Annotated in this window: 55 protein-coding genes, 2 tRNA genes and 1 pseudogene (2 of these 58 cut by a window edge); 17 read left to right on the top strand and 41 right to left on the bottom strand. The window is 70.1% G+C overall.

The features are described from left to right. The 3 genes in view from ABD808_RS11380 to ABD808_RS11370 are tightly spaced (at most 56 nt apart) and all read right to left on the bottom strand, a layout consistent with a single transcriptional unit that may run on beyond the window. Positions 1 to 399, bottom strand: the 5' portion of a protein-coding gene (locus tag ABD808_RS11380; RefSeq protein WP_344894144.1) for an Rv1733c family protein. It extends 216 nt beyond the left edge of the window; 399 of the gene's 615 nt are visible here — the first part of the coding sequence; its start codon is at positions 397 to 399; its stop codon lies off the left edge, out of view. Between the two features lie 56 nt (positions 400 to 455). Continuing rightward, positions 456 to 2,045, bottom strand: a complete 1,590-nt coding sequence (locus ABD808_RS11375; RefSeq protein ID WP_344894141.1) for an MFS transporter — start codon at positions 2,043 to 2,045, stop codon at positions 456 to 458. Next, positions 2,042 to 2,728: an LppX_LprAFG lipoprotein gene (locus ABD808_RS11370; RefSeq protein ID WP_344894138.1), complete on the bottom strand. Its 687-nt coding sequence runs from the start codon at positions 2,726 to 2,728 to the stop codon at positions 2,042 to 2,044. Before ABD808_RS11370 ends, ABD808_RS11375 begins: the two co-directional genes overlap by 4 nt. A gap of 161 nt (positions 2,729 to 2,889) precedes the next feature. Here ABD808_RS11370 and ABD808_RS11365 point away from each other — a divergent pair. Next, a tRNA-Ile gene (locus ABD808_RS11365) sits at positions 2,890 to 2,966 on the top strand. 392 nt (positions 2,967 to 3,358) lie between these two features. Here the strand turns inward: ABD808_RS11365 and ABD808_RS11360 are convergent. After that, positions 3,359 to 4,132: an enoyl-CoA hydratase-related protein gene (locus ABD808_RS11360; RefSeq protein ID WP_344894134.1), complete on the bottom strand. Its 774-nt coding sequence runs from the start codon at positions 4,130 to 4,132 to the stop codon at positions 3,359 to 3,361. A gap of 68 nt (positions 4,133 to 4,200) precedes the next feature. On the opposite strand from ABD808_RS11360, the gene ABD808_RS11355 reads away from it, so the two are divergent. Together ABD808_RS11355 and ABD808_RS11350 are read left to right on the top strand one after the other, a co-directional pair. Next, positions 4,201 to 4,587, top strand: coding sequence for a DUF7715 family protein (locus tag ABD808_RS11355; RefSeq protein ID WP_344894132.1), 387 nt, complete (start codon positions 4,201 to 4,203; stop codon positions 4,585 to 4,587). A gap of 8 nt (positions 4,588 to 4,595) precedes the next feature. Then, complete coding sequence (locus ABD808_RS11350; protein ID WP_344894129.1) at positions 4,596 to 4,892, top strand: MTH1187 family thiamine-binding protein; 297 nt, start codon at positions 4,596 to 4,598, stop codon at positions 4,890 to 4,892. On the opposite strand, the gene ABD808_RS11345 is transcribed toward ABD808_RS11350, so the two are convergent. The 5 genes from ABD808_RS11345 to ABD808_RS11325 all read right to left on the bottom strand — a co-directional run bounded on the left by ABD808_RS11345 (position 4,879) and on the right by ABD808_RS11325 (position 9,689). Beyond that, the gene (locus ABD808_RS11345) at positions 4,879 to 5,322 is read right to left on the bottom strand and encodes a MarR family winged helix-turn-helix transcriptional regulator (RefSeq protein ID WP_344894126.1); all 444 of its coding nucleotides are present in this window, start codon (positions 5,320 to 5,322) and stop codon (positions 4,879 to 4,881) included. The two genes, ABD808_RS11350 and ABD808_RS11345, sit on opposite strands and share 14 nt — an antisense overlap. Next, positions 5,319 to 6,719: an MFS transporter gene (locus ABD808_RS11340; protein WP_425548911.1), complete on the bottom strand. Its 1,401-nt coding sequence runs from the start codon at positions 6,717 to 6,719 to the stop codon at positions 5,319 to 5,321. The genes ABD808_RS11345 and ABD808_RS11340 overlap by 4 nt, the downstream gene beginning before the upstream one ends. A 113-nt stretch (positions 6,720 to 6,832) precedes the next feature. Then, on the bottom strand, positions 6,833 to 7,630 hold the full coding sequence (locus ABD808_RS11335) for an ABC transporter ATP-binding protein (RefSeq protein ID WP_344894121.1): 798 nt from the start codon (positions 7,628 to 7,630) through the stop codon (positions 6,833 to 6,835). Beyond that, a complete protein-coding gene (locus tag ABD808_RS11330; protein WP_344894118.1) occupies positions 7,630 to 8,661 on the bottom strand; it encodes a FecCD family ABC transporter permease in 1,032 nt (343 codons plus the stop codon). Before ABD808_RS11330 ends, ABD808_RS11335 begins: the two co-directional genes overlap by 1 nt. After that, a complete protein-coding gene (locus ABD808_RS11325; RefSeq protein WP_344894115.1) occupies positions 8,658 to 9,689 on the bottom strand; it encodes a FecCD family ABC transporter permease in 1,032 nt (343 codons plus the stop codon). The genes ABD808_RS11330 and ABD808_RS11325 overlap by 4 nt, the downstream gene beginning before the upstream one ends. Positions 9,690 to 9,795: 106 nt before the next feature. Here ABD808_RS11325 and ABD808_RS11320 point away from each other — a divergent pair, with 106 nt between their 5' ends. Next, a complete protein-coding gene (locus ABD808_RS11320; RefSeq protein ID WP_344894112.1) occupies positions 9,796 to 10,833 on the top strand; it encodes an ABC transporter substrate-binding protein in 1,038 nt (345 codons plus the stop codon). An 11-nt stretch (positions 10,834 to 10,844) separates the two neighbouring features. Beyond that, positions 10,845 to 11,687: a siderophore-interacting protein gene (locus ABD808_RS11315; RefSeq protein WP_344894109.1), complete on the top strand. Its 843-nt coding sequence runs from the start codon at positions 10,845 to 10,847 to the stop codon at positions 11,685 to 11,687. A 245-nt stretch (positions 11,688 to 11,932) separates the two neighbouring features. Here ABD808_RS11315 and mnhG read toward each other — a convergent pair whose 3' ends face one another. The 6 genes from mnhG to ABD808_RS11285 are packed head-to-tail and all read right to left on the bottom strand — an operon-like array spanning position 11,933 to position 17,774. Then, the gene (gene mnhG / locus ABD808_RS11310; RefSeq protein ID WP_344894106.1) at positions 11,933 to 12,262 is read right to left on the bottom strand and encodes a monovalent cation/H(+) antiporter subunit G; all 330 of its coding nucleotides are present in this window, start codon (positions 12,260 to 12,262) and stop codon (positions 11,933 to 11,935) included. Next, complete coding sequence (locus ABD808_RS11305) at positions 12,259 to 12,525, bottom strand: MrpF/PhaF family protein (RefSeq protein ID WP_344894103.1); 267 nt, start codon at positions 12,523 to 12,525, stop codon at positions 12,259 to 12,261. The genes mnhG and ABD808_RS11305 overlap by 4 nt, the downstream gene beginning before the upstream one ends. Next, positions 12,522 to 13,049 (bottom strand): Na+/H+ antiporter subunit E, encoded by a 528-nt coding sequence (locus ABD808_RS11300; RefSeq protein ID WP_344894100.1) that lies wholly within the window; start codon positions 13,047 to 13,049, stop codon positions 12,522 to 12,524. The genes ABD808_RS11305 and ABD808_RS11300 overlap by 4 nt, the downstream gene beginning before the upstream one ends. Then, the gene (locus tag ABD808_RS11295; RefSeq protein WP_344894097.1) at positions 13,046 to 14,578 is read right to left on the bottom strand and encodes a Na+/H+ antiporter subunit D; all 1,533 of its coding nucleotides are present in this window, start codon (positions 14,576 to 14,578) and stop codon (positions 13,046 to 13,048) included. Before ABD808_RS11295 ends, ABD808_RS11300 begins: the two co-directional genes overlap by 4 nt. Then, positions 14,575 to 14,964 (bottom strand): Na(+)/H(+) antiporter subunit C, encoded by a 390-nt coding sequence (locus tag ABD808_RS11290; RefSeq protein ID WP_344894094.1) that lies wholly within the window; start codon positions 14,962 to 14,964, stop codon positions 14,575 to 14,577. Before ABD808_RS11290 ends, ABD808_RS11295 begins: the two co-directional genes overlap by 4 nt. Then, complete coding sequence (locus ABD808_RS11285) at positions 14,961 to 17,774, bottom strand: Na+/H+ antiporter subunit A (protein ID WP_344894091.1); 2,814 nt, start codon at positions 17,772 to 17,774, stop codon at positions 14,961 to 14,963. Before ABD808_RS11285 ends, ABD808_RS11290 begins: the two co-directional genes overlap by 4 nt. Before the next feature lie 497 nt (positions 17,775 to 18,271). Between ABD808_RS11285 and ABD808_RS11280 the strand changes: the two genes are divergently transcribed. After that, on the top strand, positions 18,272 to 18,673 hold the full coding sequence (locus ABD808_RS11280) for a peptidase inhibitor family I36 protein (RefSeq protein WP_344894088.1): 402 nt from the start codon (positions 18,272 to 18,274) through the stop codon (positions 18,671 to 18,673). Between the two features lie 38 nt (positions 18,674 to 18,711). Here ABD808_RS11280 and ABD808_RS11275 read toward each other — a convergent pair whose 3' ends face one another. The 3 genes from ABD808_RS11275 to sigK form a co-directional block, all read right to left on the bottom strand. After that, positions 18,712 to 19,575 (bottom strand): AfsR/SARP family transcriptional regulator, encoded by an 864-nt coding sequence (locus ABD808_RS11275; protein WP_344894085.1) that lies wholly within the window; start codon positions 19,573 to 19,575, stop codon positions 18,712 to 18,714. Between the two features lie 248 nt (positions 19,576 to 19,823). After that, positions 19,824 to 20,534, bottom strand: a complete 711-nt coding sequence (locus ABD808_RS11270; protein ID WP_344894082.1) for an anti-sigma factor — start codon at positions 20,532 to 20,534, stop codon at positions 19,824 to 19,826. Next, positions 20,531 to 21,112 carry an ECF RNA polymerase sigma factor SigK gene (gene sigK / locus ABD808_RS11265; RefSeq protein WP_344894079.1) on the bottom strand — a complete coding sequence of 194 codons (582 nt, stop codon included), beginning with the start codon at positions 21,110 to 21,112 and terminating at the stop codon, positions 20,531 to 20,533. The genes ABD808_RS11270 and sigK overlap by 4 nt, the downstream gene beginning before the upstream one ends. Before the next feature lie 99 nt (positions 21,113 to 21,211). Between sigK and ABD808_RS11260 the strand changes: the two genes are divergently transcribed. Both ABD808_RS11260 and ABD808_RS11255 read left to right on the top strand, forming a co-directional pair. Beyond that, positions 21,212 to 22,933: a molybdopterin-dependent oxidoreductase gene (locus ABD808_RS11260; RefSeq protein WP_344894076.1), complete on the top strand. Its 1,722-nt coding sequence runs from the start codon at positions 21,212 to 21,214 to the stop codon at positions 22,931 to 22,933. 47 nt (positions 22,934 to 22,980) lie between these two features. Further along, positions 22,981 to 23,613, top strand: coding sequence for a fasciclin domain-containing protein (locus ABD808_RS11255; protein WP_344894073.1), 633 nt, complete (start codon positions 22,981 to 22,983; stop codon positions 23,611 to 23,613). A 91-nt stretch (positions 23,614 to 23,704) separates the two neighbouring features. Here the strand turns inward: ABD808_RS11255 and ABD808_RS11250 are convergent, their stop codons facing one another. The 3 genes from ABD808_RS11250 to ABD808_RS11240 all read right to left on the bottom strand — a co-directional run bounded on the left by ABD808_RS11250 (position 23,705) and on the right by ABD808_RS11240 (position 26,525). Next, the gene (locus ABD808_RS11250) at positions 23,705 to 25,423 is read right to left on the bottom strand and encodes a WD40 repeat domain-containing serine/threonine protein kinase (protein ID WP_344895374.1); all 1,719 of its coding nucleotides are present in this window, start codon (positions 25,421 to 25,423) and stop codon (positions 23,705 to 23,707) included. Positions 25,424 to 25,536: 113 nt separating this feature from the next. Continuing rightward, a complete protein-coding gene (locus ABD808_RS11245; RefSeq protein WP_344894070.1) occupies positions 25,537 to 25,719 on the bottom strand; it encodes a DUF397 domain-containing protein in 183 nt (60 codons plus the stop codon). Beyond that, positions 25,710 to 26,525 (bottom strand): helix-turn-helix domain-containing protein, encoded by an 816-nt coding sequence (locus ABD808_RS11240; RefSeq protein WP_344894067.1) that lies wholly within the window; start codon positions 26,523 to 26,525, stop codon positions 25,710 to 25,712. The genes ABD808_RS11245 and ABD808_RS11240 overlap by 10 nt, the downstream gene beginning before the upstream one ends. Positions 26,526 to 26,680: 155 nt before the next feature. Here ABD808_RS11240 and ABD808_RS11235 point away from each other — a divergent pair, with 155 nt between their 5' ends. The 5 genes and pseudogenes from ABD808_RS11235 to ABD808_RS11215 all read left to right on the top strand — a co-directional run bounded on the left by ABD808_RS11235 (position 26,681) and on the right by ABD808_RS11215 (position 29,274). Further along, the gene (locus ABD808_RS11235; protein ID WP_344894064.1) at positions 26,681 to 27,076 is read left to right on the top strand and encodes an ATP-binding protein; all 396 of its coding nucleotides are present in this window, start codon (positions 26,681 to 26,683) and stop codon (positions 27,074 to 27,076) included. Then, positions 27,058 to 27,432, top strand: coding sequence for a hypothetical protein (locus ABD808_RS11230; RefSeq protein WP_344894061.1), 375 nt, complete (start codon positions 27,058 to 27,060; stop codon positions 27,430 to 27,432). Before ABD808_RS11235 ends, ABD808_RS11230 begins: the two co-directional genes overlap by 19 nt. Then, entirely contained in the window at positions 27,429 to 28,172 is a 744-nt protein-coding gene (locus ABD808_RS11225; protein WP_344894058.1) for a dihydrofolate reductase, read from the top strand. Before ABD808_RS11230 ends, ABD808_RS11225 begins: the two co-directional genes overlap by 4 nt. A gap of 94 nt (positions 28,173 to 28,266) precedes the next feature. After that, a pseudogene (locus ABD808_RS11220) lies at positions 28,267 to 28,719 on the top strand (dihydroneopterin aldolase); the annotation flags it as partial. A gap of 195 nt (positions 28,720 to 28,914) precedes the next feature. Beyond that, positions 28,915 to 29,274: a hypothetical protein gene (locus ABD808_RS11215; protein ID WP_344894055.1), complete on the top strand. Its 360-nt coding sequence runs from the start codon at positions 28,915 to 28,917 to the stop codon at positions 29,272 to 29,274. A gap of 352 nt (positions 29,275 to 29,626) precedes the next feature. On the opposite strand, the gene ABD808_RS11210 is transcribed toward ABD808_RS11215, so the two are convergent. Then, positions 29,627 to 29,699 (bottom strand) — tRNA-Asn (locus ABD808_RS11210). Between the two features lie 155 nt (positions 29,700 to 29,854). Here ABD808_RS11210 and ABD808_RS11205 point away from each other — a divergent pair. Continuing rightward, complete coding sequence (locus ABD808_RS11205; protein ID WP_344894053.1) at positions 29,855 to 30,121, top strand: YtxH domain-containing protein; 267 nt, start codon at positions 29,855 to 29,857, stop codon at positions 30,119 to 30,121. Here ABD808_RS11205 and ABD808_RS11200 read toward each other — a convergent pair. From ABD808_RS11200 to ABD808_RS11155, 10 genes are all read right to left on the bottom strand, one after another. Next, the gene (locus ABD808_RS11200) at positions 30,118 to 30,594 is read right to left on the bottom strand and encodes a hypothetical protein (RefSeq protein WP_344894050.1); all 477 of its coding nucleotides are present in this window, start codon (positions 30,592 to 30,594) and stop codon (positions 30,118 to 30,120) included. The genes ABD808_RS11205 and ABD808_RS11200 overlap by 4 nt on opposite strands. 17 nt (positions 30,595 to 30,611) lie before the next feature. Continuing rightward, positions 30,612 to 31,931, bottom strand: a complete 1,320-nt coding sequence (locus ABD808_RS11195; RefSeq protein WP_344894048.1) for an amylo-alpha-1,6-glucosidase — start codon at positions 31,929 to 31,931, stop codon at positions 30,612 to 30,614. Between the two features lie 138 nt (positions 31,932 to 32,069). Next, positions 32,070 to 32,876 (bottom strand): HAD family hydrolase, encoded by an 807-nt coding sequence (locus ABD808_RS11190; protein WP_344894045.1) that lies wholly within the window; start codon positions 32,874 to 32,876, stop codon positions 32,070 to 32,072. Then, the gene (locus ABD808_RS11185; RefSeq protein ID WP_344894042.1) at positions 32,873 to 33,985 is read right to left on the bottom strand and encodes a cysteine protease StiP family protein; all 1,113 of its coding nucleotides are present in this window, start codon (positions 33,983 to 33,985) and stop codon (positions 32,873 to 32,875) included. The genes ABD808_RS11190 and ABD808_RS11185 overlap by 4 nt, the downstream gene beginning before the upstream one ends. Then, positions 33,982 to 35,343 carry a phosphoribosyltransferase family protein gene (locus ABD808_RS11180; protein ID WP_344894039.1) on the bottom strand — a complete coding sequence of 454 codons (1,362 nt, stop codon included), beginning with the start codon at positions 35,341 to 35,343 and terminating at the stop codon, positions 33,982 to 33,984. Before ABD808_RS11180 ends, ABD808_RS11185 begins: the two co-directional genes overlap by 4 nt. Continuing rightward, positions 35,340 to 36,521, bottom strand: a complete 1,182-nt coding sequence (locus ABD808_RS11175) for an HpcH/HpaI aldolase/citrate lyase family protein (protein WP_344894036.1) — start codon at positions 36,519 to 36,521, stop codon at positions 35,340 to 35,342. Before ABD808_RS11175 ends, ABD808_RS11180 begins: the two co-directional genes overlap by 4 nt. A gap of 21 nt (positions 36,522 to 36,542) precedes the next feature. Further along, entirely contained in the window at positions 36,543 to 37,121 is a 579-nt protein-coding gene (locus ABD808_RS11170; protein WP_344894033.1) for a TerD family protein, read from the bottom strand. A gap of 103 nt (positions 37,122 to 37,224) precedes the next feature. Then, on the bottom strand, positions 37,225 to 38,370 hold the full coding sequence (locus ABD808_RS11165) for a DUF475 domain-containing protein (RefSeq protein WP_344894030.1): 1,146 nt from the start codon (positions 38,368 to 38,370) through the stop codon (positions 37,225 to 37,227). 68 nt (positions 38,371 to 38,438) lie between these two features. Then, positions 38,439 to 39,017 (bottom strand): TerD family protein, encoded by a 579-nt coding sequence (locus ABD808_RS11160; protein WP_344894027.1) that lies wholly within the window; start codon positions 39,015 to 39,017, stop codon positions 38,439 to 38,441. 46 nt (positions 39,018 to 39,063) lie between these two features. Next, positions 39,064 to 39,639: a TerD family protein gene (locus ABD808_RS11155; RefSeq protein WP_344894024.1), complete on the bottom strand. Its 576-nt coding sequence runs from the start codon at positions 39,637 to 39,639 to the stop codon at positions 39,064 to 39,066. Between the two features lie 214 nt (positions 39,640 to 39,853). On the opposite strand from ABD808_RS11155, the gene ABD808_RS11150 reads away from it, so the two are divergent. Further along, positions 39,854 to 41,101 (top strand): molecular chaperone DnaJ, encoded by a 1,248-nt coding sequence (locus ABD808_RS11150; RefSeq protein WP_344894021.1) that lies wholly within the window; start codon positions 39,854 to 39,856, stop codon positions 41,099 to 41,101. A 16-nt stretch (positions 41,102 to 41,117) separates the two neighbouring features. Here ABD808_RS11150 and ABD808_RS11145 read toward each other — a convergent pair whose 3' ends face one another. From ABD808_RS11145 to dnaG, 3 genes are all read right to left on the bottom strand, one after another. Next, the gene (locus ABD808_RS11145) at positions 41,118 to 41,594 is read right to left on the bottom strand and encodes a YbjQ family protein (protein WP_344894018.1); all 477 of its coding nucleotides are present in this window, start codon (positions 41,592 to 41,594) and stop codon (positions 41,118 to 41,120) included. A gap of 174 nt (positions 41,595 to 41,768) precedes the next feature. After that, positions 41,769 to 42,914: an RNA polymerase sigma factor RpoD gene (gene rpoD / locus ABD808_RS11140; RefSeq protein WP_425548920.1), complete on the bottom strand. Its 1,146-nt coding sequence runs from the start codon at positions 42,912 to 42,914 to the stop codon at positions 41,769 to 41,771. A gap of 71 nt (positions 42,915 to 42,985) precedes the next feature. Next, on the bottom strand, positions 42,986 to 44,953 hold the full coding sequence (dnaG, locus tag ABD808_RS11135) for a DNA primase (RefSeq protein WP_344894012.1): 1,968 nt from the start codon (positions 44,951 to 44,953) through the stop codon (positions 42,986 to 42,988). A 328-nt stretch (positions 44,954 to 45,281) separates the two neighbouring features. Here dnaG and ABD808_RS11130 point away from each other — a divergent pair, with 328 nt between their 5' ends. Beyond that, complete coding sequence (locus ABD808_RS11130; protein WP_344894009.1) at positions 45,282 to 46,700, top strand: ABC transporter ATP-binding protein; 1,419 nt, start codon at positions 45,282 to 45,284, stop codon at positions 46,698 to 46,700. A gap of 12 nt (positions 46,701 to 46,712) precedes the next feature. Here ABD808_RS11130 and ABD808_RS11125 read toward each other — a convergent pair whose 3' ends face one another. Further along, positions 46,713 to 47,090 (bottom strand): MerR family transcriptional regulator, encoded by a 378-nt coding sequence (locus ABD808_RS11125; RefSeq protein WP_344894006.1) that lies wholly within the window; start codon positions 47,088 to 47,090, stop codon positions 46,713 to 46,715. Positions 47,091 to 47,224: 134 nt separating this feature from the next. On the opposite strand from ABD808_RS11125, the gene ABD808_RS11120 reads away from it, so the two are divergent. Continuing rightward, complete coding sequence (locus ABD808_RS11120; protein ID WP_344894003.1) at positions 47,225 to 48,094, top strand: LLM class F420-dependent oxidoreductase; 870 nt, start codon at positions 47,225 to 47,227, stop codon at positions 48,092 to 48,094. A 10-nt stretch (positions 48,095 to 48,104) separates the two neighbouring features. On the opposite strand, the gene ABD808_RS11115 is transcribed toward ABD808_RS11120, so the two are convergent. The 5 genes from ABD808_RS11115 to ppdK all read right to left on the bottom strand — a co-directional run. Continuing rightward, complete coding sequence (locus ABD808_RS11115) at positions 48,105 to 48,572, bottom strand: GtrA family protein (protein ID WP_344895370.1); 468 nt, start codon at positions 48,570 to 48,572, stop codon at positions 48,105 to 48,107. Positions 48,573 to 48,694: 122 nt separating this feature from the next. Next, positions 48,695 to 49,921: an NAD(P)/FAD-dependent oxidoreductase gene (locus ABD808_RS11110; RefSeq protein ID WP_344894000.1), complete on the bottom strand. Its 1,227-nt coding sequence runs from the start codon at positions 49,919 to 49,921 to the stop codon at positions 48,695 to 48,697. A 278-nt stretch (positions 49,922 to 50,199) separates the two neighbouring features. Then, on the bottom strand, positions 50,200 to 51,483 hold the full coding sequence (locus tag ABD808_RS11105) for a deoxyguanosinetriphosphate triphosphohydrolase (protein WP_344893997.1): 1,284 nt from the start codon (positions 51,481 to 51,483) through the stop codon (positions 50,200 to 50,202). 30 nt (positions 51,484 to 51,513) lie between these two features. After that, positions 51,514 to 52,203, bottom strand: a complete 690-nt coding sequence (locus tag ABD808_RS11100; protein ID WP_344893995.1) for a YdcF family protein — start codon at positions 52,201 to 52,203, stop codon at positions 51,514 to 51,516. A gap of 895 nt (positions 52,204 to 53,098) precedes the next feature. After that, positions 53,099 to 54,996: the 3' portion of a pyruvate, phosphate dikinase gene (gene ppdK, locus ABD808_RS11095; protein ID WP_344893992.1), read on the bottom strand. The gene runs 769 nt beyond the window's last position; only the last 1,898 of its 2,667 coding nucleotides appear in the window; the start codon falls outside the window, past its right edge — the gene reads right to left on this strand; the stop codon is at positions 53,099 to 53,101.

Here is a 54,996-nt window from a genome sequence, read left to right as displayed (position 1 = left end):
GACCCAGATGGTCCGGTGGGCGCCGACCTTGGCGTTCCTCCAGCTCGGGAGCGTACCGGCGCGTCGCTTGCCGTCCGGCGCCGCCCAGGACGCCTGGACGGTCTCATGGACGTAGCGGTCACCGGCCGAGCCGATGCCGCCCGTCGAGGTGACGGTCGCGACGACCTGGCGGCGGTCGGCCCGTTCGGCGTGCTCGGCGCGCGCGCCCGCGTCGAAGGACCAGGCCGCGGTCACCGCCGCCAGCGGCGGAGCCGTGCCGAGCAGCAGGACCAGGAGGCACAGGCCGATCGCCCGCTGCACCCGGTCGACCCGGCGGCGCAGCTCGCTGCGCTCCAGCCCGAACCGCCTGCGCAGCCTGGTGAGCGGCGTGCCCGTACGGCCGTCGCCGGACCTGCGCATCTGCGTCACCTCCCCGGGGAGTGCCCTCCCGGCAAGAGGCCCTCGGCCTTCATTCGTCAGCCATCTTTTCCCAGGATATTCCCGAGCCCCTTGATCGGCACGTGGTCCGTGGCCGAATCCTTTCCCGAATCCGGTCCGGTATGCGGGATTGATGTCCGAATCCGGCCAAGGTTCCGATTCCTGCTGCCCACACCCAGCGCGAGCAGGGCCCCGAGGACGCACAGCCCGGCGGTGATCCAGAAGATCTCCTGGTACTCGGTGCGCAGCGCGTCCAGGACGGCCGCGTCGTACACCTTCATCTGCCGGTCGAACTCGTCGTCCGACATCAGGAACGGCAGCGGCGGCTTCAGATCCGCCGTCAGCGCGTGGAAACGGTAGAACCCCCACGCCGACAGCGCGGAGATGCCCAGCAGCATCCCCATCATGCGCGCCACCACCACCGACGCCGACGCGACACCGTGCCGGGCCGCCGGGACGAACCCCAGCACCGCTGACGACACCGGCGCGATCACCAGCCCGAGCCCGAGCCCCGTGACGACGAGATCGACGTCCATCCTCGGCAGCGGCCCGTACGAGGCGCCCGCAAGGTCGGCGGGCCACGACGCGATCAGCAGATAGCCCACGGCGGCGAGCGCCATGCCCGCGACCATCGGCCACCGCGCCCCCACCCGCCTCGCGACCATCCCCCCGACGATCGCCGCGACCGGCAGCGCCACCAGGAACCGGGTCAGCACCAGGGCCCCGTCCGTGGCGTCCTTGTGCAGGACGGTCTGCGCGACCAGGACGACGTCCACCAACGTCACCATCAGCGCCGCACCCGACAACAGGCTCACGCCCAACGTCGCGAGCAACGCCCCGCGCCGCACCCCCGACAGATCAAGGAGCCGCGTCCGCGCCCTGTCCTCCCACACCACGAACAGCACCAGGACGACAGCCCCAGCGCCCAGGAGCGGAACACCCCACGGCGGAAGCGCCGACTCCTCCGACTCCGGATTGTGGACACCCACGACCAGCAACCCCAGCCCCACCGCCAGCAACAGGCCGCCCACCACGTCCACCCCGGGTCGCGGCCCCTCCCGGCGTCCACCCGGAACCGCGACCTGGACGGCGACCATCGCCGCCACCACCAACGGCACGTTCAACCAGAAGATCGTCCGCCAGTCCGCCACCGCCGCGACACCCGCCCCGTACAGCGGGCCGAGCACGCTCCCCAACTCCTGCGCCGCCCCCACCGCGCCGAGCACAACCGGACGCTGCCGCTCCTCCCACAGATCACCGGCCAACGCCATCGTCACCGGCAACAACGCCCCGCCCGCCACGCCCTGCACGACCCGACCCGCCGTCAACATCGGAACGCCATCGGCCAGCGCCGTCACCACCGACCCCACCGCGAAGAACACCAGGCACGCCTGAAGCACCGGCCGCCGCCCGAACCGATCCGACAACTGCCCGAGCAACGGCATCGCCGCCACATACCCCAGCAGAAACCCCGTCAGGACGGGCGTCACCCGCTCCAACCGGTTGATCGGAATGTCGAGATCCTTCACCACCGGCACCAGAATCGTGGTGACGACATAGGCGTCCAACGCCGCCAACAGGACCACCGCGCCACCGGCCCCGATCGCGACCCGGCGACGCTCCCTCACTTCGGCGCGCTGACCGTGTACGAGGCGTCGAACTCGGTGAACGAGATCACCACCGAGCCCTTCTCCTTCGGGAACCGCCCCACCAGCTTCACCAGCCGGTGATCACTCCGGTTCACCCACACCTGACCCTCCAGGTCGGTGTCGACCCCCGGAATCAACGCCGCCGCCTGCTCCTTCGGCAACGTCGCCGCCACCCGATCCGTCTCCTTGCCGCCCACCTTCTCGACCGCCTCCGCCCGAGGCGCCGTCGCCGACGACAACAACTTCACGATCCCGCGCTCCGGATCCAACACCGCCGACGGGTCGTACATCGTCGCCGCCAACACCTTCGGCACCTTCCGCCACCCGCCCGTCCCCGCGTCCAGATAGATGCTCTGCCCCAGCGCCACGACCTTCATCTCGACGCTCTGACCCCGCTGCTCCACCGTCAACGTCCCCGTGGCGTCCCCGTTGCGCAGCAACTTCAGATCGCCGCCCTTCACCACAACCGGCGTCTTCCCCTCCGACTCCATGGTGAACGCGACACTCCGCACGCCCCCCATCGCCTGCGCCGCCTCCCGCAACACCCGCGCGGCGTCGAAATCCGGCTTCTTCCCCGACTCCCCCGACCCGCCCCCATCACAGGCCCCGGCGAACAACAACCCCGGCAGCAACAGAACAAGAACGAGAATTCGACTGGACATACGCCGGACCCTAGCGACGGCGACCCGTAACCGTCACTCGGTACGAGGTATGACATCACCGCTCCTCAAGGAGGACATCCCCTCCACACAGTGGCCCCCCAGAACGACCCGCCGCTAAGATGACACTCGGCCAAACCCCCACCGTCACCGGGGGACGCCCCGGGGCGGTAGCTCAGCCGGTCAGAGCAGGAGACTCATAATCTCTGGGTCGCGGGTTCGAGTCCCGCCCGCCCTACCAGAGTGGGCGAGCCATGTCCGCGGAAAGCGCGGACCGGGCTCCGTCCGCAACGCCTTTCTGGGGGACGACCCCCAGACCCCCGATGTGGGGGGCTCCGCCCCCCACGCCCCCCCTGTGGTCACGGCCTCTGGTACTTACCTGGCCGCTCAACACTCTGTTCGTGCTTGCTCGTCGGCCTGGGGGCCGACCTCGAACTTTGGGAGGCGCCGCTCTTCGCGCAACACACTCGCGCTGGGAGTCGGGCGGCGACCTTGATGTGTGCCTCCACGCCCCGCGCTCCTGGAGCCAGGGGTCGCTACGGCATGGGGTGTGCTGGCTTGGCGGTGGGGGCGGGCTGACGGCCGACCTTGATGCGCCCCGAAGTTGGGGGGGCAGCGGTCTGGTGGGTGGGGTTAGGCGGGCCAGGTTGGGGGGCGCTTTTCCAGGAAGGCGGTCATGCCCTCTTGGGCTTCTGGGGTTTGGCTGGACGCGGCCATTACCTCGATGGCGTAGGTGTAGGCGTCTTGTTCTGGGCGGTCCAGTTGGGCGTACATGGCTTGTTTGCCCAGGGCCTTGCTTCGGGGGCTGCCCTGGGTGGCTCGTTGGAGGAGGTCGTGGGTTGTCTTGTCCAGGTCTTCTTCGGGGACCGCGTAGTTGATCAGGCCCCAGGTGGCGGCTGTTGGTGCGTCGATGATCTCGCCTGTTAGGGCCATCTCGGCTGACCGTTTGCGGCCTATGTTGTGGGAGATCGCTACCAGGGGGGTGTGGCAAAACCAGCCGCTCTTGCCGCCTGGGGCGGCGAAGCCTGCGGATTCGGCGGCTACTGCCAGGTCGCAGCTGGCTACCAGTTGGCAGCCCGCTGCTGTTGCCAGGGCGTGGACACGGGCGACTACCACTTGTGGGACGGACTGGATTGTGCGCATCAGGTCCGTGCATGTCTGGAGTAGGTCGCGGACGTCGTTGAGTGAGGCGCCTGCCATGTCGGCGAAATCGTGGCCCGCTGAGAAGACCGGGCCGTTCGCGGCGAGGATGATGCCTCGGGCGTCGGTGGCTCCTACCTCGTGGAACGTGTTCGTGAGGGTGATCAGGAACTCGCGGGACAGGGCGTTGCGGCGGCGGGGGCGGTTCATCGTGATCGTGGTGAACGGGCCGTCGCGCCGGATCAGGACGTCGTCGTCTTCGCTCATGCTCCCGACGTTACGTCAGACCCTCGTCGTACGGTGGTCGGGTCACCGGACGCCGAGGGGGTCTCGCCTTGAAGCTGCTCACCGCGACCAACTCCACCCAGGGATTCCGCGACAACGACTTCGACTGGTGCGTCGAAGGTGAACTGGTCCATATCGGGATGGTCTGCGCTCTTGATCGGGATGATCCCGATGGGGGGTGTGGGTGTGGACGATCATTTGCCGGGCTGAACTCGCATCGGGCCACTACGACGGCGATGGTTCGGGAGATACCCGGGTTCGGCGAGGACGATTATGTGCTCGCCATCAGGTCGAGTCTCGAACAGCAGGGGTGTGATCCCTCGTTCGCCGAGCATGAGGCGGCGCTGCTGCGGTGCCTGGTGCGCGACTGGCCGGTGGGGGTGATCGTCGAGCGGCGGCTGGATGAGATCGTGGTCAGGCACGTCCTTCAACGGTAGGGGGTTCCATGCTGGTCGCGTTCTCGGTGACTCCGCTCGGGGTGGGTGAGGATGTCGGGGAACTCGTCGCGGAGGCCGTGCGGGTCGTGCGGGAGAGCGGGCTTCCCAACCGGACCGACGCCATGTTCACCACCGTCGAGGGCGAGTGGGACGAGGTGATGGCCGTGGTCAAGGCCGCCACCGACGTGGTTTCCGCGCGGGCGCCCCGGGTGAGTCTCGTGGTCAAGGCCGATCTGCGGCCCGGGGTGACCGGGGCCCTCGACGGCAAGGTCGAGTCCGTGGAGCGGTACCTCAGTCCTCCGTGACGAGGCGGGCGGCGACCCGGTCCAGGACGGCCAGTTCCTCCGCCGGGAGGTCCAGCACGGACGGCGGCGGGTTGTCGAGGATGCGTTCGGCCTCCACCGCCGCGGCGCGGCCCGCCTCGGTCACCGTCACGATCTTGGAGCGGCGGTCGGTCGGATTCGGGGAGCGCTCCACCAGGCCGCGGCCGACCAGGTCGTCCACCATGAGGGTCGTGTAGGGGCGGTCGGTGAGCAGGACGTCGGCCAGGTCGCGCAGCGTCATCGGCTCGGCCGCGGCGGCGATGCGGCGCAGCGCCTTGGTGCGGGTGAAGCTCATGCCGAGGGCCTCGGTGACCTCGCGGCGCCGGTCGACGCGCTCGTGCAGCAGGACGCGCAGGTTGTGCCAGGCCCGTGCCGCCATCTCGGACCGGTTGTCCGTGGCGAGGTCGGTCATGGGGCGGTCGCTCCCGTCACGTGGCGTTCCTCGACGTCCAGCAGGCCGGACGTCCGCGCGGCGCTGCGGGCGGCCCGGCGGCCGGTGGTGACCGTGCCGAGCACGAGAACGGCGGCCGCGCATCCGGCCAGCACCCAGTATGCCGGGCCGGCGGCCGACTCGAAGGCGGACGCGGCGAACGAGCCGGGCATCCCGGCGGCGAGCACGGCGCCGATGACGGCCACGCCCAGCGCCTGGCCGACCTGGCGGCTGGTCGACGCCACGGCGGCGGCCACACCTGCCTGGGCCCTCGGCATTCCGGAGACGGCGGTGTTGGTGATCGGCGAGTTCACGGTGCCGAAACCGATGCCGAACAGGACGTACGCGGCGAACAGGGTGACGTTGTGCGTCTCACCGTCGAACGCGGCGAACAGCAGGACGCTCGCGAGCATCGCCGTCCCCGCGATCTGGAGGGGCAGACGGGGGCCGCGTTTGCCGACGATGCGTCCCGACAGGGGTGCGGTCACGGCGGTCATGGCGGCCATCGGCAGGAGGTAGAGGCCCGCTTGCAAGGCGGACAGTCCTCGGACGTTCTGTAGGTAGAGCGTGTTGAGGAACATGAAGCCGCCGAGGGCCGCGAAGCTGCTGACGGCGGTGACGGTCGCGCCGGAGAACGGGACGCTGCGGAAGAACCGCAGGTCGATGAGGGGTTCGGGGGCGCGGACCGCGTGGACGACGAAGCCGAGGAGCGACCCGACGGCGATGAGCGCGGCGCCGGAGACGGCGGGGTCGGTCAGGCCGCGGCCGGGGACCTCGATGATCGCGTAGGTCAGCGTGGCGAGGAAGGCGATCAGCAGGGCCTGGCCGAGCGGATCGGGGCGGCGCGGGCGCGGCGCCCTGGATTCGGGGACGAACAGCGCGGTCAGGGTGAGCGCGGCCAGTCCGATCGGGACGTTCAGCCAGAAGATCGCGCGCCAGCCGACGGATTCGACGAGGAGCCCGCCGACGAGCGGGCCCATGGCCATGCTGATCCCGACGACGCCGCCCCACACGCCGATGGCGCGGGCGCGCTCACGCGGCTCGGTGAAGACGTTCGTGATGATCGACATCGCGACGGGGTTGAGCATCGACCCGCCGACGGCCTGCACGACGCGGGCGGCGACCAGCAGGTTCAGGGAGGGCGCGAGGCTGCACAGCACGGATCCGGTGACGAACAGGACGAGCCCGGTCTGGAACACGCGGCGGCGTCCGATCCGGTCGGCGGTCGAGCCGGACAGGATCAGCAGCGAGGCCAGGGTGATCAGGTAGGCGTCGATCGTCCACTGGAGCCCGGACAGCGAGCTGTGGAAATCGTGCTGAAGCGTGGGGAGTGCGACGTTCAGGATCGTGTTGTCGAGGCTCACGATGAGCAGGCTCATACAGCAGATCGCGAGGACCGCGATCCTGCGTCGGGGGCTGAGTTCGGGCATCCACACCGTCCAATCGTTGTAGCCCTACAACCGTTGGAAGGCTACAACCATTCCCGGGATGCTCAGGGCGCTGTGACGGCCCTGGTCCGGGCCGCCGGGACGACCAGCGGCGTCCCGGTCTCCGGGCAGTCGATCACCTGGCACGGCAGGCCGAACACGTCCTCGACCAGCTCGGACGTCACGATCTCGCACGGGTCGCCCGCCGCGACGATCCGGCCGTCCCGCATGGCGATCAGGTGGGTGGCGTAGCGGGCGGCGTGGTTGAGGTCGTGCAGGACGGCGACGACCGTGCGGCCCTCCTCGTGCAGCCGCGCGCACAGGTCGAGCACCTCGATCTGGTGCGCGATGTCGAGGAACGTCGTCGGTTCGTCCAGCAGGAGGAGGGGGGTCTCCTGGGCCAGGGCCATCGCGATCCAGACGCGCTGGCGCTGGCCGCCGGACAGTTCATCGACGGCGCGGGCGGCGAGGTCCTGGACGCCGGTCGCGGCCATCGACTCGTCGACGACCCGTTCGTCGTCCCGCGACCACTGGCGCAGCAGGCCCTGGTGCGGGTACCGGCCGCGTGCCACCAGGTCGGCGACGGTGATGCCCTCGGGCGCGATCGACGACTGCGGCAGCAGGCCGAGTGTGCGGGCCAGCTTCTTGGCGGGCCATTCCGCGATGGGACGGCCGTCCAGCACGACGGACCCGGCGGACGGCTTCAGGAGCCGGGCGAGGGCGCGCAGCAGCGTCGACTTCCCGCAGGCGTTCGGGCCCACGATCACCGTGAACCCCTTGTCGGGGATCGTCACGTCGAGATCGGCGGCGATGGTGCGCCGGTCGTAGCCGAGGGTGAGCCCGGTGCCGGTGAGTCGAGTCATCAGATCCGTCCCGTCTTGCGTTCGGTCACGAGAAGCCAGACCAGGTAGCCGCCGCCGAGGAGCCCCGTCACGACGCCGACCGGAAGTTGGTGCCCGGGAAAGGCGTGCTGCCCGGCCCAGTCGGCGGCCACGAGCAGGGCCGCGCCCATGCACATCGCAGGCAGCAGGTTGGGGCCGGGCGTACGGGTCAGGCGCCGGGCGAGCTGCGGCGCGGTCAGCGCGACGAACGCGACCGGTCCGGCCGCCGCGGCGGCGAGCGAGGTGAGCAGCACCGCCGCCGCCAGCATGAGCAGCCGCACCCGTTCGATGGGGACGCCGAGAGCGTGCGCGGCGTCGTCGCCCATCTCCAGCATCCGCAGCGCGCGCCCGCAGCCGACGAGGACCAGCGGGCCAAGGACGGCGAGCGCGCCGAGCACGGGCGCGGCGTCGGCCCAGTCGCGGCCGTTCAGGCTGCCGGTCAGCCACAGCACGGCGCGGGCCGCCTCGATGATCTGCGCCTGCGTGAGCAGGTAGCCGTTCACGCCGGTGAGGATCGCGGCGACGCCGATGCCGACGAGGATGAGCCGCTGCCCGTGGGCGCCGTGCCGTCCGGCGACCGCGTACACGACCAGCCCGGTCGCGAGGCCGCCGCCCGCCGCACCGGCCGCGACGGCGGCGCCGCCCGCGCCGGTCAGCACGATCACGGCGAGGACGCCGGTGGCGGCGCCCTGGGTGAAGCCGAGGACGTCGGGGCTGCCGAGCGGGTTCCGGACGAGCGACTGGAAGATCGCTCCCGCCAGCCCGAGCGCGGCACCGACCGCCAGCCCCGCCGCGACGCGCGGCAGCCGGATCTGGTTCACGATGATGGAGTCGGCGGGCGTGCCGTGCCCGAACAGGGTCCGGACGACGTCGGCGGGGCTCATCGGGAAGTCTCCGCTGCCGATGAGGAGCACGCCCAGACAGAGCGCCACCGCCAGGCACACGGCCGCGACGACGAGAGCTCGCAGGTGGAACCGGAACGACAGGCCGCCCGGCGTCCGGATGACGGTCATGACGTCACCGCCCTGCTGCGGGGACGGCGCACGAAGTACAGGAACACCGGACCGCCCGCCACGACCATCACGATCCCCACCTGGAGTTCGGACGGGCGGACGACGACACGTCCGAGAACGTCCGCCGCCAGCATCAGCGCCGGGGCGAGGACCGCGCAGTACGGCAGCAGCCAGCGCAGGTCGGGCCCGGTCAGCGCGCGGACGAGATGCGGCACCATCAGCCCGACGAAGATGATCGGCCCGCACGCCGCCGTCGCCGAGCCGCACAGCAGCGTCACCGCGACGACCGCGACGGCGCGGGCCCGCCGGGGGTCGGCGCCGAGCGAGCGGGCGGTGTCCTCCCCCATGGCCATCGCGTTCAGCGGACGCGCCAGCAGCAGCGCCGCCACCAACCCGGCGATGACGAACGGGGCGACGCGCACGACCGTGTAGTTCTGCGCGGCGGCGAGCGAGCCGACCGTCCAGAAGCGCATGCGGTCGAGGGACGCGGTGTCCAGGAGCTGCACGGCGCTGACGTACGAGAACAACGCCGCGTTCAGCGCGGCCCCGGCCAGCGCGAGGCGTGCGGGAGTCGCGGTACGGCCACCGCCGACCGCGTAGAGCAGCACCGCGACCGCTCCGGCCCCGGCGAACGCGAACCACACGAACCCGGTGAACGAGGTGACGCCGAGGAACGAGATGGCCGACACGACGGCCGCGGCGGCGCCCGCGTTGATGCCGAGCAGCCCCGGGTCGGCGAGGGGGTTGCGGGTCAGCGCCTGCATGACGGCGCCCGCGAGGCCGAGGGCCGTGCCCGCGAGCAGGCCGAGAAGGGTGCGCGGGAGCCGCATCTCGTGGACGACCGTGTACGCGGGCGCGCCGGTGTGGAACAGCCCGTCCCACGCCTGCCCGAGCGAGAGCGGTTTCGCGCCGACGGCGAGGCTGAGCGCGACGGTGGTGAGCAGCAACAGCAGCGCGCCGACGAGCCCGGCCGCCCGGCGCGCGCCCGGTGACCGTTCGACGGCCCGCGGGGTTTCGGTCAGCAACACTCGGCAGGGCTCCGGGGGTCTCCGTGATCGTACGTGAGTTAGGTTAGCCTAAGCTTCGTTTATCCGAAATAAGGCCCCCGTCGTTGATTCTTGGAGAGCGTCCGAAATGTCGAAGAGCGTCGCCCGTCCCCCGTCCCCGCGTGGCCTCACCCGGCGTGGCCTGCTGAGCGCGGGCGGCGCCCTCGCCGTCGGCGCGTTCATCAGCGCGTGCGGCGGCGACGGCGGCGGTACGGCGTCCTCGGGCGGTGGCGCCTGGACGTTCACCGACGACCGCGGCAAGAAGGTCGACCTCAAGGCGCGCCCCCGGCGGGTCGTCGGCTACGTCGCCGCGGCGGCGGCCCTTTACGACTTCGGCGTCGACGACCAGCTCGTCGGCGTGTACGGGCCGACGAAGTTGACGGACGGCAAGCCGGACCCGCAGGCCGGGAGCCTTCCCGTCGACCGACTGGAGATCATCGGCAACGCCTACGGCGAGTTCAACATCGAGAAGTACGCGGCGCTCCGTCCCGAACTGCTCGTCGACAACATGTTCATTCCGAACGAGTTGTTCTACGTCCCGGCGGAAAGCAAGGACAAGATCTACGCGCTGGCGCCGAGCGTCGCGATCTCCGCCGGTGCCGTCCCGTTGCCGAAGCCCATCGAGCGGACGGCCGCGCTCGCCGCCGCGCTCGGCGCCGATCTGAACGCCCCGAAGGTCGCCGCCGCGAAGGCCCGGTTCGACAAGGCGGCGGAGGCGGTGCGCGCGGCGGCCAAGGCGAACGCCGGGTTGAAGGTGCTGGCCGCGTCAGCGAGCCCCGACCTGTTCTACGCCTCCAGCCCGAACAAGAACACCGACCTCATCTACCTCAAGGAACTGGGCGTCGAGCTGATCACCCCGGAGAAGCCGAGCAAGGACGGCTACTTCGAGGAGCTGAGCTGGGAGAACGCCGGGAAGTACAAGGCCGACGTCATCATGCTCGACGCCCGCACCCAGGCGCTGCGACCGAAGGACCTCGGCTCCAAGCCGTCCTGGAAGGAACTGCCCGCGGTGCGCGCGGGCCAGGTGATCCCGTGGCAGCCCGAGCCCCGCTTCTCCTACGACGGGTGCGCGCCGATCCTCGAAGCACTCGCCGCGTCCGTCACATCCGCCAAGAAGACCGGCTGAGAGGTCGCGCGATGCCCCCCACTCCAGCTCACCCCTACGCCTTCTTCGACCTGTATGTCCTGCGTTCGGAACGGCTCGGCCCGTCCATGGTCCGCGTCACCTTCGGCGGGACGTGCCTCGACGGCGACGCCGGTTTCGTCACCGCCGGACGCGACCAGCGCATCAAGCTGTTCTTCCCGCACGCGCACCAGGACGCGCCCGTGATGCCGGAGAACAGCGACGGCGACTCGTGGTTCGCCGACTGGCGGGCCCTGGACCCGGCCGAACGCGGCATCATGCGGTCCTACACCGTCCGCGAACAGCGTCCCGGCGAACTCGACGTCGACTTCGCGCTGCACCCGGGCAGCGGCTCGGGACCGGCCGCCCGCTGGGCGGAGACCGCCCGTCCCGGCGACCGCGTCGCCGCCCTCGGCCCGACCGGCCCCGACAACGGCGGCTACGACTTCCGTCCGCCGCCCGGCGTCCCGGTGCTGATCGCCGGTGACCTGACCGCGCTGCCCGCCATCGCCGGGAACCTCGCCTGGCTGCCCGCCGGGACCCCCGCGCACGTCTGGATCGACGTCCCGCACAAGGACGACCGCCAGGACCTGCCGACCGCCGCCGACGCGGAGATCACCTGGGTCTCCCCCGGCGGCCTTCCGGACGCCGTCCGCGCCGCGACGGTCCCCGCCCACGCCTACGCCTGGCTCGCGGGCGAGTCCGCCGTCGTCAAGGCCCTGCGCAGGCACCTGGTGAACGAGCGCGGCCTGGACCGCCGCGCCGTCACGTTCACCGGCTACTGGCGCCGGGGCGCGACCGAGGAGGACCTGCTCGCCGAGGTCGTCGCCGGAGGCAGCCCCGCCACCGAGGAGTGATGCCCTCCCTCCCCGTGACATCGGCCTTGGCGATCACATGACAGGAGGGCGTGCTGCCCGCGCGCAAGCATCCCGTCCCACCGGAGGGAAGCAGGCCCACCGGCCGGCTCGCGACCATCACGCCGTACCGGAACCAGGTGAAGACGGAGATGGCGCGGCGAATGGAAGCTCTGGAGCATGCGAGAGGGCGTCCCACGGGATCTCGTCGCCCGCTGGCTGCCGTAAGACGACGGCTTGGCGAGTCGTCAGGGTTCGGGGTCGGATTCGTCCAGTGCGAGGGCGGTTTGGTCGACGGCTCCGGAGCGGTGGGCCGCCGCGGCGATGGTCTGGGCGGCGACCGGGGCGGTGATCAGCTGGAAGACCGCGACCAGGAGCAGGGGTGTCGCGGCGGCTGCTGATCCTGTTTGCGGGGCCACGCCCGCGAGGACGAGCAGGAGCCCGATCGTCTGCGGTTTCGTCGCCGCGTGCAGGCGGGTCAGCAGGTCGGGGAAGCGCAGGACGCCGAGCGCGCCCACCGCCGAGAACGCGGCGCCCGCCGGGAGCAGGACGGCCGTGACGACGTCGGCCGCGATCATGTGCGGTCCTCCCGTTCGGCCGCCAGCCGGGCCGCCGTCACCGATCCGACGAAGCCCAGCAGCGCGATCACCACGAGGATGGTCGCGTTGGCGGGTTCCTCGCGGGCGACGGCGTAGACGGCGGTGCCGCTGACCAGCAGGACGGACAAAACGTCCAGCGCCATGATGCGGTCGAAGGCCGTAGGTCCGCGGACGAGGCGCGCGGTGGTCATCAGGACGGCGGCGCCCAGCAGCGCCATCGTCACCGCGTAGACGACGGTCATGAGAGGTCCTCCGTTCGGCGGGTGTCGTCCGGGGTCACGAGGGCTTGCATCAGCCTCCGTTCGGTGTGCAGGACGCCGTCCCGGGTGGAGTCGGCCTCGGCGGCGTCCCGGACGGGCATCCCGTGGATCCGCAGGCGCGAGCGCTCCCAGTCGATGTCGACGAGCAGGGTGCCGGGCCGCAGGGAGATGCTCGTGGTGAGCGCCAGCAGGACGAGTTCGGAGCGCGACTGGGCGCCGACCTCGACGATCGCGCCCCGGACCCGTCCCGGCGCGCGCAGCGCGTGCCAGCCGATGACGACGCTGGACACGGCCAGGTCCCACGCGAACTCCAGCGCGGCCTCGGCGAGCCGCAACGGACGCACCCGCGTGACCATCGGCACGGCGGGCAGCCTGCTCACCGCGTACGCGACGGCGACGGCGACCAGTCCGCCGAGCACGGTCAGGGCGTCGACCCGTCCCCACAGCAGCAGCCACACGCCGAGCAGCCACACGCCCATGCCGAGGCGGCTCAGCACGCGGTTCATCGGGCGGCCCCGTCCAGCACCGCCCGCCGGTACGCCGACGGGTCGAGGAGGTCGGTCGCGGCCCGGTGGCTCCAGGACGACAGCGGCCCCGCGAACACCGTGATGAGCAGCCCGCCCACGACCAGCACGGCCGTCACCGACCGCATCACCTGGACGCCGCCCCGCGTGTAGGACTCCTCGGTGGGCGGTTCGGCGGCGTCGGCCGGACGGGCGCGCCAGAACCCGAGCGTCCAGATCCGCGCCATCGCCATGAGCGTGAGGAGGCTCGCGAGGACGGCCACGCCCGTGACGGCGTACGCGAGGGAGCGTCCCTCGCCGAGGCCCGCCTGGAACAGCGCGAGCTTGGCGACGAATCCGGACGTCGGCGGCACCCCGCTCACGCTCAGCGCGGGGACGAGGAACAGCACGGAGATGAACGACGACAGGCTCGCCAGACCACCGAGCCGACGCAGCGACGTCTCTCCCGTGCGGCCCTGCATGAGGTCGCTGACCAGGAACAACGTCGCCTGCACAACGATGTGGTGGACGAGATACAGGATCGCCCCGGTAAGCCCCGCCACGCTGAACAGCCCCAGCCCGAACAGCATGTACCCGATGTGGCCGACGAGCGTGAACGAGAACACCCGGTGGATGTCGTCGTGCGTCAGCGCGCCGAGCGTGCCGACCAGCATCGTCGCGGCGGCGAGCACCAGCATGACCCACGAGGCGTGGTCGCGGGGGAACAGCAGCGTCTGGACGCGGATCAGCGCGTACACGGCGGCCTTCGTCAGCAGCGCTGCGAACACGGCCGTGACCTTTGTGAGCGCGGCCGGATAGCTGTCGGGCAGCCACAGGTGCATCGGCACGATCGCGCCCTTGATGCCGAACACGACGAGGAACAGCATTCCGAGCGCCGACCGGGTGCCCTGTGGTAGCTCCTGCACGCGCAGCGACAGGTCGGCGAGGTTCACCGTCCCGGCGGCGGCGTAGACGAGGCCGAGCGCGGTGAGGAACAGGATCGACGAGGTGAGGCTGACCACCGTGTACGTCATCCCGGCCCGCATCCGTTCCGCGGTCGGGGTGAGCGTCATCAGGACGTAGCTGGACGCCAGCATCACCTCGAACGCGACGAACAGGTTGAACAGGTCTCCGGCGAGGAACAGCAGGCAGACCCCGGCGGTCAGCGTCAGGTACGTGGGATAGAACACGCCCGGTTCGTGCCTGCCGAGCCCTCCGGCGCCCTCCCCCACCGCGTGAAGCATGATCGCCAGGAGCACGGCACCGGACACGACCAGCAGCAGCACCGACAGGCGGTCCGCGACGAGCGTGATGCCGAGCGGCGCGGCCCAGCCGCCCATCTGCACGGCGGCGACGCCGTCCCGCGCGTCGTCCGTCGCGAGGACCGCCAGCAGCACGCCGGACGCCGCGACCACGCCCGCGACGACGAGCGGGCCGAGGACGCGCAGCCAGGTCTCCCTCCGGCGGCTGATCATGGCGAGTGCCGCGCCGAGCAGCGGCAACACGAACGGCAGCGGCACGAGGACGTTCATCCGGCGTCTCCGCCGTTCCCGATGTCGGCGTGCTCCTCGGCGCAGACCCGGCGGTCCTCGACGTCGTCCATGACCTCGTCCTCGCCGAGCAGCAGGCGGCTCCGGTAGGCCAGGGCCAGCAGGAACGCCGTCACGCCGAACGTGATCACGATGGCGGTCAGCGCCATCGCCTGCGGCAGCGGGTCCGCAGACCGGCCCTTGCCCTCACCGAGGATCGGCGGCGTCCCGGCGGCGCCTCCCGCCAGCAGCAGGACGAGGTTCGCGCCGTGCCCGAGCAGCATGAACCCGACCACGACGCGGATGAGCGACCGCTGCATCAGCAGGTCGAACCCGGCGGCGAACAGCACCGCCACGACCGCGACGAGGACGAGCGCGGGCCCGTTCACGATTCCTCCCCCACTGTGTCGGTGTCCGCGTCGTCGGCCGTGTCCGCGTCGTCCTCCAGGCTCGCGCCGAGCGTGGTGAGGATCGTCACGACCAGCCCGAGCACCACCAGATACACGCCGACATCGAAGACCAGGCTGGTCGGGACGTGGACCTCCCCGATGACCGGCGGCGTCGCGTGCAGGACGTCGCCTTCCAGGAACTGCCCGCCGGATCGCCAGCCCGCCGCGCCCGTCGCGATCGCGAGCCCGAGCCCACCGCCGAGCAGGATGCTCGGACGCACGGGCAGCGCCGTGGCCAGCTCCCGCCTTCCGCCCGGCAGGTAGCGCAGCACGAACGCCATGCCCGCCACGAGCCCGCCGACGAACCCGCCGCCGGGACGGCCGTGCCCCGCGACGAGCAGGTAGATCGAGAACAGCAGGATCGTCGGGCCGAGCAGCCGCGCCGTCGCCTCCAGCACCACCGACGAACCGCCGAGCGGGGGGCGGCCCGGCGACGCGAGCCAGCGCGTCCGCCCGGGGCCCTCGGTCATCTCGGCGGGCGCCTCGGACGGGCGCCACGCCCCCGGCCGGACCAGCACCAGCCCCGACACGCCCATCGCCACGACCGCCAGCACCACGATCTCGCCGAGCGTGTCGAGGGCCCGCAGCTCGACCAGGATCAGGTTCACGATGTTCTTCGCCCCCTCCTCCTCGGCGGGCCCCGCGTACCGGGGGCCGACCGGGGCGGCGTTCCGGCTCAGCGCCGCGACCACCAGGAACACCGCGACGAATCCGCCGAGGCAGAGGGCGATCGCCCCGGTGGCGGCCCGTGCGGGCGTCGTCCTGCGACGCGGCGGGAACCGGTCGGGCAGCCGCCGCAGCACCAGCACGAGCATGATCAGTGACAGGGTCTCCACGACGAGGAGCGTCAGCGCGAGGTCCGGCCCGCCCTGGACGACGAACAGGCCGCCGGTCCCGTAGCCGACCCCGGCGAGCAACAGCGCCGCCGACAGCCGCCGCCGTGCCCGCAACGCCGCGAGCGCACATCCGGCCACCACCACGGACAGGACGGGCTGCACGGGGTCGTCCCACGCCCGCAGCCCTCGCCAGGACGGCCCGTGCCCGTCGATCAGCCCGACCGCGAGCGCCGTGCCCGGCAGGACGAGCACCGTCACGGCGATCACCCCGAGGTAGACCGGCAGCGATCCGATCTGCACGCGCCTGGTCACGGCACGCGCGCCCCGGTACACGCCTTCGACGACGGCGTCGTATCCCCGCTGAACGTCCGGAACCCACCACCGGACGATCTTCGCCGGGAACGACCGTCCGAACACGAAATACACCCCGACGCCCACGATCAGCGCGACCACGGACAACCCGAGCGGCAGCCCGAGCCCGTGCCACAGCGCCAGCTCGTACCCGGAATCAGCCCCCACCGCATCGGCGTAGGGCTCGACGAGCTCGCGCAGCGGCCCGGGGAACGCGCCCACGACGAACCCCGCGACGGCCAACACGATCACGGGCCCGACCAGGCCCCACGACTCCTTGTGGCGAGGCATGTCCGAGGCGCCGCCGAACGCGCCGTGCAACAAACGCACGCCGTAGGCCACGGTCAGCGCCGACCCCGTCACCACACCGGCGAGGACGACCGCGTCCAGGCCGCCGTGGGCGAACGCCTTGAAGGCCGCCTCCTTCGCGACGAACCCGAGGAACGGCGGCAGCCCGATCATGGACGCGGTCGCGGCCGTCGCGGCGACCGCGAGCAGGGGCAGCCGCCGTCCCGCCCCGGAGAGGCACTCGGCGCGGCGCGTGCCCGTCTCGTGCTCCAGCGCTCCGACCGCCAGGAACAGCGGCGCCTTGAAGAGCCCGTGGGCGAGGAGGAGCGCCATGCCCGCGAGCGCCGCCGTGCGCGTGCCGTCCCCCAGCAGGATCATGAGGAGGCCGAGCTGGCTGACCGTCCCGTAGGCGAGGAGCCGTTTCAGGTCGTCCTGCCGCAACGCCACCAGCCCGCCGACGATCATGCTGGACAGCCCGGCGACCAGGACCATCGGACGCCACGCGCCCGTCTCCGCGAACCCGGGCGCGAACCGCGCCACCAGGTAGACGCCCGCCTTCACCATCGCGGCGGCGTGCAGGTAGGCGCTCACCGGCGTCGGCGCCACCATCGCCGCCGGAAGCCATCCGTGCAGCGGCACCTGCGCCGACTTCGCGAACGCGCCCAGCAGGACCAGCACCACGCCCGCGTCCGCCGCCCCACCGCCGGGCGGATCGGCGAGCAACGCCGAGATCCGGTAGGTTCCCGCGGCCTGGCCGAGCAGCACGAACCCGGCCAGCATGACCAGCCCGAACGCCGTGGTCGTCAGCAGCGCCTCGGTCGCCGCCCGCCGCGACTCCGCCAGCTCGGGCCGGGGAGCGCCGATCAGGATGAACGAACTGACGGTCGTCAGTTCCCAGAACACGTACAGGACGAGGAGGTTGTCGGCGAGCACCAGTCCCGTCATCGCCCCGGCGAACGCGACCAGCGTCCCGGTCATCAACCGTTCGCCGGGCCCGAAGTACCAGCCCGAGTAGCACAGCACCACCGCGCCGACCCCGCCGACGAGCACCAGCATCACGGCGGACAGCGCGTCGAGCCGCAGGTCGATCGACAACCCCAGTTCGGACGCCCACCCGACCGTCTCCGTGACGCCGTCCCCGGCCCGGACGAGCGCCCACCCGGCCGTCACCGCCGGAAGCACGGCCGCGGCGCACGCCATCGCGCGCCGATGCCGTCCGAGCGCCCACGGCACGGCGACCGCCACGACGGCATAGGCCAGGACGAGCGTCACCATGCGGCGCGCAGCCTCCCTCCGCCAGGCACATCGCAGGCGATCTACCCGAGGGGCGCCACCGAAACTCTTCCGCCCACTCGGACGATAAGCGTTCGATAACGGTCTTCCGTAGCGTCTCCGGCGATCACACACAACACCGGGGGAGAAAGGCATGAAAAAGGCACGAATCAGTATGGGTGCGGTCGCGACGGCAGGCAGTGGATCCAGACGTTCGACAAGGCGTTCGCCAACCCGAACTACCTGAAATGCGGATCCACAATCGGCTACCTGTACCAAGGCCGCAACTACGTCTTCTACAAGAAGTGGGGACAGAACTACTCAGGCAAGTACGGCCACAACCACTGGTGGCTCTACACCGACCTCGACCAGGGCGCCAAGCGCGGCTGGGTGTCGGCGTACTTCCTGACGGGCCCAGGCAACTCCGACGACAAGGCCATGGACGTCAACGGCAAGACCATCAGGACCTGCTCCAAGGTCTACTGACGACAGGGGGAACCATGCACAGAATCAGGATCGGACTGCTCACCGGGGCGGTGACCGCGGGGATCGTCACCGCGGCCATTCCGTCGGCGGCCGCGCTGGCCGCGACGACGAGCGCCACCAACGCGTCCTGCCCGAGGGGCGACGTGTGCGTCTGGAGCGGCCGCAACGCCACCGGCACCCGCTGCAACTGGACCGGCGACGACCCGGACTGGCGCGGCGGGAGCATCCGCTGCAAGCCGTACGGATTCAGGGTCAACAGCATCTGGAACAACGGCTACACCAGCAACCCGTACAACAAGGTGAAGTTCTACCGGAACGCGAACTACAGCGGCCAGATCTCCGATCCGGTGTCGTACACGACCCACCCGATCAACGCCGCGAACGTGGCCATCCGCTCCCACAAGTGGTCAAAGTAGCCACGGACGCTCCCACCTCCAGCTGAACTGACTCCCACCTAACCTCGTGGAGGCCGCCGGGCAGCGCGCGCCCGGTGGCCCTTCACGGTCGCGGGGAACCGTGACGTGCGACGCCAGCGCAGCGCCGGTCCCCTGTAGGACGCGGCGGGTGCCCGAGGGTGCGTCGACGGGTCATCGCGCAGGATGGCCATGTGCAGGTCTCGCAACTCGCGCCCCGGCTCCAGCCCCAGGTCGTCATTCAGCCTGCGGCGCCCCGCGTGGTAGACGTCGAGCGCCTCGCCCCTGCGCCCCGCCCGCGCCAACGCGATCATCAGCAGTGCCCTGAGCCGCTCCCTGTAGGGCTGCTCCCCCACCGGCCCCACCAGCTCGCCGACGAGCTCATGGTGACGGCCCAGCATCAACTCCACCCGCGCCCGCTCCTCGACGGCGGTCAGACGCAGTTCCTCCCAGCGATGCGCGGCGGCCTCGATGGCCGGACGGTCGAGCCCGGCGAGGACGGGCCCGTCCCACAGCGCCAGCGCGTCCCGGAACCGTTCGGCGGCCTTGGCGGGACGGCCCGCGGCGACGTCCCGGCGCGCCGCTCCGATCCGTTCCTCCGCCGCGAGGGCGTCAATCGCACGGGTGAGAATCCGGTAGCCGGGCCGGACGGTCTCGATCACCTCGTCGGCGCAGCCCGCCTGCCGGAACGTCCGCCGCAGCCCCGACACCGCGATGGCGACCTGCGTGCGCGCGGACGCCGGAGGACGGTCGGGCCAGACCACGTCGATGAGCCTGTCCACCGGCACCGCCCGCCCCGGTTCGAGCAGCAACGCCGCCAGCACGAGCCGCGCCCGCCGCCCACCGAGATCGACCGGTTCGCCCCCGACACCTGCTCGCAGGGCCCCCAGAATCCGAAAAATCACGCGCTCGCCCACCGTCACGCCACCCCGTTCATCGACGATCGCGGGGTGTCGTCCGCCCGCCGTACGGGCCCGAGAAAGCTAACGCACGAACCGCCTGATCCCCTAGCCCAACGCCGTCCGAAAACTATTCAGAACACAGACACCGCAGGTCAGGCGCACCGCCGAGAAATGGCCGGATCCGGAACCCGTTCACTCCGAACAACTGACGCGGACACGTAACTCATCCGCCACAGCCTCGCCAGGTGGGGTCAGGTGAGGGGGAGGGTGAGGAGCGGGGCTGTGGTGGGTTGGGGGGAGCCGCCGGTGGGCTCGATGGTGACGCCGAAGCTTTGGGCGTCGGCGAGGCCCCTCGTGATGATTGGACGCGGGTTTTTCGACAGGTCCAGTGTTCCGGCGGATCGGGGTGTGGTCGGGCCAAGCCACCACATCTGGTACGTCCTGGCGGACGGCAGAGGCCGCAACCCGGACGTGGTGACGACGGCCCTGCCGAGCGAGCGGGACGACACGACCGTGACGGTGGCGGTGCCCTGTGCGCGGGACGTGGAGGTGTGCGCGTCCGGTGCCGTCATGATCGCGGTGATCTGCCGGTTCAGGGCCTGCGCGTGATCGGCCGCGCGGTTGAAGTGCAGGGCCGCGACACCGCCGAGCAGGGCCAGGACCAGGCAAGCCGCGGCGGCGAGCCAGCTCAGACCGCCCGTGCGGGGGGACGGCAGGCGACGGTTGAGGGGCGGGGGTGTCTGCCGGGTCCGGGCGATCTCGGCCATGACCCGTCCGCGCAGCGCGCCGGGCGGGCGGCGGGCGGCGGCCAGCGCCAGTCGGGTGGTGGTCTCGCGGAGTCCGGCCGCCTCGTCGGCGCAGGCGGCGCATCCCGACAGGTGGCGTTCGAAACGGCGCCGCTCGGTGTCGGTGAGGGCGTCCAGCGCGTACGGGCCGGCGAGGTCGTGCGGGTCGTGGGTCATGCCTGCACTCCCAAGCAGTCACGCAGCCGGATCAGTCCGTCGCGCATCCGGGTCTTGACGGCGGCGAGGCCGACGCCGAGCAGTTCGGAGACCTCACGGTAGGTGTAGCCGCCGTAGTAGGCGAGGGTGATCGATTCGCGTTGCGTCTCGGTCAGGCCGCGCATGCAGCGGCGGACCTGTTGATGTTCCAGCCGGGTCCCGGCCTCTTCGGCGACCTCGTCGTACTCGGGTCCGGGGGCGGCGGTGCGTTCCTCGCGATCCCGGTCGGCCTGGCTGGACCGCACCCGGTCGACGGCGCGGCGGTGCGCCACCGTCAGCGCCCATGACGTGGGGCTGCCCCGTTCTGAACGGTAGTGCGACGCCTTGCGCCAGAGTTCGACGAGCACGTCCTGCGCGATCTCCTCGGCCTGGGCCGGGTCGCGGACAACCCGTAGCGCCAGCCCGTAGATCGGCCCGGACAGCTCCTCGTACACCTCGCCGAACGCTTCCTGGTCGCCGCGCGCGACGCGGCCGAGGAGGTCGGCCAGGTCCGGTGGTCTCGTGCCGATCGGCCGTGGCCCGTCGACCGGTTCGTTCATCTCCACACCGCTGGTTCGGAGCGGGCGTCCCGGAGGATGGGTCCTGACCGCGCGAAAGATGCGACCCATCCACCGACCGTCCGGCCTCGAACACCGGTTGTGACAGGCGAACGAACGAGTTCGGAACGGAGCAGAACCCGACGATCCACCTCGTCGGTCGGGCGGGTCACCGCCGCGCTGCGCGGGCTGCTGGCCGCCGCGGCCGCGATGGGAGTCGCGGAGCTGGCGGCCGGTGTGCTCGGCCGGACGTCCGCGTCGCCGCTGCTGGCAGTGGGCTCCGGCTTCATCGACCTCACCCCGATCTGGTTGAAGGACTTCGCGATCCGCCGTTTCGGAGACGACGACAAGACCGTACTGCTGATCGGCCTCGGTGCCGGGATCACCATCGCGGCGCTGGCCGTCGGGCTGCTGAGCCGCCGTCGGCTCGGATGGGGGCTGGCGGGGCTCGCGGCATTCGGGATCGTCGGGATGGTCGCGGCCCTGACCAGACCGGTCGCCGAGCCCGTCGACGCGGTACCGTCCGCGCTCGGCTCGCTCGCTGGTATGGCCGCACTGGCTCTGCTGGCGCACCGTCCTCCACCGTCCGCGCTCGGCGCGCTCACCGGTAAGACCGCACAGGTTTTGCTGGCGCGCCGCCCTCAGCCGTCCCCCGCGACGGCTCCCGGCACGGCTGCCCCTGCTCGTGGCGAGGCGACCGAAGCCGCCGTTCTGAACGAGAAGAACGGTTCAGAGCCCCGGTCTTCGGGCGGTGCGGGGCCCGATCGGCGGCGAATGCTGGTGACCGGTGCGGGGGTGGTCGGCGTCGCTGCGGTCGGCGGTGTGCTGGGGCGGATACTGCTGCGTCGCGGCGACGTTTCGTCCGTCCGGGCGGACCTGCGACTGCCCCGTCCGGCAAGCCCGCCGCGCCGCGTGCCGGGCGGGGCGCAGGTGCGGGTGCCGGGGATGACGTCGTTCCGCACGTCCAACAGGGACTTCTACCGGGTCGACACCGCCCTCGTCCTACCGCAGGTCGACCCGCGCGACTGGACGCTGCGCATCCACGGCATGGTCGCCCACCCCGTCGAGATGTCGTTCGACGACCTGCTGCGCCGGACGCTGATCGAACGCGACATCACGCTGTCGTGCGTGTCCAACCAGGTCGGCGGCGACCTCGCGGGCAACGCCCGCTGGCTGGGCGTCCCGCTGGCGCCGCTGCTGCGCGAGGCGGGGATCCACGGCGGCGCCGACCAGATCCTGTCCCGGTCGTTCGACGGCATGACGCTGTCCACTCCGATCGAGACGATCCTGGACGGACGGGACGCCATGCTCGCCGTCGGCATGAACGGAGAGCCGCTGCCGATCGCCCACGGCTTCCCCGCGCGGATGGTCGTCCCCGGCCTGTACGGCTACGTCTCGGCCACCAAATGGGTCACCGACCTCAAGGTCACCCGTTTCGCGACCGACCAGGCGTACTGGACGAAACGCGGCTACGCCGAACGCGCTCCGATCAAGACGTTCTCCCGCATCGACGTACCCAGGCCGCTGGCCACTGTGAAGGCGGGACGGATCGCCGTCGCCGGAACCGCGTGGGCCCAGCACCGGGGCGTCGACGCCGTCGAATGGCAGGTCGACAACGGCCCCTGGCGGCAGGCGCGGCTCGCGCCCGTCCCCGGCCTGGACACCTGGCGGCAGTGGGTCGCCGAGTGGGACGCCGCGCCCGGCTCCCACACGCTGCGCTGCCGCGCCACCGACGGCACCGGCCACACGCAGCCCGAACACCGCGAGCCGCCGTTCCCGGACGGTGCGACGGGCTGGCATTCGGTGGTGGTCACCGTCACCTGAGCACCCACGACAACGAGCGAACCGGAAACCGAAGCAAGGAGTTCACCATGTACCGCACCCGTATCGCCGCCGGAGTCCTGGCCGCGGCCGCCGTCGCCACCGCGACCACCGCGTGCTCCGGCGACGACGAGCCCGACAAGGGCAAGGCCGCCGCCGCGACGGCCAGCTCGGCGCCGTCCGCGTCGAGCAGCTCGCCGTCGTCGGACCAGCCGTTCGGGCCCGGCTGCTCGGCTGTCCCCGCGTCCGGCAAGGGCAGCTTCAGCGGCATGTCCACCGACCCCGTCGCGACCGCCGCGTCCAACAACCCGGTCCTGTCCACGCTGGTCAGCGCGGTGAAGCAGGCGGGCCTGGTCGACACTCTCAACTCGGCCAAGAACATCACCGTGTTCGCACCGACCAACGACGCCTTCAAGAAGATCCCGAAGTCGACGCTCGACAAGGTCATGAGCGACAAGAAGACGCTGACGGGCATCCTGACCTACCACGTCGTCGGACAGCCGATCGCGCCGAGCGGGCTGTCGTCCGGCGACTTCAAGACGCTGAACGGCGCGATGCTCAAGACCAGCGGCTCCGGCGAGTCCTTCACGATCGGCGAGAGCGCGCCCGTGATCTGCGGCAACGTCCACACGGCCAACGCGACCGTCTACATCATCGACAGCGTCCTGATGCCACCGAAGTAACCCATCGACGCTGCTCCACGGGCGGCCGGACAGCGTTCCGGCCGCCCGACCCGCCCCTACCGGCATTCGCCGCCAAGGCGACCCAGGACGATCAGGTCAACTTCCACAGCCGCACCTTGTTGTCCACATGGCCGGTGGCGAGGGTCTTGCCGTCCGGACTGAACGCCACCGCGAGGGTGCCGTCGCCATGACCCTCGAGTTCGACGATGCGGCGGCCGGCCGCCACGTCCCACAACACCAGCGGCACACGGCCCCCGGCGGTCGCGAGGATCGTTCCATCGGGACTGAACGCCACCGACTCGGCAGGCCAGGTCGGGTTCCCCACCTCGCCGACCACACGCCGCTTGGCCAGGTTCCACAGTTCCGCGGAGGCACCGAGGCCATGTGCGGGAGCACCGACGTCACCTCCAGAGGCGAGGAGCCCACCACGCTGGCTGAACGCCAGCGCCCGGATCTGGTGGGCGTCGCGCTTCAGAGCTCCGGCGCCGCGCCTACTGCCGGTGTCCCAGAACTGCACCGTCCCGCCCGCGCCACCGGCGGCGAGGAGCTTGCCGTCCGGGCTGTACGCCACCGCCTCAACGGCGTCGGGATAGTCGTCGAGAACGGCCACAGAACGTTCGGCGGCCACGTCCCACAACCGCACGTTGCCGTCCAGACTGCCGGTCGCGAGCGTCCGGCCGTCCGGGCTGAACACAACGGAGTTCACCTCGTCGGTGTGACCGGACAGGACGGTCGCGTCCGAACCGCGAAAGACGTCCGTGGTCACGTAGACCGCGCCCGCCGCAGCCGCGCCCCCGACAAGCACGAGCCCCCCGACCAAGAAGGCCCGCCGCCCAACCCCACGCCGCGCCGGTGGCGGCATCGTCCCACCCACCGGCGGCGCCATAGGCGGTGCGGGAGCGGGCCCACCGCCCGCAGGTGGCCCGGCCTGAGCTGCCGGAACGGGCTGAGCGAACTGTGGCACGGGAACCTGCGGCCGCGCCGCCGCCCCCGCCAGCGCCCGAAACCGCTGAGCCACCTCATCGGCGGACCCGGGACGCCGCGCCGGATCCTTGGCCAGCAACCAGAGCACAAGCTGATCCAGCTCCGGCGGATACCCGGGCCGCCCCCGAGACGGCGGCAGCGGATCCACCATCAGATGCTGACGCATCAACGCGGGCAGGGTGTCGCCGACGAACGGCGGCACTCCCGCCAACAACGCGTACAGGGTGCAGCCGAAGGCATAAAGATCAGAACGCGCATCGGCGGGCCGCCCTTCATACTGCTCGGGCGCCGTATAAGCCGGGGTGGCCATCATCCCGCCGGCCGCCGTGAGCTGCCCGGTAGCGTCCATCGACCGGGAAATACCGAAGTCGCAAATCTTCACCCCGCCCTCGGCCAGCTCCATCAGATTGGCGGGCTTGATGTCACGGTGCAAAACTCCCCTACGGTGTGCACATCCCAACCCATCCGCAACGGCCGCGCCGACATCGAGCACCCGCCCGACAGCCAATCCATGAGGATGCTGCGCAAGGATCGTCGCGAAGTCAGTCCCGTTCAACAGCTCCATCACAAAGAACGGCTGCCCGTCCTGCTCCCCGATGTCATGGACCACGGTGATCCCCGGATGCTGCAACCGCGCCGCGTTCTCCGCCTCCCGCCGCAGCCGATCGCTCATCAGAGCCGCCGCACCCTGCCCCACCAGCACAACCTTCACCGCGACCCGCCGCCGCAACTCCATGTCGTCAGCGGCCCACACCTCCCCCATCCCGCCCCGCCCAATCCGCGCGGTAAGCCGATACCGACCCCCAAGAACCGCTCCCGATTCCATGCCCACCCTCCACTCAGCCCACAGAACCGAGAATGATCTCACCACCACCCCCACCAATCCGCAAACCAAAGAGCCCGGCCCCAAGGGACCGGGCTCAACAAACCTCGGGGAGATCAGCGCTTCAGAGTGACCACCAGAGCCGCGAACTCCGCACGCCCCACAACCAACTTCGCCCCTTCCGGATCCTTCGAGTCACGGACGGCGACGATTCCGGGAGCGGACGCCAACTCGACACACTCGCCACCTGTGTTGCCGCTGTAACTGCTCTTACGCCAGGTTGCCGTGTTCAGGTCCATCGTTCTGCCTGCACCTTTCGGATGACATCGAGCGACTGATCTATCGGGAGAGCCAAAGCCCGCACTTCTCGGAGCGCCCGCCGAGTGGCGACCAGTTCGTCTGCCGCCTCCAAGGTGAATCCGCGTGCCGGGCACTCGAAGTACGCGACCTCGCGCATGTCCTCCAGGGTAGCGATCGTGAATGAACTGATGTTCCCGCCGTGCTCGCCCCGCATCTTGACGATGTGGAGCGAGACCCCCAGAGTCTCCGGCGCCGCTATGAGGTGATCGCACTGCTCGCTCATGACCTGCGGGTTTCCGACCTCACGTAAGAGGACGCCTTCGTCCACCAGGAACGTGCAGCCGGGCGGCGGCGGGCTCTCCCGCGTCAGGATGCTCTGTCGGGCAAGGCGATCCTCCGTCTTCTTCTTGTCACCCATCAGCTGCGCTTCGGCGTAGCCGGGCGTCTGGAGCAGGCCATGCACGAGCGAGAGGCTGTAGCAGGTCAGCTCCTCGGCCGACTCCTCGATGGGCAGCCACTCGTACCAGGTCGGGAACTCGGCGCCCTTGACCAGGTCCTCCCACAGCTCGACCAGCTCGCCGTCCGCGTCGAGCTCCCGATCCATCGTCTCGGCGAACTCGCGAGTGCAGCGCGTCCGGCCGGTCTCGACCTGCCCGATGTACTGGGGTGTGACGCCCTCCCCGTCGCGAGCCCGACGTGCGACGTTCTCCTGGCTCCACCCCTTCGCCTCGCGGAACCGGCGGAACCTACGCCCGAACGCGACCAGGCTCGGGCTGACCTTCGCTCTCGACCGTCGTGCTGCCATGCGGGCATGGTGCCTCAACCCTGACTCAAGCGGCCACCAAGTTCAGAAAGTTGGTCAGAGGAGATTGTCAGGCAACCACCTGCGCTTCGTGACGCTCCGCGTTCACGTGATGGCTGAATAGGGGCCGGTCAAACCACGAGAAGTCAGGGGCACTCATGCCAGCGACGACGCTTACCCCGGGAACACCGCCAACACTCGTCCTGGAGTTCACCAAGCAGGCTCCGCGCCTAGCAAGGCAGTTCCTCGCCGAACGGTTCGCCGAGTGGGGCCTGGAGGACGACTACGTCGGACGGCTCGTGATCAGCGAACTCACCACGAACGCCTACAAGCACGGCGCGGGCCCGATCATCGTCCGCGTCTTCCTCGACGACCACGACGGCCGCCCGGTCCTGGAGGTCTGGGACACCGCTGAGACGCGTCCCAAGATCCAGCCGGAGAACACGGCCGCCACGTCCGGCCGAGGCCTACAACTCCTCGCCGACTTCGCGGCCGAGTGGGGCGTCCGCCCCCTCAACGAGGGAGGAAAGATCACATGGGCCAAACTTCACTGACCGAAAACAAGCTCCGCCGAAGGCTCCGCTCCCGCTACCTGCAATGGCGCATCGCACGCAACCGCGACACCGCCATCCATTACCTGGACCACCTCGCGCTCGCGCTAGAGCAACACGGCCGTCACTGCGTCAAGACGTACAACCCCCTACTCATCCCCGTCCGCATACCGCTGCTTCGGGTCTACGGCCCCAACGGCATCGTCCTCACCCTCACCGTCATGGCCGTCCCCGGTGGCGGATGGGCGTTTCACGAGGCCCCACCCAGACGCGGCAGCTTTCTCTGCCACTGCGAAAACAACACCAACCGCGCCGCCCAGCTCATCGACCGCTTCCTCCAGGACCGCCCACAAGAATGAACGTCCCCGTCACCCTGCTCCTCCTCCAACACCTCATCCCCGAGTGGAGAATCACACGCGACCTTCACGGAACCTGGCGAGCCACCGGCAGCGCCCCCATCTCAGCACCCAACGTCAACGCCCTCCTCACCGCCATCCACGCCACCGACCCGAACGCCATCACCGACGCCACCCGCCTCCTCACCGAACGCGGCTCAGCCGTCGCCTCCGAAGGAAAACCTGTCACGAGAGATTCATCAGTAGAGTGGCCCACCATGACTCGCCCGCGTATCAGTGCCATTGCCGCACTCGACGAAAACAACATCATCGGTGCCGAAGGACGACTACCCTGGCGCATTCCGGAAGACACACGGAGGTTTCGACGGCTCACGATGGGACATCCGGTAATCATGGGCCGCAAGACCTATGAGTCGATCGGCCAAAAACTCGACGGGCGTACCACCATCATCGTGACTCGTAACGATGACTACACCGCCCCGGAGTGCGTCATCGTCCACTCCCTCACCGAGGCCCTCGAGTACGCCAGCGCTCACGATGACCACGAAGTATTCATAGCCGGCGGCGAGGCGATCTACCAGGAAGGCCTCGACCACTGCGACCGACTCTACCTCACCCTCGTAAAGGGTGAATTCACCGGAACGGTGAGATTTCCCGACTACTCGCGGTTCAACAAAACCGTCGAGAGAACTTCACGCCGCGACGATAACCATGAATACGAGTTCGTAGTCCTCGAAAGGTAAGAAGGCGGAGCGCGTGGCGGACAAAATCATCGTGGAGGGACTGTTAGCACACGGGCGTCATGAGTGGTGACGGCGTCTCGAAAAGTACCCGCAGCCGTTCCACACCAACGCCGAACTCTTCCTCGACCTGACCAAGGTGGCCGCGTCGGACGACCTCGCTGACACGATCGACTACGCGGCGGTATGGGAAGAGATCAAGAAGCTCGTCGAGAACGAGTCCTTCGCGATAATCGAGCGGCTCGCGGATCAGATAGCGCACAGGGCACAGATAGACGAGCAACTCACTGAAGCCCAACGCCTACCTGACGGGCCCCTCCGCCTGCACATCGGCTTCGTCGTCGGCCCCCGCAGAAACTGGCCGAACCTCTGGAAGCCAACCATCGACGCCCTCGGAAAGCTCCTCGGCGGAACAACACCAGACCGCCCCTGGCACCCGAGCGACGGCCGGATCGTCCAGCTAGGGCTAAGCACACGCACCGACCCAACCTTCGGCAACCACATAACCCTGCGCATCCACGCCGGACCATCAAGCGCAGACCCCACCTGAACCAAGCGCGGCTCTCTCACAAAACACAAATCCACGTGGCGACGAACCGACGTCGTGCTAAAAGATCAGACTGTGGAGACCGTCGCTCAATGGGTCCGCACCCAATGGACCAAACGATCCCGCGGTGGCCCTGGAGCCACCCGGAGAAACGCCGCCCCCATCGCCTTCCCGCTCCCAGCCAGGCAGGCGCCGTTCGTGCACGAGGTCCTCATGCACGAACACGACGACTTTCAGCCAAGATTCTCGACCCACGAAGGACCGCCCGGCTCCCCCTCCGACACCGGCGTACTCCTCAAGGAGACCAACGGGCTCCTTCGAGTCCAACTGGTCGCGACACCCCTCGGCATGCCACGCAGATGGCGACGCCCTCCAGCAGTCCGCCTCGCCCCCGGACATTGGCTTCGCTGGCAGATCAACTACCGCTTCACCGGACCACACGGCGGCGAATGGACCTACCAACTCGACACCCTCAACATCACCTACGGCCCCGCACCCGCCAACCTCTTCCTAGGCACCCCAACCCACCACATCACCGAACTAGCCCCACTCCGCTAACCCCCCGAACACCCTGGACACCGTCCGGCTGGACGCACCTGCACCACCCACCCCGACGCCGACATGCTGCGAAGCGTCGCAGCCACCCACTCCCGTCCGGTCACCCTCCGAACGCACTGATCTTCCCTGTAGGGCCAGGCTCCCCCTGAACGAGATCGCACCACAAACCAGAGATCTATCGCCCCGAGCCCCAACTGGGTACTCACTCTGTTACTCAGTATGAGTCAGCGACTGGGAGGGGGCGTGGGGCGGAGCCCCCACCACGGGGGTCCGGGGGTCGTCCCCCGGGTCAGCACTGCGGGCCCGGGCGAAAGTGCGGCGAAGCGCACTGAGCACACCTCGTCTGCCTCGGCTCCCGCGATTGGACTCGAACCAATAACCTGCCGGTTAACAGCCGGCTGCTCTGCCGATTGAGCTACGCGGGATCGTGCTGTGCGTCGGGGGTCTGGCCCCGGCGGCGGGTCTAGGTTAGCGCATGTCCGGGGGTGGGCGCGCACTCGTTGTTCGGGGGGCGGCACGGGTGGCATGCGTATGGGCGGGTATGGGGGTGGGACGAATCCGCCGTCAGCGGGAGATGGATATGAAGGCTCGCACGATGTTCATGGTGGGCGCTGCGGTCGGCTACGTCTTCGGGACGAAGGCCGGGCGTGAGCGGTACGAGCAGATCAAGCAGCTGTCGCAGCAGGTGCAGGAGAACCCGAACGTGCAGCAGGCCGCCGGGAAGCTGCGGGCCAAGGGCGAGGAGTTCGCCGGTGCGGCGCGTGGCAAGGCCAGTCACATGCGGGAGCGGGTGCCGGAGCAGCCGGGGCGCCACAAGGACGAGCAGCCGCCTGTTTATCCCGGTTAGAGGCCTGTTTGGCGGCGCAGGTCTTCGAGGACCTGTTCGGCCTGGGCTCTAAGGCCCGGGTCGGACGGGTCCAGTCCGGCGTCGAAAAGGAAGGTCCAGCGTACGTCGCCGCCGGTGGCGGGGCGGCGGCCCGCTATGCGGACATGGCCGCCGCCGGGTAGGACCGCTTGGTGGCTGACGGCGATGGTGGCTGTGACGCGTTCTCGGACGGTTTCCGGGACGGAGCCTGGGGCGGTTAGGCGGACGTGGTGTTCGGCGCGGGACGTTTCGTGGACGTGGAGCCAGCCCTCTTTCCAGGTGGCGTGGTCGACGCGTTCCCAGGGGATGCGGGTGAAACCGCCCTCGGCGGCGGGGATGTGCAGGGCGGTTGTGGTGGCGGTGACGTGGGAGCCGCCGCGGGTGGGGGCGGTGGCGAGGGCTCGTTCGCCGCGTTCAAGCGGGAGTGTGTCGCGGAGGCCCCGGGGTAGACGCATTCTCCAACGGTAGGCGATCAGGCTGCCTGGGGGGCGCGGCGGGCGCTCAGGAGGTCGAGGACGAGGGCGGCGGACCAGGCGTAGTCGTGGCTGCCGCGTCCGGTGCCGTCGAAGGGGTCGAAGAACTCCCGGAAGCCGGACTGGCGGACGAGCCGCATCGTGGACCCGTAGATCAGGTCGGCGATGACGGGCAGGCCGTGGCCGAGGGCGCCGTACCAGACGAGCCAGTTGGTGCTGACCCAGGTGGGGCCTCGCCAGTAGCCGCCGCGGTCGAAGGCGGGGGCCTGGATGTCGCAGGTCGGGACGGGGTATCCGGCGGCTCCGGCGAAGCGGGCCGACAGGAGGAGGTCGACGAGGTTGCGGACGATCGGGGACGGCAGCTCGGGGTCGAGGAGCGGGCCGAACGCGCCGACGGTGACGACGGGCAGGAGGCGGTCGTCGCGCAGGTCGCGGGCGCGGAAGCAGCCGGTCTCCGGGTCCCAGAGGTGGTCGAGGATGGCGTGGTGAATGCGTTGCGCCTGGTCGCGGTGTGGGGCCGGGTCGGCGCCGATGAGCGTGGCGATCTCGGCGAGGGCGTGGGTGGACGCGAGGTAGATGGCGTTGACCAGGGGGTCCTCGACGGCGAAGGGGTGGTCGTCGCGGAGGTAGGTGCGGCGGTAGCCGGCGTGCCGCATGAGGGCGACGAGCCGGACGTACCGGTCGTAGTCCTCGCCGTTGGGGAGGGTGTGGGGGCGTTGCGCGGGCGCGTACGCGGTGGGCGGGAGGCGGAGGGCGCCGAGGGGACGGTCCCAGGCGGGGCTGTTGTCCAGGCCCGACTCCCACGGGTGGCAGATCGCGATCAGGCCGTCGGAGCCGATGTCGCGGGCCTGGGCGAGGTAGCGGTGCTGGGCGGTGAGCAGGGGATACAGGCGCGCGAGGAACGCGCGGCTGCTGTCGCCGTCGGTTGCGCATTCGTGCAGGCGGAGTGCGACGAGTGCCTGTAGCGGAGGTTGGGTGAGGCCGGAGGTGTGGACGCCACGCGGCGCGTCCGGGTGCCGTTCGCTGTGCCACAGTTCCGGGCCCGGGAAGAACGCGCGGCGGGCGAGCCTGGTGTTGAACACGATGTGGGGCAGCATCCCGTTCGCCCACTGGCCGCGGAACAGGCTGAGCAGTTCGGCCTCGGCGCGGTCGCGGCGGTGGCGGGCGAGACCCAGGCTGATGAACGCCGAGTCCCAGCTCCATTGGTGCGGGTAGAGGCCGGGGGACGCCGCGGTGGACGTCCCCGTCCAGTTCGCGTCGAGGGTCCTGGCCGCGGCTTTCCACAGCGCGGTCTCGTCGCCGGTCAGACGGGCGCTCATCGCGGCAGGATGACCTCCTCCTGAGCTGGAGAGGCGCTCACCGTGATTGTGACCTCAGAACGCCGCCGCTGCGACCCCTTGGGGACAGTCGCTTGTCAACGTGCCGAGGGGTCGACCAGTAAATATTTACAATCCGCCTTACGGGGTGGTCGCGCGCTCCAGTAGCCAGTCGCCGATTTCCTGCCCGGCGAGGATGCCGCGTGCGGTGGTGACGGCCGTGGTCGGGGACGTCCATCCGGTGTCGTGCAGTTCGCCGTGCGCGGGGCGGATCGAGTTGTCGGCGGCTTCGAGGAGGTCGATGTCCAGGAGCGAGTCACCGGCGGCCAGCATCGTGGACGCGCCCGTCCGGCGGGCGATCTCGGCGGCGGCGGCGGCCTTCGTCAGGGTGGTCGGCAGGCAGTACACTTTGCGGCCTTGCAGGGACGTCCGCCAGCCGCGTTCGGCGCACCAGGCGGTGAGGTCGTCCACCCAGGTGGGTGGGAGCGAAGCGCGGTCCACGACGGTGTAGGCGAACAGGTCGGACGCGTTACGGAGCTTCAGGACGAAGTTGCCGCTGGTCCGTGTCAGGTGGTTCTGGACGTCGGCCAGTGGCGCGCAGTTCTCCGTGATGGTGTTTTTGACGGACGCCGCCCATTCCGGGTCGTCCACGCCGTCCACGAGGAGGTGGCCGCCGTTGGCGCTGATCGCGTAGGGGGCTGATTTCTCCAGGAGGCGGACGCGCCGGTACTGCTCCAGGGTTCGCGTCGTGGTCGGGACGAACGTGGTCGTCTTGGCGAGGGTTTCGAGGGTGCGCGCGGACGCCTCAGTCATGTAGGAGAGCGGGGCGCCTTGGTAGAACTCCACGCAGAGGAGGCGCGGCATCGTCTCGTCCGGGCCATGCAAGGCGAAGGCCGCTGTGGAGTAGATGAGCGTGCGGTCGAGGTCGGAGCACACCAGGACAGTCATTGGGCGGCCCCCTTGCCGAAGCGAGGGTGAATGAAACCCATGCAGGCGTAGGGGAAACGGTCGGGTTCGACGTCAATGACGGGCACGCCGCGTTCCTCAGCCAGGAGCCTGATGTGTGTGACTTCGGGTCCCGCGTCCTGGCGTACGAGCACTTTCCAGGGGACTCGGCGCAGTAGCACGCGCGTCGTCTCGCCTATGCCGGGTTTGACGAGATTCATGTCGTCTATGCCTTCGGCATGGGCGCAACGGCGGACGGCTTCCCAGCCCGACCAGTCGGGTGTCCGGTCGGCGGCCCGGTGGTCGGGCAGGTTCTTCTCGACGTGTTCCGCGACGTCCGCGAAACGAGCGGAGACGGTGTCGAGGAACAGTGCGGACACGTCGTCGTCCGCGAGGTCGGCGTAGAACTTCGCGCCGTGGAAGTCGCCCGGGCCGATCAGGTCGGTGTTGAGGACCGTCCGGCTGACCAGGCCCGACACCGTCGAGTTGAGGCACGCGGACGGGATCAGGTAATCGTCGCGCGTCCCGAAGAGAGACGTGCACCGGCCCGGGTCGGCCAGCACCGCCAGATCGGGCTTGAACGGCTGCGGGGCGAGCGCGGCGGTCAGCTCCCGCGTGATCGCGCCCTTGCCCGTCCAGCCGTCCACGAACATCACCGACGCGGCGTCGTGGTGCTCGGCGAGGTACCGCAGGGCCACCGTGTCTATGCCGCGACCCCGGACGATACTGAGCGTGTAATGCGGGATGTCCTGGCCATGCGCGAACCGTGCCCAGCGACGCATCAGGATCCCGATCGGGGTTCCGGCGCGGGCCAACGAGACCAATACCGCGTCCGGGCCGCGTTCGGCGAGGATCAGCTCGGTGACAAGCCCGGTCGCGTACGCGAGCCGCTCCGCCGCCGCGTCCAGGGCCCGGTGGAACAGCCGCCGGTACTCGGGGCCCGGCTGGTACTCGACCGGCAGCGACTCCGCGTAGTGGGCGCGGCCCGCCTGGATCGCCGCCTCCCGCTGCTCCGTGGGCGCTTCGAGCCGCACGTGGGAGAGGTCCTTGAGCAGCCACGTGACGTCTTCCGCCGGGTAGCTGCCGAACGACGGCCCGTGCAGGGGTTTCACGGGCGCCTCCTCGCCGGGACGGTGGCGAGCAGGATGGGTGCCAACGCCTGGAGCCGTCGCAGGAGGCCGTCGGCAAGGGCAGGAGTGTCTCCGGCGTCGTCGACCACGAGGATGATCTGGTCGGACGCCGAGGAGACGTTGTAGGCGTAGCGCTCCCCCGGCCCGTCGGCGGGGTCGTCGTGCGCGGGGAAGGTCAGGCGGGTCCTGATGGCGTAACCGGGGTCGTCCACGGCCAGCACCGGCGAACGGGTGGTCGTCGAATACCGGACGTCCAGGTCGGGACGCGCGTCGGCGAGCGCCTCGGCCAGGCGGAGCGGCGCGTACATCAACTCCTCGAAACCCAGCACGAGGACACGCGAGGCCCCCTCCCCCAGGCCGGACGCGAGGACGTCGGCCATCCGGGGCAGGTCCTTCTCCAGCCGTTCCCGATGGGCGGGCAGAAAGCCGTGCCGCCCTCCGTCCGGCAGTCCGGCAGGCCACTCCAGCTCGACTCGCGTCACGTCGAACGTACTCTCCGGCTCCTGGGGCGCCGAACGCGCCGTGAGCTCGGTGACGAGCGTCTGACCGGCTTCCAGGACGTCTTCTGGGAGGTCCACGTGCCCGGCGGCCAACGCGACCGCGTCTATGCGGGTGCCCAGGCGGTCGGCGAGAGCCTCCATGCGGGCCCTGTCGGCGGGGCCGCGCAAGTCGACCAGGGCCGCCACCACGTAACGGCTCCTGGGCCGGACGGTGTGCAGTGCCTCGATGGTGTTCAGGACGGTCCGGCCAGTAGAAAGCTCGTCGTCCACTAGTACAACGGGTACGTCCCGGTCAAGGGCGGCAGGGTCGGCGGGTAGCAGGAGATGGCTCGTGGCGTGACTGTGCTCCTCCTCGAACCCTCCGTACGTGGCGAAACCCTTCACCGGACGGCGCGTGGAGTGCAGGTAGTAGGCGTCTCCCAGGGCGTCCGCCACCGAATGCCCGAGAGCCGTGGCCGTCTCCGCGTAGCCGAGGACGAAAGCCTCCACAGGGACCTGTGGTGCACGCAGAAGGTCACGCAGCCCGGCCGCCGCACCCGGCACACGCCGCAGAGCGTCCACGAGAAGACCATCCGGTGGTGTCGGCTCCTCCTGGCGTAGGCGGGCGCGCACGAGTTCCCCGAGCAGAAGCCCGGCGCCGTACACGAGCCGAGGATCGGTCGGGACGTGCTTGCCCAGCACCTCCGAAACCAGAAGATGCGCACGGCGTGGATTGCGCCGCACTGCCAGCCCGACCAGATCGGCCAGACCCGCGCCGACCGGACGCTGCCCGTCCGACAGCCGGACGCCGAGCCTCGACGCGACCCACGAACCGGGCCACGGGCGCTGGGGCGAACTCACGGGCTGCCCGCCGCTTCGAGCAGCTCGACGAACGTGACGTCCTCCGCCGCCACACCGAACACACGCGCGCGCAGCATCAGTCGCTGTGCCCACGCCCTATGCGGCTTGGCCTCGTTCATCTTGTTGGCGTAGGAGCTGGCCATCGCGCCTCCCCCGGTACCGTCCAGGATATCGGCGGCGTCGCAGTACTCCTCGTGCGTCACCACCGACAGCGCGTGCACGGCCGCCACATGGGTCGGATGGATCACGGTCTTGCCGATGAGGCCGTTCGCCTTGTCCAGGTGCACTTCGCGGATCAGGCCGTCCAGGTCGGACGTGATCAGCCGCTCCCGCAGCGGGGCCGCCCGTTGCGCGTCGAACGGCGACCGTCTCAGCTGCGGTTTGAACATCCGCTCGCCCGCCGAGAAGTACTCCCAGACCGGGCCCGTGACCACGTAGCCGGTGCCGTCGACGCGGCCGAGGATGTTCACCACGTCGCAGATCACGCCCGCGACCGGACGGATGTCGTAGATCGTCAGGTCGGGCGGACGGCGCAGACCGTACGCGGCGGACATGTCCGTCGCGCCGATCCGGACGGCCAGGATCCGCCGCCGGTGCTTGGCGAGCAGCCGCGCCACGTCGTGCAGCATCTCGGTGCGGGTCTCGGCGTACACCGCCGCCGGGCTCTCGATCACCGGCATCGCCAGCAGCCGCAGGCCCGTCCGGGTGGCGGCGTCCTCCAGCGCGTCCAGGAACGCTCCACCGGAGGACGCCGTGAACTTCGGCAGCACGAAACCGTTGACCAGGGCGGCCGCGTCGCCGAGCCGCCCGATCAGGTCGCCGATCTGCCGGGGGTCGCGGACGCGGACGAACAGCAGCGGCACGTTCCGCGTCTCGGCGGGAACTCGCCCGGTGGTCCGCGCGTGCAGGGTCCGCAACTGCGCGACCAGGTTCGTCTCGCCCGCCGTGACCTCGCCGTCGGCGATCGCATCCTCCAGACACACCACCATGCTCATCACGCCGCGCAGCGCCGCGCGCTCGATGTCGTCGGCGAGGGCGGGACGCGTCGCGGGGCAGTACAGCGTCGCGCCCAGCGCCACGCCCAGCACCGACGGGTCGGCATGCCGGTCGAAGGGCCGCGGGTGCCGGTAGAACAGGTGCTTGCGGCGCGCGGCGTCGATGTGCTCGAAGTGCCGCATGGACGTCTCGTCAGGTTCCGGTCACAGGTGAGTCGCCACGGCGGGCAGCAGGTGCTGGAAGGTGCGGCCGGTCGCCGTCGCGCCGATCGCCGTCATCGACCAGCCGTCGCCGTCCCGCGACACCTTGGCCATGATCTGCGCGTTGTGCTGGCCGGAGCCCGTCAGGTCGAAGCGCGCGATCTCCTGGCCGGTGGTCTCGTCCACCAGTCGGCAGAAGGCGTTGGCGATCTGCGAGAAATCCTGGCCGGTGAACGAGTTCACCGTGAACACCAGCTGGGTGACGTTGGCCGGGATGTTCTGCAGGTCGACGTTGATCACCTCGTCGTCACCCTCGCCCGCCCCGGTCAGGTTGTCGCCGGTGTGCTGGACGGACCCGTCCTTGCTGCGCAACTGCCGGAACCACACCTGGTCGGCGAGGTTGCCGCTGCCGTCGAACAGCAGGCACGAGGCGTCCAGGTCGATGGACCTGGCCTTACCCTTCCCGAACAGGCCCTTCTTGGCGACGGCGTCCCAGCCGAGGCCCATCCTGACCCGGGTGAGCGTCCCGCCGCCGGGCTTGGTCAGCGAGACCTTCTGCCCCTTCTCCAGCGAAATCGACATCGTCGGCTCCTTCAGAATCGAAACTGGCGCGGGGTCGGACTTCACGGGCTGGTACTTCACGGATGTCGGACTTCACGGGACGCCGCCGGACGCGCGCGGCGGGTCAGACCTTGCTCGTCGAGTCGGACGAACGGAGTTCTCGCCCGTCGTCACCCGGCGCGGCCGAGGACGATCCCTCGTCCTCGCCCCGGTTGCGGACGACGGAGCTGATGAACGCCGCGATGATCAGCCCGGCGCCGAGCCCGCCGGTGATCCACTCGGGCACATGGCGGCCGATGCTGACCAGCATGCAGACGGCGAGCGCACCGATCGCCCAGTGCGCGCCGTGCTCCAGGTACACGTACTCGTGCAGGGTGCCCTTGCGGACGAGGAACACGGTCAGCGACCGGATGTACATGGCGCCGATGCCGAGGCCGAGCGCGATGACGATCGGGTCCGGGCTGATGGCGAACGCGCCGATGACGCCGTCGAAGCTGAACGAGGCGTCCAGCACCTCCAGATACAGGAAGAGGAAGAACCCGGCCTTGCCGGTGGCGAGGGCCAGCGAACTCGGCCCCGACCGGCCCGCCGCGGCCGCCCGCTCGCCGTCCTCCCCGTCGCCGCCGTCCTCGTCGTCGTCATCGTCGCTCGCCTCGGAGAACAGCTCGCCGAGCCCGTTGACCAGGATGTAGGTCACCATGCCGAGCACGCCCGCGATCATGACGTCGCCCGGGTCGTCGGCCGACAGCCACGCCACGAACGCCAGCGCGCCGCCCGCGACGACCACCGACAGCTGGTCGAGCTTGCCGATGCGGGCGAGCGGACGCTCCAGCCACGGCAGCCACTTGTCGGCGCGCTCCTCGAACACGAAGTCCAGGAACAGCATCATCAGGAACATGCCGCCGAACGCCGCGATCATCGGGTAGGCGTCGTTCATCAGCTCGTGGTAGCGGTGCGAGTCGTTCAACGCCAGGTCGAACGCCTCGTACGGGTTCAGCTTGGCGGTGATCCCCACGATGAGCAGCGGGAAGAACAGCCGCATGCCGAACACCGCGATCGCGATGCCGACCGTCAGAAAGATCTTCTGCCAGAAGACGCTCATGCGGTCGAGCACCTTGGCGTTGACGACCGCGTTGTCGAACGACAGCGAGATCTCCAGCACGGCCAGCACCGCCACCAGGGCGAGCCCGGTCGGACCGTCATAGAGCAGGGCGAGGAGCAGGCCGACGACCGTGACGCCGAAGGACCACCCGAAGGTGCGAAGAATCATGCGCGTATTTCTGCTAGGAAGATCGGCCGGGCGTGCGGGTGCGGCCGGGATGCGGGGGCCGCCGGTCGTCAGCCGACGTTCACGCCGAAGTCCAGGGCGATGCCGGCCAGACCCGAGGCGTACCCCTGGCCGACCGCTCTGAACTTCCATTCGCCGCTGTGGCGGTACAGCTCGCCGAAGACCATCGCCGTCTCGGTGGAGGCGTCCTCGGTGAGGTCGAAGCGCGCGAGCTCGTTGCCGTCGGTCCGGTTGACGATCCGGATGAAGGCGTTGCGAACCTGCCCGAAGCTCTGCTGCCGGTTGTCGGCGTCGTAGATCGACACGGGGAACACGATGCGCTCGCACTCGGCGGGCACCGCGTTCAACTCGACGTTGATGGACTCGTCGTCGCCCTCGCCCTCACCGGTCAGGTTGTCGCCGGTGTGCTCGACCGAGCCCTCGGGGCTCTTCAGGTTGTTGAAGAACACGAAGTGCTGGTCGGACATGACCTTGCCGGTGCCGCCGAGCATCAGCGCGGAGGCGTCCAGGTCGAAGTCGGCGCCGGTGGTGGCGCGGACGTCCCAGCCGAGGCCGACGGTGACCGCGGTGAGGTTGGGCGCGGCCTTCGTCAGCGAGACGTTGCCGCCCTTGGCGAGTGAGACACCCATGTTCGGGCCACTCCCTTCCTGTGGTTCTGTGCTCCGGAGGGCCTGATCAGAGGTTGACGCCGAAGTCGGCCGCGATGCCCGCCAGGCCGGACGCGTAGCCCTGCCCGACGGCGCGGAACTTCCATTCCGCCCCTGACCTGTACAGCTCGCCGAACACCATCGCCGTCTCCATCGAGGCGTCCTCCGACAGGTCGTAGCGCGCCATCTCCGCGCCGTCGCCCTGGTTGAGCACCCGGATGTAGGCGTTGCGGACCTGCCCGAAGTTCTGGCTGCGGGTGTCGGCGTCGTAGATCGACACGGCGAAGGCGATCCGCTCGGCGGTGGCGGGCATGGCGCCGAAGTTCACCTTGAGCTGCTCGTCGTCGCCCTCACCGGCGCCGGTCGTGTTGTCGCCGGTGTGCTCGACGGCGCCGTCCGGCGTGCGCAGGTTGTTGAAGAACACGAAGTGCTGGTCGGTGATGATCTTGCCGGAGCCGTCCAGCACCATCGCGGAGGCGTCCAGGTCGAAGTCGGTGCCTGTGGTGGTGCGCAGGTCCCAGCCAAGACCGACGGTCACCGCGGACAGGCCGGGGGCCTGCTTGGTGAGCGAAACGTTGCCGCCCTTGCTGAGACTGACACCCACGATGGGCCTCCAAGATCGCATGCCGCTGTTTCGGACGCCGCCCCGGCGTCCAGCCTTATCGACGTTGCAGCGATGCTATCCGTTCCACAAGGGCCGGAGTCATTACCTGGCGTCTCACGCGATACCACATCCTGGGGAGACGGACGCGACGCCGCTCCGAGGCGAAAATCCGGGCCGACTGCGCCAGACTGGGCAGGGACGAAGGGAGGCAGCGTTGCGGGGAGCGGGCGACCAGCGCCGCCGTGGCCGGGGGGCGCAGGCGTCCTCCGGGGCCGTCGAGGCCAGGGAGGCCGCGTCGACGGCCTTCTACGACATGGACCAGGCGCAGAAGTACATCGGCGGCCGCGTCACCGTCTTCGAGGACCTGGACGCCGGGGCCGCCGAACCCGTCCGGCGGGAGTTCACCGGGCTGGCCGAGTCCGGCGACGCCGCCGCGGTCGCCTACATCGCCGTCCTCGACGCGCACGACCTCGATGACCAGGACCGGACACCGGCCGAGTACGACTCCGCGCGGCGCGCGTTCGTCGCGTGTACGGAGCGTCTCCAGCAGGTCACCCGGAACCTGAACGGGTTCGCCGAGCGGCTCGCGCCGAAGATGGCGCGGCTGGAGGCCGCGCTCGACCAGCTGCCGCCGAAGCTGACCGCCGCCCGCGACGCCGTCACCGCCGCCGACGCCGCCGTGCGGGCCGCCGCGGACGCCGGGATGGACGCCGCCGACCCGGAGGCGGAGCTGGCCCGGGCCAGGGAGATCCTGGCGCAGCTCGGCTCGCAGGGCCTCGGCGGGCTCGGGCTGGACGGCGCCATGCGCAAGGCCGAGGAGGTCCGCGAGATCGCCGAGGGGGCCCGGGAGGCCGCCGCCGAGCTGCCGCAGATGGCGCAGAAGGTCCGCAACTCGCTGGCCTCCGCCCGGACCCGCGTGGACGTCGTCGCGAACCGCGTCGGGCCCGTCAAGGAGGCGATGAAGATCCTGCTGCGCGGCTACTCGCAGGCCTGCTGGCAGGACCTGAAGGGCGCCCCGGAGTCGATCGAGGCGGGCGCTACGCGGGCCCGGGAGCGGCTGAACGAGGCGTCCGCGCACACCGCCCGCGCCGAGTGGAAGCAGGCGCAGCAGGCGCTCACCGCCGCCCGCACCGAGCTGAACGCGGCCGACCGGCGCGCCGGGCAGGTCACCGGACGGGTCGAGGAGCTGAAGTCCGTCGCCGCCGACCCGGACAAGCCCGCGGAGGCCGTCCGGTTCGCCGTGCGGGACGCCCAGCGGCTCGCCATGGCCCAGCCGGGCGGGGCCGCGCCGCAGCACGCCCGGGTGCTCGACTCGCTCGTCGAACGGCTGGAGAACGCCCCGACGCGGCTCACCGGCGCCCACCCCGACTACTGGGCCTACCTGCGGGAACTGGAGTCGATCAAGACCGCCGCCGGGGACGTCGTCACCCGGATCCGCGCGGAGCGCGCGGGCCAGAGCTGAGCGGGCGCCCTACGGCTCAGCGGGGGCGGTCGTGGATGCCCATCGTGAGGTTGCGGGCGACCATCGGCGGGCCGCCGGGCTGCGGGTCGCCGTACGGCGGGGCCTGCTTGTGCTGCTGGGCGTGCGGGTGCTGCTGCGCCTGGTCGCGGGGCTGCGCCTGCGCGGGCTCCGCCCAGACCGCCGTCCCGTACGCGCAGACCTCGACGGCGCCGCCGATCACGGTCGTGTCGAACCGCATGCCGACCACGGTGTTGGCGCCCTTGCGGCGCGCCTCCTCGCCGAGCCGGTCCACCGCCTCGCGGCGCACGGCCGCGAGGCCCGCCGCGGGCTGCTCACCCGTCACCCGGAACGTGGCGCTGCTCCCGCCGTGCCCGGGCTGCGGGGCACCGCCCTGCGCCGAGGCGGAGTCGGCGCGCACGGCCGTCCCGAGAACCTCGCCGAGCACGCTCCTGATCTCGTACCCCGCCACGCCGTCAGTCGTCACGATCAGCATGACCACCACGGTAAATCACCGTCCGGACGAAATGGGACGCATTGGTCGGACGACATGCCGAAACCGCACTCGATTCGGCGCCCGGACGGCCGGTCGGCGGGCGGTTGACACGCGGTTGAGGGGCGGGCGTCGTGCGGTTGGAGGGCGGGCGTCGTGCGGTCGGCGGACGTCGTCTCAGTCCAGGTACTCGCGCAGCATCTGCGCGCGGGACGGGTGGCGCAGCTTCGCCAGGGTCTTCGACTCGATCTGGCGGATCCGCTCCCTCGTCACGCCGAACTCCCGGCCGACCTCCTCCAGCGTGCGCGGATGGCCGTCGGTCAGGCCGAAGCGCAGTTGGATGATGCGCTGCTCCCGTTCCGACAGGGTGCCCAGGATGTCCTCCAGCTGGTCCTGGAGAAGGATGAACGCCGCGGCCTCGATCGGCACGACGGCGTCCGCGTCCTCGATGAAGTCGCCGAGGTCGGAGTCCTCCTCGCCGATCGGCGACTGGAGCGAGACCGGTTCCTGCGCGATCCGCTGGATCTCCACGACCCGGACGGGCGACAGGCCCATCTCCAGCCCGATCTCCTCGGGGCTGGGCTCACGACCGAGGTCCTGGTGGAGCTGGCGCTGCACGCGGACGAGCTTGTTGATCGTCTCGACCATGTGCACGGGGATCCGGATGGTCCGCGCCTGGTCGGCGATGGCCCTGGTGATCGCCTGCCGGATCCACCAGGTGGCGTACGTGGAGAACTTGAAGCCCTTGGTGTAGTCGAATTTCTCGACCGCGCGGATCAGTCCGAGATTTCCCTCCTGAATCAGGTCGAGGAACAGCATTCCCCGCCCCACATAGCGTTTCGCGATCGAGACGACGAGTCGCAGATTGGCCTCGATCAGGCGTTGCTTCGCCCGCGTGCCCTCGCGGGAAAGCAGTTCGAGGTCGATGAGTTCACCGCGGGCGAGAACGGCGGTGCCCGCCGCCTTCTCCTCGGCGAACAGTCCCGCCTCGATCGATTTGGCGAGTTCTACTTCATCTTCTGCCGTGAGCAGCGGTACGCGACCGATCTCTCTCAGGTAGATCCGAACCAGGTCGCTCGTCGGCGCCCGCTTGCCGAGGTCTCCCTCGTCCACTCGCACGACGTCCTCGGTCTCCTGTTGAGACTCGAGGACCTCCACCCCCTGCTCCGCGAGCAGCCGGACGACCCTTTCCAGGGAATCGTCCGGCAAGTCCGAGCGATCGAGCGCGGCGGCGACGTCCTCGACGGTCACGCCGCCGCGTTCTCTGCCGCGCGCGACGAGGTCCGCCACCTGATCAACCGATGGCGCCTCGCTTGGCAGCACCGAAGGGCCCACGCAGACAGTCTGCGTCAAATGGAGCCAAGATCACAGGACCCATTTTGCGGTCCCTTGACTCACTGTGACCCAAGCCCGCGCTCCCGCAACACCCGTCTCTGCTGCTCAAGCGCGACAAGATCGCCGAACAGCCGGGCGTACTCCTCCGGAACCTCGACCGGATTCAGCCGCTCGAGTTTAGATTTGGCGTCGGCGATCATCCGGGTGAGCTGGCGCTCCTGTATTCGGGCCAGCAATTCAACGGCGTAACGGTTGTCCGAATCATCAGCAGCGCGTGCCGGTTCCACCCCGAATTTGGTGATCAGGTCTCTGACCTGGTCGTCGGGGGCCCGTTCCAGCAGGAGCGCGACCCATTCGGCGGCGCCGCCCGCCACCGCCACGCCGCCCACGTCGGCGATGACCGCGCGCACCGCGGCGTGCGGAGGGGCGATGAACGCCTCGTTCGGAAGCTCGTCGAACGCCGGACCCAGCACCGCCGGGCGCTGGACGGCCAGCTTCAGCAACTCGCGCTCGCGCTGGACCTCCGGGTCGGTCGGATCGAACGACGGCCTCCCGGGGGCCGCGTTCCCGGCACGGCCGTTGCCGTTCCGGTTGCCACTGCCCGCGCCGCCGTTGCCCGCGCCGTTGTCGGGACGGCCGTTGCGCAGCCGTCCGTTTCCGCCCCTGGCGTTCCCGGTCTGGGCGCGGGCGTGCGCCCGGTTCGCCAGTTCGCGGACGCGGCGCAGCACGAACTGCTCGTCCATGATCCCGAGCCAGCGGTCCAGGTTGACCGCGTACAGGTGGCGGCGCGAGCGGTCCTTGATGGCGGCGACCACGGGGGCGGCGGCGTCCAGCGCGCTGAGCCGCCCCTCCACGGTGTTGAGGTCGTGCTGCTCGATCGCGCTGCGCACCGCGAACTCGAACAGCGGCAGCCGCGCGGCGACCAGGTCGCGCACCGCCGCGTCGCCGTGCCGGATTCGCAGGTCACAGGGGTCGAGACCGTCCTGCTGGATGGCCACGAACGTCTGCGAGACGAACTTCTGCTCGTCGTCGAACGCGCGCAGCGCCGCCTTGCGCCCGGCCGAGTCGCCGTCGAAGGTGAAGATCACCTCGCCGCGGAACTCGTCCTGGTCCATCAGCAGGCGGCGCAGCACCTTGATGTGGTCGTCGCCGAACGCCGTCCCGCAGGTGGCGATCGCGGTCGGGACGCCCGCCAGATGGCAGGCCATCACGTCGGTGTAGCCCTCCACCACCACGGCCTGGCGGCGCTTGGCGATCTCGCGTTTGGCCAGGTCGGCGCCGTACAGCACCGAGCCCTTGTGGAAGATCGGCGACTCGGGGGTGTTCAGGTACTTGGGGCCTTCGTCGTCCTCGTAGAGGCGCCGCGCACCGAACCCGATGACATCGCCGGACAGGTCGCGGATCGGCCACATCAGCCGCCCGCGGAACCGGTCCATGGGGCCGCGCCGCCCCTCCTTGGCCAGGCCACCGGCGACGACGTCACGGTCGGCGAAGCCGCGCCCGCGCAGATGCCGGACGAGGCCCTCCCACTCGCGGGGCGCGAACCCGACGCCGAAGCGCTCGGCGTCGGCGCGCTCGAAGCCGCGCTCGGACAGGAACGTGCGGCCGATCGCGCCGTCCGGCGAGGTGAGCCGCTCGGCGTAGTACTCGGCGGCGGCCTTGTGCGCCTCGACCAGCCGGGCGCGCTGCCCGCCGTCCTGGCGGGGACCGCGCCCGCCGCCCTCCTCGTAGCGCAGTTGGAGGCCCGCCTGCGCGGCGAGCCGCTCCACCGCGTCGGTGAAGGACAGGTGCTCGATCTCCTGGACGAACTTGATGACGTCGCCGCCCGCCTCGCAGCCGAAGCAGTGGTACAGCCCGCGCGCCGGCGTGACGTTGAACGAGGGCGACTTCTCGTCGTGGAAGGGGCACAGGCCCTTGAGGTTGCCGCCGCCCGCATTGCGGAGCTGGAGGTACTCGCCGATCACGGCGTCGATGGAGGAGCGCTCGCGGACGAGCGCGATGTCCTCGTTGCGAATGCGGCCTGCCACGACGTAGGAGTCTACGGCGGTGGCCCGACATCGGGCGCCGGGAGCCCCGATCCGGACGCGGTCCAGCCCCGATCCGGCCCCCGATCGGCCCCCGGCCCGGCCCCGAACCGGCCCCGATCCGGTCCCGATCCGGTCCCGATCCGGTCCCGATCCGGTCCGGTCTGGTCCGGCCCTGCGGGGAGACCGTTCCGCTGAGCGGGACTTCGCCGGGCGGGTGGCCGGTCTCGGCCTAACCGACCCCGGGCATCGTCGAAATCACTCTGGACAACCCGGACCGTCGCACGATGTGATAGCGGACCGAGTCTTTAGCTCCATATCAGGCGGACCGATGACGGATGTTGTTCTTGACGGTGTTCACAAGGTGTATACGGGCGGGGTGACCGCCGTCCGAAATATCCGCCTGAGAATCAATGACGGCGAGCTGTTCGTCCTTCTCGGACCGTCCGGCTGCGGCAAGTCCACGATCCTGCGCATGATCGCCGGACTGGAGGAGATCACCGAGGGCGACCTGTGGATGAACGGGGGCCGGGCCAACGACCTGCCGCCGCGCGACAGGAACGTTGCAATGGTGTTCCAGGAGGGCGCGCTCTACCCGCACCGCACGGTCAAGGGCAACATGATGTTCCCCCTGGAGGTCTCCGGGGACGACCGCGCCGAGGCGAACGCGCGGGTCATGGAACTGGCGCGCGCCCTCGGCATCAACACGATGGTCGACCGGCTGCCGCGCACGCTCTCGGGCGGCCAGCGGCAGCGGGCCGCGATCGGACGGGCCCTGATCCGCGAACCGTCGCTGTTCCTGCTGGACGAGCCGCTGTCCAGCCTCGACGCGGGCCTGCGCACCGAACTGCGCGTGGAGATCTCCGCGCTGGTGCGCTCCACCGGCACCACCACCGTCTACGTCACCCACGACCAGGTCGAGGCCATGACGATGGCCGACCGGATGGCGGTGCTGCGGGACGGAGTCCTGGAGGACGTCGGCACCCCCGAGCAGATCTACGAGGACCCGGCGACCGTGTTCGTGGCGGCGTTCCTCAGCTCACCGCCGATCAACCTGCTCCAGGGCACCCTGTGGACCGTGGAGGACGAGGGCCTGCTGATCGACTTCGGCCCGCAGCGGATGATGGTCCCCTGGGACGATCCGCGGGCGTCGTCGCTGATCAGCCATCAGGGCCAGCACGTCACCGTCGGGATCCGCCCGGACACGCTCACGCCGATCGCCCCCGGTACCCCGGCGCAGCCGGGAACCGTCCTGTCCGGCCAGGTCAGGGCGCTGGAGTTCCACGGGCACGAGTGGCTCGCCTACGCCGAGGCGGGCATCACGACGGTCGACCCCACCGAGGTGGGACGTTCGGCGGCGCCCGCGACGTACGAGCCCGAACGTCCCGGACTGCGCGACCGGCTCAAGGATCTGCTCGGCAGGCCGTCCCAGGACGAGCCGCCGCCCGAGGAGCACGTGCCGGGCCACCACCGCCGCGCCGACCTGATCTTCCGGATCGCGCCGGGCAGCCGTCCCAACCGCGGTGACCATGTCGCGCTGGCCGTCGATCTCGACCGGGTGCTGTTCTTCGGCGCGGACGGGCGGCGCGTCACCCCCGTCCACCGGCACCAGACCGCGCCGCCGCGCATGCACCGTCCGGGACACGCAAGCCAGGAGACGCGAGCCCACGACACCGGCGCCTTCGGCACCCCCGGCCCCACGGGCGGCTACGGGACGACGGGCGGTTTCGGCGGTGCGGGCGGCCACTGATCGGGCGCGCCCTCAGACGGGCAGGCTCTCGCAGAGCGCGTCGGTGTAGAAGCCGATCTTCATCCGGACCTGATCCTGCTGCTCGCGCAGCCTGGCGATCCGCTCCTCGACCCTCCGGTCGTGGTCCTGGAGCAGGTCAAGACGCTCTTGGACCGTCTCAGCCCCGGCCTGGACGAGCAGCGAGTACCGCCGCATCTCGGCGAGCGGCATACCGGTCTCGCGCAGGCACCGGAGCATGGTGAGCCACCCCAGGTCGCCGTCGCTGAACACGCGCCGTCCCGCCGCGTTCCGCGCGATGCCGGGGAGCAGCCCGATCTTCTCGTAGTAACGCAGCGTGTCGATGCTGAACCCGCTTTTCTCGGCGGTCTCGGCCGGGGTGTAAGAACTCACGCGCTCCAGAATCCCACCTGGAGTGGACTCCAGGTCAAGTGTCCGGAATCTACGGATTTGACCTGGAGTCCACTCCAGATAGCAGAGTGCGGTCCCGGGTATTCGACGAGAAAAGACGATCAGAGGGGCTTCGCATGCGCGTAGGACTTCAAATTCCGAGTTTCACCGTACCCGGCGGGCCGGAAGCCATCGCCCCGGCCTTCGGACGCATCGCTCGCGACGCGGACCAGGCGGGCCTGCACTCGTTGTGGGTGATGGACCATTTCTTCCAGATCACCGGCGTCGGCGCGTCGGAGGAGCCGATGCTGGAGGGCTACTCGGCGCTCGCGTACGCCGCCGCGCTGACCGAGCGGGTCACGCTCGGCACGCTCGTGACCGGCGTGACGTACCGGCATCCTGGAATCCTCGTCAAAACCGTCACGACGCTGGACGTACTGTCCGGCGGACGCGCCTGGCTGGGCATCGGAGCCGCCTGGAACGACGAGGAGTCGCGCGGGCTAGGCATTCCGTTCCCGAGCACGGCGGAGCGGTTCGAACGGCTGGAGGAGACGCTGCGGATCGCGCACCAGATGTGGCAGGGCGACGAGTCGCCGTTCGAGGGCGAGCACTACACACTTGAACGGCCGCTGAACTCGCCCCCGACGGTGCGGCGCCCGCGTCCGCCGATCCTGGTCGGCGGCGGCGGGGAGAAGAAGACGCTGCGGTTCGTCGCCAAGTACGCCGACGCCTGCAACCTCTTCGGCGGCGAGGAGATGACCCACAAGCTCGACGTCCTGCGCGAACACTGCGAACGCGAAGGACGCGACTACGACGAGATCGAGAAGACGGCGCTGGCCCTCGCCCGCGAACCGATCTCGGTGGACGAGGCCGTCGACACCATCGGCCGCCTCGCCGAGTACGGCGCCGACCACGTGATCTTCTCCCAGGGCACCGGCGTCGACCTCGCGAGCACCCTCGGCGAGGCGCTGCCGCAGACGGAGAAGATCGTTCCGGCGGGACGCTGAACCGTCCCGATCAGGCCACCGTCGGGGTGAACACCCACTTCTTGTACGACCAGTAGCGGAACGCGGCGCCGAACGCGACACCGGCGAGCAGCCCGACGTTGTACGCAACACCGCCGTGCAGGCCGAGGGTGTAGTACGTGAACCCCGTGCACACCACCTGGATGAGCAGCCCGACGCCGTTCAGCGCGAAGAAGACCGCGACCTCGCGGCCCGAACCGTCGCTGTCGCGGTGCCGGAACACCCAGAACCGGTTGAGCAGGTAGGACGCCACCGTGGACACCACCGTCGGCACGACGACGCTCGTGACGGGGCTGCCGCCGAGCCACGCCCGCATCAGGTTGGCGCCGAAGATCATGATCAGCGTGCCGACGACTCCGACGAAGCCGAAGCTGAGCAGCTCGTTCAGGAAACCGCCGCGCTGGAAGGCGCGGTACGCCGAGGCGGACGCGACCGCACCGACCGGCCTTGACCGCTGCATGGTGTTCACTCGCCCAGACCTTACCTGAGGAGCGAATATACCGACGTCACAACCCACCTAATAGATCAACGTCCGGCCGGGCCGCCACCCGGATGAGGCGGCCCCGCCGGACGCGGCGTCGATCAGACGAGGTCAGTGAGGGGAACCTCCGGGTCGGTGAGGCGGGCCGTGTCCACGGGGCGTCCGGAGCGGATCAGCGCCTGGACGTCGTCGGTCACGTCCCACACGTTGACGTTCATCCCGGCGACGACCCGGCCGCCCGACAGCCAGAACGCGATGAACTCGCGGCCCGAGAAATCCCCCCGGTACACGACCTCGTCGTACTCCCCCGGAGTCGCGACACCGGCCATCTCCATGCCGAGGTCGTACTGGTCGGTGAAGAAATACGGGACGTGGTCGTAGGAGACGTCCTGCCCGAGCATCGCGCGGGCGGCGGCCGGTCCGCTGTTCAGGGCGTTCGCCCAGTGCTCCACGCGGATCCGGCGGCCGAGCAGCGGATTGAAGGCGTTGGCGACGTCACCGGCGGCGTGGATGTCGGGGTCGGATGTGCGCAGCGAGGCGTCCACCAGGATCCCGTCGGAGACGTCGAGCCCGGCCTCCTCGGCGAGCCGCGTGTTGGGCCGCGCCCCGATACCGACGATCACGACGTCCGCGGGCACCTCGGCGCCGCCGGAGGTGACGACCGCCGACACCTGACCGGCGCCCCAGAACCCGGCGACCCCCTGGCCGAGCCGCAGGTCGACACCGTGCTCGCGGTGCAGGTCGGCGAACACGCCGCCGAGTTCAGGGCCGAGCGCGGCGTGCAGCGGCGTCGGCTCCGGCTCGATGATCGTCACGTCGTTGCCGTAGGTGCGGGCCGCGGCGGCCGTCTCCAACCCGATCCACCCGCCGCCCGCGACGACCACACGGCGTCCACCCGGCGCGAACGCCTGCTTCAACGCCGCCGAATCGGCCATCGTCCGCAGATAGTGGATCCCCTGGAGCTTGGCGCCCGGCACCTCAAGGTGACGCGGGGACGCGCCGGTCGTCAGCAGCAGCCGGTCGTAGCCCACCTCCTCCTTGGTGGACAGCCGCACCCGGTGCTCCGCCCGGTCGATGGACTCCACGGCGACGCCGAGCCGCAACTCCACGTCATGCTTGTCGTACCAGTCGGCCTCGTGGACGTGCGCCTTCTCGCGCGGCTCCTGGTCCAGCAGGAACCCCTTGGACAGCGGCGGCCGTTCGTACGGCCGCTCGATCTCGTCCCCGATCAGCAGCACCCTGCCCGTGAAGCCCTCCTCACGGAGCGTCTCCGCCGCCTTGGCACCGGCAAGGCTGGCACCGACGATGACGAAAGTCTCCTCGGGCATTTCTTCTCCCTTGTTTATTGGGGGGCTGGTTTTTTATTGGGGGGGCGACCCCCCAAACCCCCCGGCTGCGCGGTTCGGGTCTCCTCGCTTCGGTCGCTGGCGCTCCCTACGCTGCGGGGACGCGCCCGCGCCCGGGTATTCCCGCCCCGCTCGCTGGCGCTCGCTCCACGTGACTACCCGTAACCCTGTGGCTGAGGTTAGAACCCCTGCCGGTCGCCGTTCGAGCTTGTGGTCGTGGTTGTGGTTCAAGCCTGTGGTCGTGGTTCAAACCTTAGTCGTCACGGGGTTTCTGTCAGTAGGTGATGGCGGGCTATGGCTGACGTGTCGGTCAGGGATGCGATCTGGTCCACTACGGCTCGGAGGCGGGCCTTGTCGTCTTCGGCTTCCTCGAAAGCGGCACGGAAGCCTGGTTCCAGGGTGTTGGGGGCACCGGCTAGGGTTAGCTGGCCCAGCTCTGTGATCAGGGTTCGTTGGCGGGCCCTGACCTCTTCGTGGCTGATCCAGACGTAGTGCGCTGTGATGCCCTTGAGCAGGGCGTTTTCCAGGCGTTGGGCCCTTGGGACGATCAGTTCCGCGGCGTATCTCGTCAGTGGGCGATCGCCGTAGGCGGCGCGGGTGGCGGTTTCGGCAGCCAGGCAGAAGCGGCCGATCAGGGTGCTGGTCAGGTTCTTCAGGGCCGCGAGGCTGCGTGGGGTGCCGTCGTAGCGGGTGGGCCAGCAGGGCTCGGCCAGCAGCTCGATGAAGCGTTCCTCCAGCTCGGCCAGGTCGGCGTCGGGGCAGTACAGCTTGATCGCGGTGGCGGCGACGAGGCGGCGTTCGGTGGGGTCGGCCAGGCGGGCGAAGTCGATGTGCCCGGCGACCAGGGCGTCCTCCAGGTCGTGGACGGAGTAGGCGACGTCGTCGCTCCAGTCCATGACCTGGGCCTCGAAGCACGTGCGGGTGGGGGCGACGCCCTCGCGTATCCAGCGGGCCACGTCCGTGTCGTCGCTGTAAATGCCGAATTTTCCGTTGATCGCCTCGGTTTGGGGCCACGGGTACTTCATCGCGGCGTCCAGGGCGGCGCGGGTCAGGTTGAGGCCGACGCTGCGGCCGTAGAGGGGCGGGCCGTCCGCCGCGAACGACTTGGGCTCCAGGCGGGTGAGGACGCGCAGGCTCTGGGCGTTGCCCTCGAAGCCTCCGCAGTCGGCGGCGACGATGTCGAGGGCGGCCTCACCGTTGTGGCCGAACGGCGGGTGCCCGATGTCATGGGACAGGCACGCCGCCTCCACGAGGTCGGGGTCGCAGCCCAGGGACTTGCCCAGTTCGCGGCCGACCTGGGCGCATTCAAGCGAGTGGGTCAGGCGGGTGCGCAGGCTCTGCACGGTGCCGCCAGCGGCGTCCGCGCCTGGCGAGGCGACCTGCGTCTTGGCGGCGAGCCGCCGGAGAGCGGCGCTGTGCAGGACGCGGGCGCGGTCGCGTTCGAAGGCCGTCCGGTCGCGCCGTTTGGGGAGTTCGGGCGCCCAGCGCTCCCGGTCCCTGGCCGCGTACGCGGCGGGGCCTTCGTGATCAGATTGGCTCGTCATGGCCCTATCCAGAGTAGGCGGAGGGCCGGGTCAGTGTTCGCCCCACAGGACGTACGCCAGGTAACCGCCAGTTTCACGGACGATGTAGTGGAACTGCGTGTTGCGGGTCTGGACGCTCGGGCCGCTGCGCGTCGGGGACGCGGCCGCCTTGATGCCGTTGTCCTCAGCCATCTTCTTGGAGCGCAGGCCGTGCCACGGGTCGGTGACGATCACGGCGGACGTCCAGTGGTGCCGGTCGAACTCATTACCGACGGCCCGCATGCTCTCCAGCGTGTCGCGCCCCTCGGGGACCGCGAAGACCTTGGACGCGGGGACCCCGCCCTTGCGGATCAGCCAGGCGCGGCCGGAGCCCGCCTCCGTGTAGTTGTCGCCGGGCGCCTTGCCGCCGACGGTGACGATGGCGGGCGCGACGCCGTCGCGGTAGAGGTTGAGCGCGTGCTGGAGCCGCCACCGCAGCGTCGGGGACGGCACCCCGTTGTACTGCGCCGCCCCGAGGACGATGATCGCGTCGGAGCGCGGCCGCTCGTCCTGGCGGCCCTGGTACCAGACCCGGCCGCCGACGGTGAGCGGTGTCAGGACGGCGACGGCCAGCAGCCCGAGGACGAGGCTCAGCGGAACCGTGAACCAGGGCGAACGGCGGCGTCCCTCCCGGCCGTCGTTCGCGGGTTCCTCGGCGTCGTCCTCGGGCGCGGGGCCCGGCATTTCCACTTCCAACGTCATCGCATCGGACACGTTAGTTAGATGGTCCGCCGCGCGCGCCGGGTTCGCCGGTATGGCGTGTCATCCCGCCCACAAAACGGAGGTCAGCGCCCGTCGCCCCCTCCACCACCCGAGCCCCGCCCCGACCACGCCGCACTCGCCCTAGTCGGCCGCGACACCTCCCCAGGCGCAGACCCATAAGCCCCGCTCCCGAGCGGGCCACGTCGCTCCCGCGACCACAGAAAGCCCACCCGGCACTGTTCACAAACTTGATGACAAGAGTTTGGTCGCCCTGTTAGCGTGCGCGTATCCCGCACTGATCAGAATGTGTGTCAAGTCATGCCGACTGTGATCGTGTCTTCGCAAGAGGACACAAGCTCAATCGAGAAGTTACTCAACGCGGGAAGACCCGATGTGCCGAAGGGCCGTCAGCGGCGAATCGGCGGGCGATGGCGAGGTCGCCGGGGACGCGTCCGCGGAATCCGAGTCTCCGCTCGTTCCTACCCAGCTGATGTACGTGCCGGTTCACCCGGTGGCCCGGGACGGCGAGATCGTCATTGGCTATGAGACACGCGAGATCGCGCCCGGAAGTCCGGCCCTTCCCGTCTTCTCCAGCGAGGAGAAGCTCGTGGAAAATAGGTGACCCTGATGGCTCCCCCAAAGGTCGAAAACCCCTTCATGGCCTTTTCCTGGTCACGTTCGCTACGGACAGGTCGGGTTCGATCTCCGGCACCGTGATGCTGGTGTCGATGTGCCTGGGCCTCGGCGCGGGCGTCCCGGTGCTGATCAACACGGTCCGCCGGGCGAGGAAGGACCCCTTCGACTGACCGGCACCGGAGAGACGGCCACGGCTCCGTCGTGGGGCGTGGCCGTCTCCGTACGGCGCGTGTTTCAGATTGGCGCGTCTACCACTCGCTCAGCGGCCGCCGCTCCTCCCCGCGATGGCGGCTCTTCCGGCTTCTAGGCGGGCTACGGGGACGCGGAAGGGGGAGCAGGAGACGTAGTTCAGGCCTACCTCGTGGCAGAAGTGGACCGAGTCCGGGTCGCCGCCGTGCTCGCCGCAGATGCCGAGGTGCAGTTCCGGGCGGGCTCGGCGGCCCTCTTCCACGGCGATGCGGATGAGGCGTCCTACGCCGTCGCGGTCGAGGGTCTCGAACGGGGACACGCCGAAGATGCCGAGGTCCAGGTAGCGGGAGAAGAACGCCGCCTCGACGTCGTCGCGGGAGAAGCCCCACGTCGTCTGGGTGAGGTCGTTGGTGCCGAACGAGAAGAACTCGGCGGCCTCGGCGATGTGTCCCGCGGTCAGGGCGGCCCTCGGCAGCTCGATCATGGTGCCGATCAGGGCGGACTCTCCCACTTCGGCCAGGACGGCGCGGGCCTCGTCGCGGACGGCCTCCAGCTCCTGCACGGCGCCCACGAGCGGGATCATGATCTCGGGACGTGGGTCGCCGCCCGCTGCCCGGCGCTCGGCCGCCGCCTCGGCGATGGCGCGGACCTGCATGGCGAACAGGCCCGGGATGACGAGGCCTAGGCGGACGCCGCGCAGGCCGAGCATGGGGTTCTGCTCGTGGAGGCGGGTGACCGCTTCGAGGAGTTTTCTGTCCTTTTCGGTTGCCTTGTCGCCTGCTAGTGCGACCTTGACCGACAGTTCGGTGATGTCTGGGAGGAACTCGTGCAGGGGCGGGTCGATCAGGCGGATGGTGGTCGGCAGCCCGTCCATGGCCTCGAAGATGCCCGCGAAGTCCTGCTTCTGGAGGGGTTCGAGGGCGTCCAGGGCGGCCTTGCGCTCCTGGTCGTCGGCGGCGAGGATGAGCTGCTCGACGAGCTGGCGCCGGTCGCCGAGGAACATGTGCTCGGTGCGGCACAGCCCGATCCCGGTGGCGCCGAACCGGCGGGCGCGCGCCGAGTCCTCGGGCGTGTCGGCGTTGGCGCGGACCCTGAGCGCGGCCCGCGCGTCCGCGTGCGCCATGACGCGGTCGACGGCCCTGACGAGGTCGCCGCCGTCCTCGATCGACAGCTCACCCTCGAAGTACTGGACGACGGGCGAGTTCTCCACGGGTACCTCGCCTAGGTAGACGTCCCCGGACGTCCCGTCGATGGAGATGACGTCGCCCTCCCGGACCGTCACGTCGCCGGGGGCGGTGAACTGCCCGCCCCTGACGTCGACGTCCAGTTCCTCGGCGCCGCAGACGCAGGTCTTGCCCATGCCGCGGGCGACGACGGCGGCGTGGGACGTCTTGCCGCCCCGGGACGTCAGCACGCCCCGGGCGGCGACCATGCCCGCGAGGTCGTCGGGGTTGGTCTCGCGGCGGACGAGGATCACGTCCTCGCCGCGTCCGGCGAGTTCCACGGCCCGTTCGGAGGTGAACACGACCTTGCCGACGGCCGCGCCCGGTGAGGCGTTCATGCCCTTGGTCAGCTTCTGGACGCCGTCCACCCTGCTCGCGAAGCGGGGGAACATGAGCTGGGCGAGCTGCCCGCCGGTGATGCGGCGGGTCGCCTCGTCGGCGTCGATGAGGCCCTGGTCGAGGAGCTGGCAGGCGATGCGGAACGCGGCGGCGGCGGTCCGCTTGCCGACGCGGGTCTGGAGCATCCACAGTTTGCCGCGCTCGATCGTGAACTCGATGTCGCACATGTCGCGGTAGTGGTTCTCCAGCGTCTCCATGATTTCGAGAAGCCGGTCGTAGGACGCCTTGTCGATCCGCTCCAGCTCCGTCAGCGGGACGGTGTTGCGGATTCCGGCGACGACGTCCTCGCCCTGCGCGTTCTGGAGGTAGTCGCCGTAGATGCCCTGCTGGCCGGACGCGGGGTCTC

This window comes from Actinomadura meridiana (assembly GCF_039537545.1).
GTDB classification, from domain to species: Bacteria; Actinomycetota; Actinomycetes; order Streptosporangiales; family Streptosporangiaceae; genus Spirillospora; species Spirillospora meridiana.
Note: the sequence above shows the minus strand (reverse complement) of the source record. Positions and strands in the feature narration are given on the sequence as shown.

What these genes read in the sequence shown, in the direction of transcription:
- ABD808_RS11225 (WP_344894058.1), top strand. Translation starts at nt 27,429, where the DNA reads ATGAACGTCCCCGTCACCCTGCTCCTCCTCCAACACCTCATCCCCGAG.
- ABD808_RS11335 (WP_344894121.1), bottom strand. Translation starts at nt 7,630, where the DNA reads ATGACTCGACTCACCGGCACCGGGCTCACCCTCGGCTACGACCGGCGC.
- ABD808_RS11295 (WP_344894097.1), bottom strand. Translation starts at nt 14,578, where the DNA reads ATGAACGTCCTCGTGCCGCTGCCGTTCGTGTTGCCGCTGCTCGGCGCG.
- ABD808_RS11105 (WP_344893997.1), bottom strand. Translation starts at nt 51,483, where the DNA reads ATGACGAGCCAATCTGATCACGAAGGCCCCGCCGCGTACGCGGCCAGG.
- ABD808_RS11100 (WP_344893995.1), bottom strand. Translation starts at nt 52,203, where the DNA reads ATGACGTTGGAAGTGGAAATGCCGGGCCCCGCGCCCGAGGACGACGCC.
- ABD808_RS11350 (WP_344894129.1), top strand. Translation starts at nt 4,596, where the DNA reads ATGCTGGTCGCGTTCTCGGTGACTCCGCTCGGGGTGGGTGAGGATGTC.
- ABD808_RS11250 (WP_344895374.1), bottom strand. Translation starts at nt 25,423, where the DNA reads ATGGAATCGGGAGCGGTTCTTGGGGGTCGGTATCGGCTTACCGCGCGG.
- ABD808_RS11330 (WP_344894118.1), bottom strand. Translation starts at nt 8,661, where the DNA reads ATGACCGTCATCCGGACGCCGGGCGGCCTGTCGTTCCGGTTCCACCTG.
- ABD808_RS11205 (WP_344894053.1), top strand. Translation starts at nt 29,855, where the DNA reads ATGAAGGCTCGCACGATGTTCATGGTGGGCGCTGCGGTCGGCTACGTC.
- ABD808_RS11175 (WP_344894036.1), bottom strand. Translation starts at nt 36,521, where the DNA reads ATGCGGCACTTCGAGCACATCGACGCCGCGCGCCGCAAGCACCTGTTC.
- ABD808_RS11130 (WP_344894009.1), top strand. Translation starts at nt 45,282, where the DNA reads ATGACGGATGTTGTTCTTGACGGTGTTCACAAGGTGTATACGGGCGGG.
- ABD808_RS11115 (WP_344895370.1), bottom strand. Translation starts at nt 48,572, where the DNA reads ATGCAGCGGTCAAGGCCGGTCGGTGCGGTCGCGTCCGCCTCGGCGTAC.
- ABD808_RS11285 (WP_344894091.1), bottom strand. Translation starts at nt 17,774, where the DNA reads ATGGTGACGCTCGTCCTGGCCTATGCCGTCGTGGCGGTCGCCGTGCCG.
- ABD808_RS11170 (WP_344894033.1), bottom strand. Translation starts at nt 37,121, where the DNA reads ATGTCGATTTCGCTGGAGAAGGGGCAGAAGGTCTCGCTGACCAAGCCC.
- ABD808_RS11270 (WP_344894082.1), bottom strand. Translation starts at nt 20,534, where the DNA reads ATGACCCACGACCCGCACGACCTCGCCGGCCCGTACGCGCTGGACGCC.
- ABD808_RS11305 (WP_344894103.1), bottom strand. Translation starts at nt 12,525, where the DNA reads ATGACCGTCGTCTACGCGGTGACGATGGCGCTGCTGGGCGCCGCCGTC.
- ABD808_RS11315 (WP_344894109.1), top strand. Translation starts at nt 10,845, where the DNA reads ATGCCCCCCACTCCAGCTCACCCCTACGCCTTCTTCGACCTGTATGTC.
- ABD808_RS11360 (WP_344894134.1), bottom strand. Translation starts at nt 4,132, where the DNA reads ATGAGCGAAGACGACGACGTCCTGATCCGGCGCGACGGCCCGTTCACC.
- ABD808_RS11190 (WP_344894045.1), bottom strand. Translation starts at nt 32,876, where the DNA reads ATGACTGTCCTGGTGTGCTCCGACCTCGACCGCACGCTCATCTACTCC.
- ABD808_RS11145 (WP_344894018.1), bottom strand. Translation starts at nt 41,594, where the DNA reads ATGCTGATCGTGACGACTGACGGCGTGGCGGGGTACGAGATCAGGAGC.
- sigK (WP_344894079.1), bottom strand. Translation starts at nt 21,112, where the DNA reads ATGAACGAACCGGTCGACGGGCCACGGCCGATCGGCACGAGACCACCG.
- ABD808_RS11345 (WP_344894126.1), bottom strand. Translation starts at nt 5,322, where the DNA reads ATGACCGACCTCGCCACGGACAACCGGTCCGAGATGGCGGCACGGGCC.
- ABD808_RS11280 (WP_344894088.1), top strand. Translation starts at nt 18,272, where the DNA reads ATGCACAGAATCAGGATCGGACTGCTCACCGGGGCGGTGACCGCGGGG.
- ABD808_RS11255 (WP_344894073.1), top strand. Translation starts at nt 22,981, where the DNA reads ATGTACCGCACCCGTATCGCCGCCGGAGTCCTGGCCGCGGCCGCCGTC.
- ABD808_RS11195 (WP_344894048.1), bottom strand. Translation starts at nt 31,931, where the DNA reads ATGAGCGCCCGTCTGACCGGCGACGAGACCGCGCTGTGGAAAGCCGCG.
- ABD808_RS11235 (WP_344894064.1), top strand. Translation starts at nt 26,681, where the DNA reads ATGCCAGCGACGACGCTTACCCCGGGAACACCGCCAACACTCGTCCTG.
- ABD808_RS11370 (WP_344894138.1), bottom strand. Translation starts at nt 2,728, where the DNA reads ATGTCCAGTCGAATTCTCGTTCTTGTTCTGTTGCTGCCGGGGTTGTTG.
- ABD808_RS11320 (WP_344894112.1), top strand. Translation starts at nt 9,796, where the DNA reads ATGTCGAAGAGCGTCGCCCGTCCCCCGTCCCCGCGTGGCCTCACCCGG.
- ABD808_RS11160 (WP_344894027.1), bottom strand. Translation starts at nt 39,017, where the DNA reads ATGGGTGTCTCACTCGCCAAGGGCGGCAACGTCTCGCTGACGAAGGCC.
- ABD808_RS11165 (WP_344894030.1), bottom strand. Translation starts at nt 38,370, where the DNA reads ATGATTCTTCGCACCTTCGGGTGGTCCTTCGGCGTCACGGTCGTCGGC.
- ABD808_RS11300 (WP_344894100.1), bottom strand. Translation starts at nt 13,049, where the DNA reads ATGAACCGCGTGCTGAGCCGCCTCGGCATGGGCGTGTGGCTGCTCGGC.
- ABD808_RS11200 (WP_344894050.1), bottom strand. Translation starts at nt 30,594, where the DNA reads ATGCGTCTACCCCGGGGCCTCCGCGACACACTCCCGCTTGAACGCGGC.
- ABD808_RS11245 (WP_344894070.1), bottom strand. Translation starts at nt 25,719, where the DNA reads ATGGACCTGAACACGGCAACCTGGCGTAAGAGCAGTTACAGCGGCAAC.
- ABD808_RS11110 (WP_344894000.1), bottom strand. Translation starts at nt 49,921, where the DNA reads ATGCCCGAGGAGACTTTCGTCATCGTCGGTGCCAGCCTTGCCGGTGCC.
- ABD808_RS11230 (WP_344894061.1), top strand. Translation starts at nt 27,058, where the DNA reads ATGGGCCAAACTTCACTGACCGAAAACAAGCTCCGCCGAAGGCTCCGC.
- ABD808_RS11340 (WP_425548911.1), bottom strand. Translation starts at nt 6,719, where the DNA reads ATGAGCCTGCTCATCGTGAGCCTCGACAACACGATCCTGAACGTCGCA.
- ABD808_RS11240 (WP_344894067.1), bottom strand. Translation starts at nt 26,525, where the DNA reads ATGGCAGCACGACGGTCGAGAGCGAAGGTCAGCCCGAGCCTGGTCGCG.
- mnhG (WP_344894106.1), bottom strand. Translation starts at nt 12,262, where the DNA reads ATGATCGCGGCCGACGTCGTCACGGCCGTCCTGCTCCCGGCGGGCGCC.
- ABD808_RS11120 (WP_344894003.1), top strand. Translation starts at nt 47,225, where the DNA reads ATGCGCGTAGGACTTCAAATTCCGAGTTTCACCGTACCCGGCGGGCCG.